Source organism: Phyllobacterium sp. SYP-B3895 (assembly GCF_009647635.1).
GTDB lineage: Bacteria > Pseudomonadota > Alphaproteobacteria > Rhizobiales > Rhizobiaceae > Phyllobacterium > Phyllobacterium pellucidum.
The window spans coordinates 1-56,623 of sequence record NZ_WJIG01000004.1 but is presented as its reverse complement, the minus strand read 5'-3'; the positions used below and the strand labels follow the sequence as shown (position 1 = coordinate 56,623).

Below are 56,623 nucleotides of genomic sequence, written 5' to 3'. Positions count from 1 at the left end.
TATGAAAACGGCCGGGAATTTTTCCCAGCCGCTTTCATTAGCTGCATCGATTACCGGACCTACCTATTTATTCTTGTGGCTCTGCTCGCCGGCCTTGCCCTGTTGTTCACCGCTCTTGGAGGAACCGGATCCCTGCTGGGAGCCGCGTGAACCTTGTCCCTGTTCCTGCTGCTTGGACGTGCCCTTGCCGCTCTGTGAACTTCCGCTCTTTTGACTATTAGGCATTTGTCTTCTCCGTTTTGTTAACCCCGCATTCAATCAATCCGGCGCGGTGACGAATGTTCCTGCTAATTGAATTGCAGATCGGAACTGTACGGTAGCGGACACAGCGCTTGTATGTGCGGTAGCGAATGGGCCAGTTTCGCAGTGTCAAGAACGTGTTCGTGACTTTGCTAAGAGTGGGTTCGGAAAGGAACAATTTGACGCGATGGAAGAAATCACCACCATGCTCGACGAGAGCTTTTTCCAACGAAGTTCGGAGGAGGTTGCCCGCGCCCTCATTGGCGTTTCTCTGTTTGTCGACGGGGTGGGCGGACCGATCATCGAAACCGAAGCCTACGCCCCAAACGATCCTGCGTCGCACAGTTATCGCGGCCCCGGGATCGCGAACCGGACGATGTTCGGTCCAGCAGGTCGCGCCTACGTCTACCGGTCTTATGGTATCCACTGGTGTCTGAATTTTGTGTGTCTCGAGGCGTCAGCAGTGCTCATCCGGGCAATTGAACCTGTTCGCAACATCGAGATCATGCAGCGCCGCCGCGCCGTCGATGACATAAGACTATTGTGCTCGGGACCGGGAAAACTTGCCCAGGCGCTTGCTGTTGACAAGTCGTATGACGGCAAATCTCTGTTTGAGCCGCCTTTTTTGCTGGAGGCGGTAAAGGATGCCTTCGAGATCAGCATAGGACCACGGATCGGTCTGACCAAGGCCGTCGAAACGCCGTGGCGTTTCGGCGCCCGCGCTTCGCCCTTTCTAAGCAGAAAGTTTCCCCTGAAATAGCCATGGCCGCGGCAATATTTGGCCCGCGGTTCCATCGAAGATCCGCCGAGGCGCTGGCAGCGTATACCTAGCAAACAGGGATCAAAACATGCTCAAATACGGACTGCCATACTTCGTTACCGCAGTAATTTTCCTTGCGCTCGACATGTTGTGGCTCGGCACGATGGCGACGAGCTTTTACCGCGCCCGCATCCCGGACATAGTGGCGTCGGATGTGAATTACGCACCGGCCATCCTGTTCTATCTGATCTACGCGGTCGGCGTCGTGATCTTCGCCTTGAGCCCTGCCATGGAGACCGGCCGATGGCACACCGCGCTGATTTATGGCGCACTTTTCGGCTTTTTTGCCTATGCCACCTATGATCTGACCAGCCAGGCGACTTTGAAACAATGGTCGACCGCCCTTACGGTGGTGGATATTGCCTGGGGCACTTTTGCTTCCGGTTTGTCGGCTACCTTGAGCTTTCTGGCGACGAACTGGCTGCTGGCGAGGCTAAGCTAACCGCATCACTTACTTGCCACGAGACATCGGTTCACTTGCGGTTGGAATGCGCGCGGACGAAATTCGCCGTATCGTCCAAAGTAGGAGCGACGAAGCGCATTGGCGACCCCATCGCGCCGATGATGGCGAGGTGTCCAACGCCCCGGTAGAGCTTTATATCAACGGTATTTCCGCCAGCGCTCAACTTCTTGGCAAGCCGCGTGCTGTTTCGCGGAGAGACCGTCGTGTCGCTTTTGCCGTGCAGGAGCAGCGTAGGCGGCTCGTGGCGTCCCGCAAACGTCACGGGTTCGGCCTGCGCCGTCGTTTCGGCGGTGCTGAATATGGCCGCTATCTTTTCGTCCTGCGATGGCAGAAAATCATAGGGTCCGGCAATACCGACCAAACCCCTGAGGTCACTGTTTGGCGTCATGCCCTGCCTGCCAAGCCACGTCTTGTCGAGTGCGAGCATCGCGGCAATGTAAGCGCCGGCGGAGTGGCCGACGACGAACAGCTTTGCCGGATCGCCACCGTATTGGCGTGCATGATCCCTGGCCCAGCGAACGGCCTTGGCGCCGTCGTCAAGAAAGCCTTCATAATGAACCTGGGGGTAAAGCCGATAATCGGGTATCACCGTAACGATCCCCTTGGCGGCCAAAGCCGATCCCACGAATTGATAGGTTTTCTTGTCGCCGTTCTGCCAGCTGCCGCCGTAGAAGAAGACGGCCACCGGGGCGGCATGCGCACCGGCCGGTGCGTAAACATCGAGCGTGCGCCTCGGCCCTTCGCCATAAGCGACGTTCTGCTCGACTCGAGCACCATTGGAAGTAGTGGCCATGTTCAAGATTGTTCCCGGCGAGCACGCCGTCAGAACCATGGCCGCACCAGCGACCGCCGCGATTGCCAAAAAGGGGCTCAAGTGCTCAAAACCCCATGAGGGGTTGGACAAGCCGGCCAACGAGGCTCTTCATCCGCAAGCGGCCATCGACCACGGCGAGACAAATGCATTCCTCATCAGGACCCGCTGCTGGCTCGTGCTCGAGACTGGCATCGGCAACGATAAGATCGCCGACGTGGTAGTCGCCGTCCGCATCATGCAGCGAACCCTTGAGAATGAGCGTGTATTCGGTACCCGCATGGGAATGTTCGGGCAGCACCATGCCCGGTTTCGAGCGCAGCAGCATGGGGCGGTTGCGGGCGGAGCCACCGCGGCCGATCGAGCTCCAGCGTACGCCGGGCGCAAGGAATTTCCACTTGCCGATATCGTAATGTTCCAGCGGCTGTGGCAGGCGCATCCCCTCTGGCAACTCAGCGAGCCATTTGCCCCGTTCCACCGCCTTGGCAGGCGGGCCTGAATCGATCCGCGCAAGCGTCTTATCCAATGCGTCGGGCGAAAGAGCGCTTTCGGACGCGTCCTCAAGCGCGATCCCGCCAAAGATTTCGAAAGCGCGGACGCGCTCTGCGCTTTCCGGACACATCGTCAGGTGTGCCGCGACCACGAGCGCGGGACCCGGCGCCAGGGTTCCGGCGGCATAGGCCATCAAAAGGTCGTCGGATGGACGGTGGGACATCGTTACTGTTCCTCCCCCAACAGGCCGCGCAAGCGCTGCATGGCCAGCCGCAAGCGGGATTTCACCGTACCGAGCGGCAAACCCAGCACTTTGGCGATTTCACTGTGGGGTTTGTCATCGAAATAATGCAGACGTATGACGTTCAGCTGGTCCGCCGAAAGCAGATCGATCGCAGTGCGGACCCGCTGTTCGCTCTCGGTTCTCAGCACCTCGTCGGAGGGAGAGGCCGGAAGTTCGGGCGCCGGATCTTCAAGCAGATGCTGCGCCGGATAGCGCTCACGGCGTACTGAATCCACGCGCAAATTGCGTGCGATAGTGAATATCCAGGTCGAAGCGGAGGCTTTCGCCGGATCGTATAGCGCCGCCTTACGCCAGACCATCAGCATGGTTTCCTGTGCAAGTTCCTCCGCCTGTCCGGCGGCCATGCCCCCGCGCATGAAAAAACCTTTCAGCCGTGGTGCAAAGTAGCCGAAGAGCTCTGCGAATGCCGCCTTGTCGGCCTGCTGCGCTATGGCCACCAGCCGCGCCGACTGCTCCGCCTTTTCCGTCACGACGGCGCACTCGCCGGCACTCGGGCCTTTAGCCGGACGCGCCGGCATCGCTCGTAGTTGCCTCCGCCAGAGCGTCTCGAAATTGTAAAAGCCAAACGTACCGACGTCATTCATACCGCTCTATACGCAGGCCCACCGCGATCGGATCATCGCTTCGGGACCAGCGAAACTATCAATGATCCATTCCCGTATCTGCAACGTATTGATTGCAGCACAGGGAGACAACGTCTGATTTCCCTTGGCTGTCGGTGTTTGCAGGATGACTTCGGGAGAACAGGGTTGAAAATCGCAGTCATAGGGTCCGGTATATCCGGCATGTCGGCCGCATGGCTTCTTTCGCAGAAACACGAAATTACCGTCTACGAACGCGAAACGCGCATTGGCGGGCACAGCAATACCGTGATTGTACCCGGTGAGGGCGGTGTGGCCGTCGATACCGGCTTTATCGTCTACAATGAACAGACCTATCCCAACCTGACCGCGCTGTTTGCCTTGCTCGGCGTTGAAACCGCGGCGTCGGAAATGTCATTCGCCGTCTCGCTCGATAGCGGCAGGCTCGAATATTCCGGAACGGGCTTCAGCGGCCTTTTTGCCCAGCAACGTAACCTCGTCAATCCGCGGTTTTGGCTCATGCTGCGCGACCTCTTGCGCTTTTATCGCGAAACTCCAGCCCATGCGGGCAAGCTTGGCCTCATTGCGCTTGGCGATTTCCTCGAACGTGAAGGTTACGGCCGCGCGTTCCGTGACGATCACCTGTTGCCGATGGCATCGGCCATCTGGTCGGCGCCGGCTGCGAGCCTTCTCGACTACCCGGCCGAAGCATTCATCCGCTTCTGCGACAATCATGGATTGCTCAAGCTTGCCAACCGGCCTGTCTGGCGCACGGTCAAGGGCGGAAGCCGCAACTACGTTGAGCGCCTGACGGCGAATTACAGGAACCGCGTCCGCACCGGCTGCGCCGCCGCATCGGTCCGGCGTGCCGGCGATCATGTCACGGTCTCAGATATCCACGGAGTGACCGCCATATTCGATCATGTCGTGATGGCGGGTCATGCCGACGAGACGCTTGCCCTGCTCGCCGACCCGTCGGCACTCGAGAAAAGACTGCTCTCCGCCTTTCGCTACTCGGTTAATCGCGCGGTGCTGCACGAGGATGAAACGCTCATGCCGAAGCGGCGTTCGGTCTGGTCGAGCTGGAATTACCTTGGCGAACGCAAGGAGATGCAGCCGCCCAGTCAACTCTGCGTCAGCTACTGGATGAACAGGCTTCAGCCCCTCGAAACCGATCGCCAGTTCTTCGTTACCCTCAATCCTCGCCATGCGCCGGACCCGTGCAAGGTGCTGCATACCCAGACCTATACGCATCCACTCTTCGACAGTGAGGCCATGCAGGCGCAGCGCCAGCTCGGGCAGTTGCAAGGGGCTCGCAATACCTGGTTCTGCGGCGCTTATTTCGGCGCGGGCTTCCATGAAGACGGGCTCCAGGCAGGCCTTGCCGTTGCCGAAGATTTGGGTGGCTTACGCCGTCCTTGGACCGTTGCCGATGAATCGGCGCGCATCCATCGCCAGCCATTGGCTAGTCCGGTAGAGGTTGCGGCATGAGCGCATTTTCCTCGGCAATCTATGCGGGCAAGGTGACGCACAAGCGTTTGCGGCCCCGGCAGCACTTCCTGCGCTACCGCATGTTTTACATGCTGTTCGACATTGATGAGATTGACCGGATCGCCCGGGAGCACTGGCTGTTTTCGCGCAACCGCTTCAATCTCTTCAGCTTCTACGACCGCGATCATGGCAGCAAGTCCGAGGTCGCCAATGACGGCTCGCCGCTGCGAAGTTACGTCGAGGATCATCTTCGCACGGCGGGAGCAGAGCCCGATGGCGGCGCAATCCGCCTGATGTCGATGCCGCGTATCCTCGGCTATGTGTTCAATCCGCTCAGCGTCTATTTCTGCCATGATCGCGCTGGCGCGTTGGCCGCATTGATCTATGAGGTGGATAACACGTTTGGCCAGCGTCACAGCTATGTCTTTCCCCTCGACAAACGCACCGGCAGCGCCGGACCATTGCATCAGGAATGTGCCAAGGCGTTTTATGTCTCCCCCTTCATGGAGATGGCGCTGGGCTATGATTTCACCATCAGGATTCCCGATGACGCCGCCTCGATCGTGATCAATGCCAGCGACCGCGAGGGCTTGATCATCGCCACTGCTTTTGCCGGCAGGCGGAAGGGATTCAGCGACTGGCAACTCGCGAAGCTGGCTTTCGCCTATCCCTTGCTGACCCTTAAAGTCATTGCCGGCATACATTGGGAAGCGCTGCGGATATGGTTGAAGGGCGTCGGCCTCAAGCCTCGGCCGCAGACACCCGTTCAGACCAAAACCATCATAGCGCGATCGACCCGGGCAGAATGACTGACCACAACACTGATAAACCGGCCATCGTGCTCTTTCGTCACGACCTACGTATCCGCGATAACCGCGCGCTGCTGGCTGCCGCCGGCTCCGGCAAACCGGTTATCCCGATTTTCCTTTGGGATGAGACGAATGAGGATTCGCGGCCAATCGGCGGCGCGCGGAAGTGGTGGCTGCACCATTCACTGAAAGCGCTGGACACTTCGCTCGAAAAATTGGGCGGCCGTCTCATTCTGCGGCGGGGAAACACTGCGGCGATTGTCGACGAAGTACTGGATGACACCGGAGCCGATGTCGTGCTGTGGAACCGTCGTTACGATCCACCCGGCGTTGCCATTGATACGGCACTCAAGGCCGGATTATTAAACCGGGGAATCGTGGCCGAGAGCTTCGAGGGCCATCTGTTGCACGAGCCATATGCGCTGAAGACAGGCTCCGGTGGGTATTACCGCGTCTATTCGCCGTTCTGGCGCGCGCTGAATGGGCAGCCCGAGCCCCGCGATCCACTGGCCGCGCCGCGCGAACTTTTGGCCTGGCCGCACCTGGTAACGACGGACAGTCTTGACGACTGGGCGCTTCTGCCCCATGAGCCCGACTGGGCCAATGGCTTTTCCCGAGACTGGACGCCTGGTGAAGAAGGAGCCCATGAGCGGCTTGCGGAATTCCTCGACGGGTCGATCGACCGCTACGTAGACAAGCGCAATCGTCCTGACATGGAGGCGACATCGCGGCTGTCGCCGCATCTTGCCCATGGCGAGATAACGTCCTTCCAGATATGGCATGCCTTAAGGGCGCCAGAAGTGCTCGACCATCGATCGGGCGCGGAAAAGTTCCGCGCCGAGGTAGGCTGGCGGGAATTCTCCTGGCATCTGCTTTTCCACAATCCGAAGCTGCATTCGGAAAACTTCAAGCCGGCCTTCGACAATTTCGCATGGGCGGGCGATGCCGGGGGTCAGTTCACCGCCTGGAAGCGCGGGCTGACCGGCTACCCCATCGTCGATGCCGGCATGCGTCAGCTTTGGCAGACGGGATGGATGCACAACCGCGTGCGAATGGTCGTCGCTTCCTTCCTCATCAAGCACCTGCTCGTTGACTGGCGCGAGGGCGAAGCGTGGTTCTGGGATACGCTCGTCGATGCGGATCCCGCCAACAATTCTGCGAGCTGGCAATGGGTGGCTGGGTCCGGCGCTGATGCCGCTCCCTATTTCCGCATCTTCAATCCCGTTTTTCAGGGTGAGAAATTCGATCCGAAGGGGGACTATGTTCGAAAATTCGTACCGGAGCTGAAGGCGCTTCCTGCAAAATTTGTGCATCAGCCGTGGAATGCGCCCGAAGCCGTTCTGAGAGAGGCGAATGTCAGTCTCGGCGAGACTTATCCATGCCCCATCGTCGATCATCAAGCTTCCCGCCGCCGAGCACTGGATGCCTATTCCACGGCGATGAGGTAACGATTCTGGTGGTGGCGTGACAACGGCGTGCCATTCCAGTTCCTCCTTACGCAATATAGAGGCGCTCGTTCCACCCATCCAGCCCGTTGTGTGTCGTTGATACCGCATATCAACTAACGCGCCGCATAGACTCCAAAAACATCAAATCAATGGTAATTTTCGGAGATTGCCTCATCATTAACCGTTTCAACCACAAGGGTCCGCCTCATCATCCTGGAGACTGGCTAAAACAAGCGCACAAAAAAGCCCGGCAGCACTGACCGTTTTCCGCTTTGACATATTGCTGTTCCAAGGAATTTGGATCTCAAATAATAGCGTGATTTCACGTACGCGTGCTCAAGCCGCAGCGATGCAAGTCTCATATCCAAATGACGCGTAACACGCAGGAGGGCTAAAGGTGGCTCGATTGGCCCGCGCAATAGAGTCTTACGAGCCAAATACGATCCGAGTACTATCTGACAGCAGGTGGCGCTTCTAGAGGTAGCAAAAGCAATACCTACCGCCTACCATTGTGGGATAAGCTGCGGACCAATGAATCTCCCACTCCATTGGAATAGGGTATCGAACCCCAATAGCTCAGGAGAGCAATCTGGGTGCTCTGTCAAAGTATGCTCGGATCTACTCGAAATCCCGGCCAGTATGCCGGGTCATCTTCGTTGAGCATAAATTTAATTCCCTCGCCCTCCAACGTTTTTCGGATTCGATGGATAGTGTCGAGAGTTCCCTGTCCCTGTTCAACATTATAGACAGTACGTTTGCTCAAACCGCATCGGTTAGCTAGCTCGCTTTGGCTTATGTCCAAAGCAACGCGTGCGGCACGTAAGAGGGCTGAAGGCGGCTCCATAGGTGCCAAATTTCCCCCTTTAAAAAAAATGTCAACAATTAGCTCAGCACAAAAGAAGGGGTGCGAAATTTGGGAATGGAAGTGCAATAAAAGGGAAAGAATTTGCGAAAAAAGGGAATACCATGTATATGAGTTCTTACGCGGTCTCGAATCAGCCGCGGGACAAAGATCAAGAACTGAATTCTTTGCGGGTGGCGCAGTGGGTTTGGCTTAAAGGATTCCGTCCTGTTGGGGCAAAGCCAATTGCACGCGGAGTTCTCAGCGCGTTTCCAAGTAACGGTGGAGTTTGAACCAGAATGGTCTCCAAAGTTCTACGATATTTACTCCAAAGACTCTTGCGTCAAGAGAATAGGAGATTGGTTGGCCGAGCACTTGAACAGGGAATCCTTCAAGGGCGAACCATTACCATCGATGGCCACACTGTTTCAGCGTTTGAACTGCCGACTGGATTTGATCCGGAAACTGTGGGGCAGCTTACGACGGCTTTCAAAGGACCGGCTTCAGCTGCAAGAGAGGTGGGCCCCCCGACGCTGGAAACTATGTGCGCTCAACTGAACGAGGAATGGGATGAGGAGGAAGATGCGAATTCCAGCCCATGCATTAAGCGTGATCCTTGGTACCGCGCCTCGAATCCTTTGTCGGATCGGGCATCGCTGCGTGTCGGCGCGAAGTTCCAACGGGAGATTCGTTCCGAGCCGACGTGCACTGCTGCAGAATTCATCCGCGGCTTGGCCCGGCGACCGGAGGCGGCGGAGGTCGTCACCTGTCTGCTTTTGGCGGCCGCAGTGGAAGAAGTGCAAGGCGGGCTTGCACAAATTCTTGAAGTCCTGAAGGAGCCGCAGCCGTTCATCAATTTCCACGCACCAGTGGAGGGCGTGGAAGACGTCCTTATTGATTTGCTTGAGTTCGGAATCGTTATTCCAGGCAGCACCTACGCGATGATCGATGGATTCAAAATCACGCGGCGTGGCACGTGGCCGGAACCGGTCAATGAGGTCGCCAACCGGGAGATGATCGTTTTTCAGGGTTCAAAGTGGGGCTCGCAAAAAGCTGATCACCTGCCGTGGAAGCTTGCAAATGCGGTGAAGTCACGGCTGCCAATCCTTGGCGTCGCCAGCAAGCCCGATCCATTGCCGGATTGGATAAGGATTGCGGCGAAGGTCAATCTGACAGCGCCGGCGATATCCATGGCTATCATCAGGTCGACAATGCGGGTGGTGCTTGGCGAAGAACCGAGCGGGGAGATCCCGAAAGACCTGTGCGAATTGTTGACACTGTTCGACATGTCGACCGCGATCAGAACCGGAAACACTGCGGACCAAGCTCTTGAGAAACTGCACCGCTTCGCGATCGCAAGGACAGAATTCATTGCCGAGGACGATGAACCTGATCTGCACCCAGTCTTTGGACGCAGAATGTCCAAAGGCCTGGGCAAGCGGCGCTCCCACGAAGTCATTGAACCGCGGGCTGTCGGCAATCCGCAAGGACTCGTCACTGTTCCGACGGTGGAGACCCTGCCAGGATTCGATGAGGCGCGAGCGTGGACGGAAAATCTTTTGTTTGGTCTCGAGGAGTGGAAAAACGGATCGATGCAGTGGAGTGAACTTGCAAGCAAAGCCTTGCTGTTCGGTCCCCCCGGCACGGGCAAGACGACCTTTGCCAAAGCCCTATGCAATTCAGCGCAAATTCCCTTGGTTGCCACCTCTGTCGCCGCGTGGGCCGGAGCCGGGAGTCTCGATGACCTGATCAGGGATATGGAAGCGTCATTCGAAGAAGCACGCCGGCTTCAACCCTCGATCCTGTTCATCGATGAGATCGATGGGCTCGGCACCCGCCAGGAGTCGGGTCATTCTTCCGGTTACTGGACTTCTGTCGTCAATCGCATGCTCGAGCTCTTGCAAGGCGTTTCTGACTTGCCGGGTGTCGTTGTTCTCGCCGCCACCAACCGCGTCGAAGCCGTCGACAAAGCCATTATTCGCGCAGGCCGACTGGAGACGCATCTCGAGGTCAGACTTCCCGATATCGGGACACTGTCGGATATTCTGCGCTTTCACCTCGGTTCTGATCTTGATCATGTCGTCGCTACCCGACCGATAGCGCCACCAGAGATTTCCTCTCAAACCGGTCAACACGGAAGGAGCCAGTGATGGAAGGAGACGACGCTGGCGATGTCGCAACCGTGCTGCGCCGTCTGGCAGCGCAGGCAGCCGGAATGAGCGGGGCTGACGTGGAAAGGCTTGTCCGCATTGCCCGCCTTGAGGCGCGCCGCGACCACAGAGCCATAACGTACGAGGATCTTGAGCGTTTGCTCCTCGCAGACAAACCAAGCGGGTGTCCGGAGACACTGAAGCGGATCGCCATCCATGAAGCGGGTCACGCCGTGACGCGGCTGGTGCTGCAGCAAGGGACGATTGATGTCATCAGCATCAATACCCACGATGGCCGGGCCTTCAATACGGGGAAGAGCAAACCGCTTGCCGATACGATGGAAACCGATCTTGAGGCAGAGCTGGCCTGCATCCTAGCGGGACGTGCCGCCGAAGACGTGATCATCGGCTCCATCTCGGCCGGCTCCGGCGGCTCGGCCGACAGTGATCTCGCCAAGGCGACAAAGCTGGCTTTTACCCTCGAATGCTCCTTCGGTTTCGGCAAACATCAGCCATTGCTCTTTTTCGATAAGGACGTGGAAGCAAGCATCCTTGGCTTGCGGCAGATGCTGACAGCTGCCGTCCATGAGCGGCTGGCAGATTCTTATGCCTGTGCCAAGGAAATCATCACTACGGCAAGAGGAGACGTCGAGCGGCTGGCGACAATCCTGCTTGAGGAAATCACGTTGGAGGGGAGTTCGCTACAACAAGCCATTGATCATCTGGATTTGTCGAAGGCGATGCGGGCCGACCTCGGTCGTTCCATGTCGGATTGAGCAGGGCCCGGTTTCATCCGAACCCAGGCTGCAGTCAGCGTCATGGAGATCCAACTTGAAGCTTGCCCGGAACATTTTCTGACGAGAAGAGGAGAGAAGCTTATGATTGAGATCAAGGATTGGGTGGTATTTGAAGGAACCGGTGCGGCTGCCGGGCAATTTTTTGTCAAGCCATACACGATCCAAAACTATACAAATGCCATTGTCACTTTTGATAGCGACACCAAGATCGGCGTTGATGTCGATGGTCTCGTGATCAAGCTTGTCGGTGACACTGACCCTCACAGGACGGGTCGAGGGGTGTCATGGCACTGGTTCGGGGAGGGCGACAACAAACGCCAGGTCGATATGGTTGAATCCAGTCTCGAAGAGATGGTCGCGCATCTCGGCAATACCGCGGGGTGAGTGCTGCCCCCGTTGACCAGGAACCCGAGGTGGCCCTCACCAAATGGGCCATCATCCGGGCGGTTGACAGCGGCCACTACCATTTCATCGGGATCAAAAGCAGCGGGATCGGCAGGTTCTCCAGCCGGATCGTCGCCTTCAATTTGTCGACAATGGCGGGCCGGACGCAAAGCGGGCGGATCTACCATCTTCAAGGTGACCCGGACAATGAGAACACACGGCTTCGGGACTGTGTTGCAGAAAGGTGGGGCTTGAACGGAGAAGATGTTCAGGTCGTCTCGCCAACTGAAGCGGCTCTGGCCATGCCAGTTCTTGGCCATGCCTGAAAGCAGTCGGCGGCAATTGACGGGCCGTTCGATCTCCGGAGCAAGATCCAGTGCCCCTGTAACGTGTTGGGCCGCCATCTCTCGACCCCATCGGGCAGTCTCGATATCCTCACCGACATAACAGAAGCGAATTGCGTCTGAGAGTTGATGGCCGAGATGGAACCCGATAACCGTATCCATCATACCTGCGCTCCAAGTTCCTCAAAGAAGGCGCGGACGTGTGCACGCCACCGACTCTCGGTGTTTTGGCGCAGCAGGCAGGCAAGCAGGGTGTCGGCATCGATGTGAACTGGCAACGGCGAATTAACAGTGGTTAGCGCCTGCCAGATTGCCCCTGCTTTTGACTGGTAGAGATCCAGCGCATTTAACCGCGCAAAGGCCTTGAAATCATCGCCGTTATCGAAACCGCAGAAGGGGAATGCCTGTCAGAAAAGGTTCGCCGATTGTTGTCGGTCACGTTTCGACGTGCCCGTCAGTCAAATCAATGTGGCTGAACATCGTCTTGAATTGAAACAATTTACGGTAATACGATTCAGTTCTCTCAGCCACTGATTCAAAACACTCAAATGGTGTTACAAAATTGATGCCATTCGATTCAATCGCAAACGTCGTTAGCGCGAGCGCAAGTCGCAGCGGGGGGCATCAGCTACGCTCTGAAAATCAAACCAGTTTGCGGGTGCCTTACCGCACATCGAAACAATTTACGGTATCGCGATTCAGAGTGGGAAGCGTGCGATTCAGTTATCACGATTGTCGATTCCGAGTGCTGGACAGCCGTTGCGAAATCCGCAATTTCCGATTCAGCCCAAACGGCGTTTGCAGTCGACCGATGTCATGCAGCACAATGCGATGGCAGGGGAGGGGAGATAAAATGCGCAGACCGGTCGACAGACGTATACGCGAGCAGCGGGAGCGGCAACAGGCCTACCGCGCGCGGTTGAGACAGCAGCGCCGTCCCGGTCGTGACGATATCGCGCGCATTTTGCTCTACGAGATCATCACACGCAGCGTAGCCCTTGACCGAAGGGCTGATCTCGAGCAGTTGGTCGACCGCATCGTCGAAAAGCTGGACAAGCAGGGATTTGATGTCCGGGCATCTTATGAAGTCTTCGATGATCTCATCGAAAAGTATACAAAAACAAACTTTGGGTTTCGCCGCAAGCTGCACCTCGCGGATGGCGCAGCGGCCGCTGACGACGATTGCTGAACATTGCTTGGCAACGCCAGCTTCATTTCCAACGGGCTTCCAGCACAACGGTGTTTGCCAAGTTGGCCGCTATTCCCCCCCATTACTCATGTAAACGGCGTTACCCGTTGAATCGATTTTCTGGAAATCTGTCGCCCGTCTACCGGCCTTCACAGAACTTGTCGATCGACGTCCAGGCAATGGGCTCGTTGTAGGCATCTCTCGTTGATTACCTACTTCAAAATACAATCGGCGAACTATTTTCATGTATTGCTGTGCACAAATCACGCGCACTTTCCAAGGGAAAGACGGATATCGTCCGGTTGTACAGCAGCACGCTGCAGTCTGCGCCCGGCGATGACCAAGACTATGTGAAATGCATGGCCATCCATTTTACAGGAGGAAGCTCAGGCCGCTTGCGTTCTGTCAGCGCTCATCGGTGCCCGGCGGCGTTTGCCGACGACTCGGTCAACACAAAGTACTTTGGCGAAGTGGCAATCATGGGGTATGACACCGTCGCGTATTTCAACGACGGTAAAAGGCTCGGAGAAATTCTCCTATGAATGGCTTGGAACCCCTGCCGAGCACCGCGACGCTCATCAGCGAGCCACTCAAGTATGCGCCGCAATATGGCGGATACTGCGCGGGCGAGGTTGCGCATGGGGCGGTCCCGGTCAACACGGATCCCGAAGCCTTTTAAATCATCGATGGCAGGCTCTACCTGATCTACAACAAGGGGTCTGCGGAGTGGTTTGCTGCTCATTCGTCGACAACTTCGGCACGGGCTATTCGAACGTGCGCTTGCTCGAAACGATTCCGTTTACTAAGATCAAGCTAGACCGCACCTTTGTCAGCGAACTTGCGACGCAGCCCTCCAGGAGAGTGATCGTCCGCACAATGACAGCAAAGACCTCATCTCCCGCCCATTCGACAGCCACTCCTGTTCGCCGACCGAAGCTTAGGCTCCGTACCTGCAACTTGAGCTACTTCAATCCGATCACCATCGAATCCGGACCGACAAGAGGCTCAACCCGCGTTTGTGAGAATCCGATTTCCCGCATCCACGCTTGGCAGTCTTCTCCTGTGTAGTCAAACCCACCAGCAGTTTCGATCAGCATATTCAAACTCATCATAAGACCGAAAGCGTTTTCGCGCCGATCGTCATCTATGACGGCATCATAAACAACGACTGCGCCGCCTTTTGGAAGAGCATCAAACGCTTTGCCGAGAAGCAATTTCTTCTCCGCGAGGTCCCAATCATGCAGGATGTGGCCCATGATGATCACATCGACTTTCGGCAGGGCGTCTTCAAAGAAATTTCCTCCTTGAAACCGCCCGGTCCTTCACCCCGCGGTCAGCGATAAATTCTTCGAAGACGGGCCTTGCCGCGGGAAGGTCGAAACCGATGCCGCTGAGGTGCGGATGGGCGTGGGAAAGAATAGCGGGTACCATACCCTGAGCTGCCCCCAGATCCATGAAGGTTTTGTAATTATTCCATGGGAACTTGGCGGCAATGGCGTGCGCGGCCCCCGCGCTTATGCCGCTCATCGCGCTCAGGAATCCCCGCAATCGTTCCGGTTCGGCATAAATGGCCGCAAAGAAGTTTTCTCCTCCGCCCTTCGCCTCGTTCTGCAATTCACCGGTGCGCAAGGCTTCTGTGAGCGATCCCCAAAAGCCATAGAGCCGGGCATTTGCCATCTCCAGGATACCGCCGATATAGGATGGCTTGGCCCGATCGAGAAACAGATCCGTGTCTGCGGTGTTGCGGTAGATGCCGTTCTCGCGCTCCAGCAATTTGAGTGCCACCAGCGCATCGAGAAAGTCTCGGGCTGAACGCTGATGCAGCGAAAGCTTTCTTTGGAGCGTCGCCAGGTCCGCCGGCGCATTTGTCAAAGTACTGAATAGGCCCAGTTCGACAGCACTCAAAAGCGTCTTGGATGCCCAAAAGCCCATACCAATTTGCATGATATGTTCCGGCGTTGCTGTGCTCATAATTTGATCTCCAAATCTTGCGTGTTTGCGTCACGTTAATTCGAGCGTGTGATGTTACTCCAGTTCCCGTACGTCACCAGACTGAAACAAGAAAATGCAGGGCCGCAGCCTCCTATATCGGCCAATCGAAAAGCAGATTCAGGCCAACAGGGGCTATCTTGCGCCTGACCCGTCCCTCGATCTTCCCACGGACCCTTTTATCCGCAGGCTAGCTCCCGATACGCAACGCACCCCAAAAGCGAGATCAGTTGATGGTATCAACAAAATCGAAGGTGTCGAACAGAAAATCGATTTCGGAGGAGCCCGCAGCTTGGGTGTTTTCGATGTTCAGAATTAGTCGCCCGCCGGCATGGATACCCAAGTCGTCACTAATGCTACGGCTTGATCCTTACTGTTACCCTCGTTACGGTGTCGTTTCAACGGAGGGGATGCCACATGGCTACTGGTACAGTTAAATGGTTTAATTCGCAGAAGGGCTTCGGCTTCATTCAGCCTGATAGCGGGGGCACAGACGTGTTCGTGCATGTTTCGGCGGTCGAGCGCGCCGGGCTGCGCGAACTCAACGATGGGCAGAAAATAAGCTACGAAATCGTTCAAGACAAAAGGTCCGGTAAGATGTCCGCCGATCAATTGCGTGCAATCTAACTGGCTAAATCCAAGCCGAGTATGAGCCTTCCTGTGGAGGCACTAATCGTCGCGATTTCCGTCGTTTCTTCCTGAAAGAAAGGAGGAGATCAGTCGAAATGTGAAGCCGCGCAGGCGGCCACCGCTTATGACCCGGCCCTTGCCCGATGTAATTTGCTTTTCGTACTGCACCGACACCCCACGAGCGGAGAATTTCCGCCGCAACGACCTGACCTGATTTTTAAACTCAGACATCTGTGTATCCGGAGGCAGTGCAGCAGGGCACGTGGTGACGGCTAAGATGAACCGCTCCCTTCGCGGATTGAATGATGCACCACAATTCCAGCAATGTTATGGAGCCCGTGTTCACAAATCCACATTAGACCCGGTGGCGATCCTATACAAATAGGCCATGCCACTATGCGGTCGGCGTTGTCTGCACGGCGCTGACCGCGGGCACGAACATCTATACCGGTTGCGGTGCGACTGGCTTCGCTATCGGTCCGAACTATTCATCGCAAATTCGCTGCAATTGCCGTTGGATAAAATCATTAGCCATCGGCTGTTCGTTTTCGGCTTGCCATCTGATCGCCTAACCTGGGATAGCGCGTGTGCAGTCAAGCCTGCTCCCACCCTTCGCTGTCAACTCGTCTACGAGCGAGGTCTTCGGCGACCATAAGCGCCATAGAAACATATTGGACCAGTGTTCACAGCGGCGTTTTCCAAGTTGGGCGCAGAGTGGATAAGTAACTAATCGACCAGCATCCAAACCCGGTCTAGTCTATCCGGATAATTTGGCCATTTGAGAGTTCGAAGACGCCGCTGCGACCTCTTTGAGCAACAAATTCAGCTTCAACATCGCGCCAGCGACCCATGTATGCGCCGCAATCGCTGCAAAAGACTGGTCCGTCACCTGCGTCGATTTTGGGAAGGCTCATGTAGATCGTTTGGCATTCCTCGCACTCTAATTTCCCGTCGAGTCTTCGGCTCATCATACACCCCCAAGTAGGTGGCGCGAGAACTAGCCCTTGCTAGTCTGTTCAACCAAATTATATGACTCCAAATTGCCCCAATTGAAATATTTTTTTGGTGCTGACTGTTTTGTCTGAACCGCCGAAAGATCGCGCTTCGTCATTGCCTTTCGTAATTGTGTCCCTACGGATAAGAATTGATCACGATGCATCGCGAGTTGGGGTGGTGTCAGCAACACCGATGATGGCAGCAAACACTTCATCTTCGGTCCATCCGGCCGCACAGCCTCACCGAAAAGTTCGAGCAACTATCTTCGATCGCCCTCTGACAGTCGCTTAATCGGTCCTTGTGGCCGGATGGTCTCCGTGGTCTTTCGATCGCCATATGAAGCACTCTCCATCATCGGCCACATTACGGCGTCCTTTCGCACGGTGCCGGGCCGGTATCGGCTCGCGGTTTTTAGGATACCATGCGTCTTGCTGCTTTCTAATGATGCTTCGGGTTGGAACCGGCCAACTTTGAACGCTCGGCTTCCGTACTTATCGGGAGCAAAAACCGCCACTGCGACTTGGAAGAGGCAGTAGCGGGTGTGGGAGCAGGTTTGGGTGGGGAGGCCCTATGCTGTGCTGGAAATTTAAGTGCAAATACGGTGGACGGCAATCGGGGTTTACCCTGAAGCCATCGGGGTCGTCTTTGCCCTATTAACGTAAGTTGCAAAAAAGCCCGGCGCGCATGGTGTTGTGAAGCTCCGAGCGCCGGGCGAAAGCGTTCTCGATGGAAACGCAGCGCAAAGTACATCGGCCATCGGCTCATAGAAACCTCATAAAAGATACTAGTCCTTTGCCGGAGCGGTGTTTCGGTCAAGGAGTCAAGCGCTGAGCAGCGGGGGCGCGCCATCGGTCAGAACGGGCTGTCGCCGCAAGCTGGTCAAAGCTTCCGTCACAAGTTCCTGGTGGTGAATATTCGTAATGTCCAGAATTCAATCTCCTTTGATGGAATGAATGGAGGTCGGCGCTTGGGAGCCCCGACCTCGGAGATAAGCGCCGGGTCAGCAATTCCGGTCCTTGCTTAGTCTCTTGTTGGTTTTTGTTGCCGCATGGCTGATCGGTGCACCCACGCGGCGACCCGGTTCGAGTCGCAGGTGCAGACCAGCCCACGCACAGTTAGACAGCGTCGGCCGCAGATACCTGGCTGCCATGCTCCCGCACGAGGGTCGCTAACGGCGTGTCCCATCAAACAGCTCCGCGAGAAGTTTGTGGCGGACAGCATTCAGCGAAGGGACGTACGTGTCACGCTTCGCTGAGACCTTGCGGTAGATAGGGGAGGGACGGGTCCGCCTCACGCACCACCTCGTAACGTTGCCCAGTTCGCCTGTAGTATTCCCGATAGAGTTCTAGAGCATGGACATAGCGCTTGTGTTCGGCAGCGCGGGCCTTGGCGTCGGCGGCTGCATTATCGGGTACACAGAAGTGGCGCTTTCTTAGCTTCAGGGTGGCTCGGTTCACTTGAGTGTGGTGAGTCTTGCCGCCGGGTTCTTCAAACAAGATCGTACCGGAATGGTAGCGAGGAGTCGGCATCCAATCTGAGTTCAGTCCATATGCTTCGCTCACGTAGATAATGTAGTCGCCTTTAGTCTTGCTGGTATGTAGTGGAGCAGATTTTGCCATTGGAGTCTCGGGGTTATCACTGTTGTTACGGGTACCGTTCAAGGTTGATGCGATACCGCTGCCGGCGCAACCGTATTGTGCCAGGTGCCAGAGAGGGATCAGTCTAAGATGCGATGGGCCTTAGCCCAGTAATCGTCTGGCCATAATCCTGGTTCTTCTGGGAACAGGATAAGTGCCCAAGCTCGTCGCAGTCCGATCGCAGAACTCGGAACGATGTTCCGCGTACGGCCAATGCCAACGACCAGAGCTCACTCTGCCGGACAAAGGCTCCGAAGCATTCCGGTTTCATAGCAGTACGGCGACGGTGCCGAGTACAAGCAGCCGCCACGATGTCGAAGTCTCGTCCGTACCGCCATCCTGTCATTTGCGTGAACCGGATATCCACAATAGTAGCAGCGACGATTTTGACGTTGAGCGGCTGAGCCCTTGCTCGTGAAATATGTCGCGTGTGCCCTGATCCCGCTGTCGCGTCAGAGGTTCATACGCTCTTCCAATGGGCCGCAGGTGCGGGAAACAACGCGCTGGCAGTCGTGTTCTAACGACCTTCCATCGTTTTCACGTAAAGTCGCTTTCCCGAACTTGGCGTGCGGGATAGGTGAAAACCACTCTTCTCAAAAAACCTGACCGAAAAGTCGGGGTGTGAGTCGGCTCTTGCCGACAGCGTTTTCACTCCGGAGGCACAGCCAGCAAGCGCTGCTTGAAGCAATTTTGTACCGACGCCGATTTTGCGGGAGGTGGGTTCGACACACAAATGCATGAGTTCGGCCGATCGCTTCCGGCTCCGAACGAACACCCAACCCACAATATCGCCGTCTCTTAAAGCGACCTTTACACAATCGCTCTGCTGGCCAGCGCCAGCTCCCATGTTCGCGAAATCTGCGATAAGCCGAGCCTCCGGGTGAGGAGATTTGGGAAAATCCCTGGCAAAGATAGTTGCATGCCGGTAAATCACCCAGCCTGCCTCGCCCTGTCGGATATCCCGGACAATCGTTGTGCCGTCGCCGGTGTATCCGTAGTTTCCAAGGAACGATGTTATTTCCTGCGTTGCTTCGAGCAGACGGCGTCGCCCTGTGGCGGATCGCTTACCGACCACGGCCTCCAGTGCTGCTTCCGCCTCGCGCTCAAGGTCGTCAAGAACGGTGCGCCCGCGGTCGGACAGCTGAATCAGCTGCGATTTGAGGTTCCATTTGTCTACCGTTTTATCGATAAGGCCAAGCGAGAGCATTCGTGAAAGAATGCGACTGATCTGCGCCTTATCCATGCCCAGGACGGACGCAAGCTGGGTAGCGGTTGTTGTCCCTGCAGCCGCGATTTGTGAAGCGACCTTATGCAGTGCAATTGTATGACCGCTCTTGGCATAACGCTCGTCCAGCAGTCCGAACTTTGCGATATAGAAGGAATTGAAACGGCGGAGTTCGATTGTTGATTGCATCAATAAATTTCCCATCGGCAGGTTATGACCGCAGATTATGATGATGCTATCAACAAAACGTTCATGGTGGTCAGCGTCGAGTACTCGGCCACCGACCGTCGGACGTATGTTGATCTTACTAATCTGCTGAACTCCAGCCACGAGACGAGCGACAGATACTGTGCATCCGGCTGTCCGGTGGTTCATTTCATTTTCCCCTAATCAGCCATAGAGCGGGACAGCCAGTCGACATAGCGCATCGAACCCACGCGTGATCCCGTAAGCGGCAGCAAGGTGTCGTCATTCAACTCAACGTCGTAGTAGCGCGCCGGGTCATCGGTAGTAACTATCCCTGTCCACCGGCACATTATGTGTCAGTAATGGTAAAATCAAAGGTCTCAAGCATTCGCGGCAACAATGAATTGGTTGTAGCGTGCTCACTAGTTGAGCAGCGTTTTATCGAACCGTACGGCTCAGTCCTATTGGGACAGGAGTTGGATGATATGGACGGCTAAAATGAGACAATTCTTTGCAGATACGTTTGCCCTTATTGTGTTCTCAACCGTAGCTGGGATAGCGGTCGAGTTCTTCATCGTTGGACTGACCCCATCACAGGTATTTCAGGCGCGGCTCGCTGCCATCCCCGTTATTGTTGTCACTGCCCGACCTTACGGGATTTATCGCGATTGGCTTTTCGCCCTGTTTGATGCGCCGACAGGTAACCCAGCTAAAAAGACGGCGGTCGACATCAGCGCATTCGTGACGTTTCAAGTTCCGATCTACTCCGCAACCCTGGCACTCGCCGGGGCGGCTATCATGCAAATTGTCACCGCTGTGGGGTCAGCCATTATCGTTTTGACGGCCTCGGGTCGCCCCTATGGGCTCTTTCTTGAGTGGAGCCGGAAACTGTTCGGCGTTTACAAGAGGCAGAGAGTTGCCGGAGCAGTTGTCATTGCTCGACATTTCTCGGAGTGACTTCCAACAAGGGTCCTTATCAAGTGTCAAAGAAGATCAAGGACACAAAAAGGATGCACGCGACACCTGCGTTAGCCGAAGGCGGTCGCCGAACAATGGGCTGGCGGGCATTCCGCCTGACCTCATCAAAAACGCTGCGGCACTGCATGCGCAATAACAACGCTTATTGACGTGGGGGATACGGCCACGGCGTCGAGCCGACGCGATCTTGAATGCCTACCAACAATAAACTGTGATTTTATGAACTTTCGATTAGCGGATACTCTGCCTGTGCACCACAAGAGCAAGGAGTTGAACGATGAGAACAATTCTCGTATTTGCCGCCGCTTGCGGGCTCACTGTGTCGGCCGCTTCGGCCGAGTGTATGGGACATTCCGCCTCCGTCGACAAAGAGATCACAACGGCAAGTGTTTCGAAAGACCAAACAAAGGACCAGACCACTATTCCAACTGATGCTAGATCAGTTAAAGAGGAACATCCGCAATTTTAAGGTGAATAGCTAACGCCCTTTAGAATAGAGCCCTTAAACTCGGTACTCAATAAGGATTTTTAATACCCGTGTAGTGGAATGAAGAACGAGGCTAAACGCACCTGACATCTCCCAAGCAGGGCGTCACGCGATTCAGACAGCAAAGTATACCGCGAATGCTGGGCCGAAACCACGCCGCTTCGTTCTATCGCGCAACCCTTGCTAATGCCACCTCGAGACCGACTGCTTAAGGTAGGAGGACTTCCCTCATGAGCCCCTAGCGTGGTCGTTGGTGAAAAAGCCCGAGATCAGCTGTATTCCCTGCCCGGTCTTCTTATCGGTTAAGGCAATGTACCTGTTTCAAGCACTCAGCTACGGCACCGCACCTTATCCAAAGAAGGTAGCAGGACAACTTCAGGTTTTGAACTTCGCGTGCTGGAGCATTGCCCCGATGTGGCTGGGGTTCGCTCTTTATTACTTCAATGACCCAAAGCTTTCGGCCGTTGTCCACATTGATTTCACGATGGCCGCGATCGTGGCAGGGATACCGCTGCTGCATCGATTTGGTTCTCTCGCAGCGCCAGTTGCGTTCTACGCAGTCAGCTATCCGGCCACTTTCGTCGTGTGTTATTTGCTCGGCACCGACAGCGGTATGCAGATTCACTACCTCGGGTTTGCCGCCTGCGCAGCCCTTATCTTCGGGATCACGCCAATTCTTCCGTCGCTCGTGCTCGCTATCATCGCCCTTGCATTCATCGTCGCTCTAGAGATTTTTGCTCCCAATGATGGCGGCAGGTTGAGTGAGGTTGCAATGCTAGCAAGCTTCGTCGCTTGCGTTCTGGGGACCGGAGCCGTTATGTTCTCTGTCGTGTTTTATGCTATATCTCAGGCGGCACGCTCGGAGGCGGCGGCGGAGTTTGAGTATAAACGATCCGAACTCTTGCTTCAGAATATTTTGCCTTCTGCCATTGCGGATCGGCTCAAAGCTCGAGCATCCAAGACAATTGCCGACCGATATGACCACGTTTCGATTCTATTTGCTGATATGGCGGGGTTCACCGAAGGGGCAGGCCAAGTTTCGGCCATGGAGCTCGTCAGTTTTCTCAATGATGTGTTTACGGAATTCGATGGGCTGGTAGAGCTTCACAATCTTGAGAAGATCAAGACCACGGGTGACAACTATATGGTGGTAAGCGGTTTACCTGTTTCGCGGTCCGACCATGCGGCCGCAATTGTTCAACTTGGGATCGAAATGCTCGAGGCTACTTCCAGGATGCGCGACGCACATGGACGACCGGTATCGATCCGCGTTGGAATCTCCACCGGACCCGTTGTCGCAGGCGTCGTAGGAATGAAGAAGTTCTTCTACGACGTTTGGGGCGATGCCGTTAACGTCGCGTCGCGCATGGAATCGACGGGTCTCCCCGGCAGGATACAAGTGTGTCCCAAGACGTATCGCTGCGTGGAGGGTCTTTTTGACTTTGAAGAACGGGGGCCAATAGAAATCAAAGGCAAGGGCAAGATGTCGACATGGTTGATAAAGGGGCCGAGAGCCACTTAGAACTGGGCTCTGCACGCATTTTGTCATCACCGGGGGCACGCGGGACTGGCAGATTTGCTGGATACGGCCTTCAGGTCGATGGGAACCTCCACGGAACCCCGGGAATTTGTCGCACAAAGACCGGACACTTGTCGTCGGCTTCGCCAGCGGAACAAAAGCAGGTGGTGTGAAAGACCGTACGCGGGCGCAAAGCGGCACAGGGCAGTTACCGTTGTTGTCCTTGAGCGGAAACTCACCCTCAACTTTGTACTATGCAAATTTCCTTCCGTTGCCAGCTATGTGAAACCGTATGTCAATTCACTCTGTTCTCATCGCCCTTGGCCAGAGCCTGCTTGTGTGGATCGAACTTGTCACGGGGTTAGTCCGCGCCTAGTGTTTGCAAAGGAAGCGAACATTAAGGGCATGGGGCTTCGGTGACATCATGGATCCCGCACCAAACACAGCACATCATGTGGCCTACACCATCAACGGCGTCATAAGGGTGGCTACTATCGAGCCGTGGGTGACGCTGCTTGATCTGCTACGGGAGGAGTTTGATCTTACGGGCACCAAGAAGGGGTGCGATCATGGCCAATGTGGTGCGTGTACCGTGCTCATTAACGGTATTCGGATCAACAGTTGCCTGGTGCTCGCCGTTAGCCGCAGCGGCTCCGTAGTGACAACAATCGAAGGCATTGGAACTCCCGACCAGCTTCATCCCCTGCAGGCGGCGTTCGTGAAACATGACGCTCTCCAATGCGGATACTGTACACCCGGGCAAATATGCTCGGCCATCGGATTGATTTCGGAAGGTATCGCGAAGACGCGGGACGAGATACGCGAAGGCATGAGTGGTAATCTCTGTCGCTGTGGTGCCTATATCGGGATCGTGGACGCGATCGAAGAAGTCGTGGCAGCGGCACCCGACGCGAACTCTTTGCCATGAAGCAGTTCACATATGTCCGAGCCGTGTCGATCGATCAGGCGATCGAAAGTCTCTCCGTCCATGCAGACGCAAAACTGTTGGCCGGAGGCACCAACCTCATTGATTTGATGAAGTACGACGTATCGACCCCGACGACCATTATCGACATCAACGACTTGCCGCTCCGTGAGATAAATGAAACCGCCGATGGGGGATTGCGCGTTGGCGCGCTCGTGACAAACTCCGAGGTTGCCATTCACCCGTTTATCGCGCGACATTATCCTTTACTAGCCAGCGCCATCTTCGCCGGCGCGTCGGCCCAGTTGCGCAACGCGGCCACGGTCGGGGGCAACCTCATGCAGAGAACGCGTTGCCCGTATTTTTATGACGTGCTGACTCCTTGCAACAAACGGGCGCCGGGTAGCGGATGTCCGGCTCGGACAGGGCTAAACCGCAACCATGCCATACTTGGCGCGAGCCAACTTTGCGTGGCCACCCACCCGTCCGACATGTGCGTTGCCCTCGCAGCAATCGGAGCGACAATAATCGTTCAAGGCCCCAATGGAGTGCGCTCTATTCCCTTGGCTGACTTTCACCGACTGCCAGGCGACTCGCCTGAGAAAGACACGACGCTGCTCGATGACGAAGTCATTCTTGAAATCTTGTTACCGCCGGTGCTTGAGCATCATCGATACAGCTATTTGAAGATCCGCGATCGCCTGTCTTACGCCTTTGCCATCGTCTCGGCCGCGGTGTTGCTAACGATCAACGACGAAGCCGCGGTTTCGTTGGCCCACATCGCCTTGGGCGGCGTCGCGCACAAACCGTGGCGGAACACGGCGGCGGAAGCGCTGTTGATCGGCCGGCCTGCGTCTCGTGTGAACTTCGACCAGTTCGCATCGATGCTGCTATCAGGCTCCGTTGCATTGTCTGAGAACGACTTCAAGATAGACCTTGCCCATCGGACGGTCGTTCGAGCGCTTGAACAGGCCGCATCACGAACGCCTCAGTCGCAGTTCGACAAGCGTTTCCATTGAGGTATAGATGGATCAAGAGCAGACGGTCACGGGCAAGAGCATTCTCCGAGTTGACGGACCACAGAAGGTTCGGGGCGAGGCCAAATATGCTGCCGAATACAATATTCCCGATCTCCTGCATGCGTACGTCGTGACGGCGTCGATCGCGAAAGGTCGAATACTGTCGATCGATCTCGCTGCAGCCAGACGTTTTCCGGGCGTGGTCGAGGTTCTGTCCCACAAAAATCGCCCATGGTTCTGGCCAGTCTCATTTCTTTATAAGGATGCAGCGGGTCCGCCGGGAAAGCCATTCGTGCCGTTATACGATGACCGCGTGTATTTCAGCGGTCAACCCGTCGCGCTGGTGATCGCTGAAAATTACGAAGCTGCGCGTGATGCGGCCGCTTTGGTAAACGTGACGTACAAAGCCGAGCAGCACACCACCGACCTCGCTGCATCAACGGCGTTCAAACCGCGGAAACGCCGGATCGGCGTCGCCCCTGTCCCCCATCCGACAGGAGACGCCGATCTGGCGTTCGCAGTTGCTCCCCTGAAAATCGAATCGACCTACACCACCTCTCCGGAAAACCATCATCCCATGGAATTGTTTGCAACGACGGTGAAGTGGGGCAAGATCGTCACTGTTTACGACAAGACGCAAAGCCCAAAGAGCGTAGAGCTCTTCCTCAAGGTCGCGTTTCGCTTGATCGGACGCAAAGTGCGAGTTGTCAGCAGCTATGTCGGCGGTGCGTTTGGTCTTGGTCTACGTCCACAGCAATCGGTCTTTCTGGCGGTGATGGCGGCGAAGGCGCTCGAACGCTCTGTCCGACTGGTTCTGCCACGCGACCACATGTTTGCGCTCGGATACCGCGCCAACGCCGTCCAAACCGTATCCCTTGCGGCCGACGAGCAAGGCCGTTTGCAGGCGGTCAGGCATCGAGCCGTGGCCGCCACCTCGCAATTTGAGGATGCCCAGGATCCGATGCTACTATTCTCTGCAAGCCTTTATCGGTGCAACAACATCAAGCTTACCTACGAACTGGCAAAACTCGACACTGTTTCGCCTTGTGACATGCGCGCTCCTGGTGCGGCGACCGGAATGTTTGCGCTGGAATCCGCGATGGACGAACTGGCTTACGCCCTCGATATGGATCCTCTGGCTCTGCGCCTCACAAACTACACGGAGCGGGACCAGAGCGAAAATCGACCCTTTAGCAGCAAGGCACTACGCGAATGCTATACTCTGGGAAGCGAGCGCTTTGGCTGGCACAAGCGCAGTCGCGCACCGCGGTCGATGCGCGAGGACAAAGAACTGATCGGTTGGGGCATGGCTACAGGAGCTTGGGAGGCCGCAATGTCACCCGCGCCCGCGCGGGCAAAAGTTATGGTCAGGAGCGACGGGAAGTTCGAGGTGACATCATCCATCACCGACATCGGCACCGGTACCTACACGATCCTAAGTCAAATCGCAGCGGACACGCTTGAAACGACGATGGACCGCGTTGTGATACGGCTTGGAGATTCAGCCTTGCCCTTTAATCCAATTCAGGGCGGCTCATGGACGGCAGCAACGTCTGGCGCTGCCGTCCAGTCCGCTTGTCGCAAGCTCAAGTCGACGATCAGGTCGCGGGCGAAGCATACAGGCGTTCTGGGGCGCGGGCAGGGTGCCGAACTACTTTCTGCATCCGCTCTCATCGATTTGTTGAAACTGCAGCGCGGCCGCAAACTGAGCGCAACCGCCACGATGTTCAGCTTCCCGTTTGGCAAAAAGTTCTCCAGCGCCACCCATGCGGCAGTGTTCGCCGAGGTCCGGGTCGACGAGGAGCTATCAGTGGTGCGTGTCACCCGCATCGTATGTGCCGTAGCCGCCGGACGCATTCTTAATCCCAACACTGCCCGCAGCCAGATCATCGGCGCAACTGTCATGGGGATTGGGAAGGCGTTGCACGAGGACGCCGCCTACGATCACAACCTCGGACGCTGCATGGCACACGGTTTCGCAGACTATCACATCCCTACCAATGCCGACGTTTATGAGATAGACGTCGTGTTCGTCGACGAGACGGATGCCGAGGTTAGCCCACTGGGCGTGAAGGGCGTCGGCGAAATCGGGGTCGTCGCCGTGGCACCTGCCATCGCGAACGCAATCTTCCATGCGACAGGAGAAAGGATGCGACACCTTCCGATTACCATCGATCGTCTGGCACGCGCCGGATCACGATGACCGAAGCGCTGGATGAGGGTCCCTTCTTTCACGGCACAATTGCGGATTTGCGCGTTGGTGATTTGCTCACCGCAGGATACCGGTCGAACTATCGACCTGAAGTGGTGATGAACCATATCTACTTCACTGCCATTGTGGACGGTGCCGGACTTGCCGCTGAGATCGCAGCTGAACTCAGCAATGGCGGCGCAGTCCCGCGTGTTTACGTCGTAGAACCGACCGGGACATTCGAGAACGACCCGAACGTGACCGACAAGAAATTTCCCGGCAACCCCACACGGTCGTATCGCAGCAGCGCACCGCTCAAGGTCATCGACGAAATCACGCATTGGACCAGATTGACGCCCGAAGCACTACGGTTATGGAAAGAACGACTGACCACACTGCGCTCAGACGAACGAGGCGAAATCATCAACTGATCCGAGGGACACGCATCGTGTGCTCATCAAACGATCGGATCGATGCCGAGTTAATGAACGGGAGTTCGGCGATACCATGCGCGATCTCAGTGCACGGCCAATGTCCTTTGGCATTGATACCGACGATCGCAGAAATCAATTCGGGTCGCTCAGTCCAAAAATCTTGATAAGGTTTTGGCTCAGACTTGGAAACTCTACCATTCCAGTGAGCGAGGCCCCTCCATGCCAAAGCCTTGCCGTAATGCTCATGTCCCCAACTGGATTAATCGCGGTTCGCCCCCACCCCGCCGGTTGGTGAGGTGGAGGCAGCCACTCCTAGGCAGCCCGATTGTCGCTGACCCGGTTGGAACTATCGCCGGCTATCGTATTGGCGGATCCGCTGATCGCGATCCGACGCGGCTTCATTTCCTCGGGGATCTCTTTTTTGAGATCGATGATCAGCAGACCATTGTCGACACGCGCATCGGTAACGCTCACATGGTCCGCAAGCTCGAAGCGGTGGGCGAAGGGCCTTAGCGCCAGACCATAGTGAAGATACTGCAGCTCTTCATCAACGGACTTGTCACCCTTGACCACTAGCAAATTTGGCTCATGGGTGATGGCGAGGTCATCTTGCCTGAAGCCGGCCACAGCAATCACGATGCGATATTTGTCTCCCCAAGCTTGACGATGTCATACGGGGGCCATCTGTCCGAGCCTTGCGGTTGAGTGGAGTTTTCGAGCAGATTGAAAATGCGGTCAAAGCCGACGCTCGACCGGTAGAACGGGGAAAAATCGACGTTGCTTCTCATAGCTAGGTCCTCCTTTGAGCAACATAGAAATGAGGCGCGCCAAGAAGCTTGGCGCTCCCTGACGTCGGTCCACTGACGTGCAACCGACCGCGAAAAAATTTGGTAATGGAAGGAAACGCTGTCAAGATTTTCGGTGCAAAAAATTGCTAATCGTCCGAGCGATAAAGCTTCCTGGTTGCTTCTTTTGAGGCCTGCTTTTCTTGCGCGGTAAGGCGCCGGCGCTTCATCATTCCCAAAGCAAGGATTGCGCCGAGGACGATCGGGCCGCCAAACACCACCGCAAACCAAAGGTACTCCATTTTACCGTCCTTCAGTAGCAAGATGACGATGACCACTTTTGGGTGGGCCGATCTCGGGAATGGAGGAGAGAAGGGCGGCGATCAAGACTGGAAGCGTCGTCCACAACAGATCATAGGCGGCCATGGGTCAGCGGCCTCCAAGTTCGCTCTCGATCTTCTTGCGACTGCCGCCGTGCTTCTTGATCAGCTCAAGCGCTCGGTCTCTGCTGATGTCATGTTTCGTCATGAGGTAGTTCACCTCGTAGTCCTCGCTTGCCGATACTGTGGCGCGGTCTCGATTGTCCTGCTTGAATTTGTCATCTGACATTTGGGTTTCTCCCCGGCTGTTGCTGTTGTTTCTCAACAGCCGCAAAGGATTTAGGTTCCCTGTCGCCTTAAGTGGGGATCGGCCACTAACCCGATTGCGCCGCTCATGGCGACCAGCGCTTTCCTGGGTTCCAGTTGTTGCTTACTTATCGAGATCCTGGGCCATCATCAGATGATGTTCCAAGGCCGGCTCTGTCGTAGCGGCCCACGCCTTAAGGTCGGGATTATCGCCGCCTTCGCCGTAGCGCTTGAATAGGTCAACTGCGTCTTTATGCGCCGAAACCTGATCGGAGTGATACTGCTTGGTGAAATCCTCACCTTGCAGACCGTTGAGCTTATCAAGCGTGCTTTTCTGCGCTGATGTGATGGCCGTCGGAATTGAGGCCTTGACCTTCCCGCTGTCAACCAACTGCTTCAGCTCCGCCGACGTCTTCTGATGGTCCGCAATCATCTGCTTGGCGAAAACCTTGGTGGGATCGTCAGCCCGTTCCGCGGCGAGCTTACTCGACTCGATTTCAAACATGTCGCTGGTGGCAGCTTCCGTAACGAAATCTTCCGTTGTGGGGGCCACGCCGATCAGAGAGTTGACGCCGGTCTTTTCAGCCGCGGTCTGGGCAAACGTCGACGTTGAAATCATCAATAGAGCTACAGTCATTACAAGCTTGTTCATCTGGGTTCTCCTTTGCACTGAGCGAACAACGCGGGGTAGAGAACACTGTTCCAAGAGCGCAAGCCGATGCTAGCGCGCTCGATTAGACAATTCTCTTCGCCGTCGTTGTCACAATAATGCTGGGCGTCTTCCTGATCGGATGCGGTCGATTACCAGGTTAGCGACCGATCCTTACCGGCAGGGTGTGTACCATCGAAGCGAGACTCAAAAATCAGTGCTATTCAGGTGGCGGGATTCACACCATGCCCAGCAACAAGTGACTTTGCCGGCCAAAGACTGTCCAAAATAGTGTTCAGGTACGGATGAGTACACGTGACTTTTCGACTGTCGTTTGCATATCGGCGGTTCAGTCCAATGCGCGATGGTAATCGTATTATCGGAGAGTTCGTCCAAGTCACGTCAGCTTAGAGCCGCTGTTTTGTACCCGCGCTAGTCCCGTCGGAGCTTTTAGAACGTTCCTCAAAACGGTCCGCGCCCTTGGCTAGGTCTGAACCTTTCTGGGCTTCCACCTTCTTTTCATCTTCTGCCGCGCTCTTCCTCAAACCTCGCGCAGCCTTCCTCCCTTTTTCCGTAGGGGCTTGCTCGATACCCATTGCACGTCCTCCGTTTCTCTCCACGCTCAACGAACAGGCTCCAAGTTCGTTCCGTGACCTCCCGGTGCCAAAAATGAGGACTAGCCACGATGTGACAACAAGCCCCACTGCCGCAAAGGTATAGAATAGCCAGCGGCCTGAAACCATCTCGGCAGTAATATTTATCGTTTGTGCCAGCGTTGATGGAATGCCAATGGAGAAAGCGGCCAAGCAGATACTTACGGCTATGCCGGTAACTTCACTCGTGCAAAAAGTTCAGCTTAATCTCTATGTCGTTGCCGAGAGAATTCTGAGATTTGCCGCTCAGAGAAATGTGATCGCCCCTAATCTCGCCCACCAGTTCAAGCCCGTTTTCATCGCCTCCAAATACGGATGCAATGGTTTCAGAGGTCATTCCTTTAAATGGGCGGGCCTTAACTTGGGCCGTAATGAAATTTCCAGAAAGCGAGTAGGTCCCAAAGTAATAAATCAAAGTGTCTCCACCGTACACGCGACCGTCTCTAAGAACCACCAAGCCAATTCCCTGCATTGAGTGTGTATCAAACTCGGCACGATAGATTCCCTCGCGAAAGTTGTTAGGCATTAGCGTTCCTCCAACGTTCAAATTGTAAAAACGATCTTACCACCGGTGAAGGTAAGTACTGGGAACCTTTCTAGATGGATCTGCGGAAGAGGGGCAACGATTGCGATGAGCAGCATACGTTGCAGCGACCGGCGCACAGTTGCACTGCCAAAGCCTGACAGTTCTATTGCAAAGAAGCTGGGTACCCGCAAAACCCCCTGGCGCGCCGATATTCGTAAAATCTAATTACCCGACAAATCGGCTATCACGGGAGGCAGTCCTTATGAAATGATGGCTGGCACAACGCGGGGCCTTGTTGCTGACGCCGCACTTGTGTTTGTTCTTCGACACCTGGCCCTTCAGGGTAACCACAGCGACAAACAAAACTGATCTCGTCTGGCCACATGTGCCCGCTGTGCAAATACGCGAGATGCGGATCGGATCCATCGCTACGGCGTGGACCGCAACATAAGACGTACGCGGACAATGGCGCCTTCCTTAACTTCGAAATCTATTCGCATTTAAACCGAAGCGTCTGTTTTATCAACGAACCGTACAATCGCCGGAGCCATTTCCCCCATTCGTCACGGATTGCACTTAACGTATTATCATGAAAATTAGGGAAAACGGTCGTTTGAAGCTGCCGATAATAGGAACCCGCATGACCTGCGTGACCATCATTTGCGACGTATGCCGCGTGAGATCCGACTTTGAGGCTGCCAATGGCTGGCATTCCCGCGCTGTCGCTGATGCGAGAGCTGCGGGTTGGAAGTGCGACGATTGGCTTATTCCAAATCGTAAAGACGTCTGCCCGTGGTGCGCTCAGACACCATCCGACGAGTTGAACTTAAATGCTGATGGGTGTGAACGGTATTAAATTAATATTGTTAGGCTGTTAGCTTGAATTTTATTCAACCGGCCGCCTGCATCAGGCGTGCCGCAAAATAGATATTCGCAAAGAAAGGCACGACGACCATTCGGCGCGATCTACTCAATAAAGCCTTTGAAGCTCGATTCTTTCTCAAGTTTTGCGATCCGGAAGACAGCGATTGCCACGGCATCGACATGAACAGGTGCCTCTAGGCGTTGGGAGCTTGCGGGGGATGAACCCCTTGCTTCTCGACGAGATCGCCGACTTCAGTGGCAATGTAAAAGGCGCCACGATAGTCTCTGACAAGATCGACCGCCTGGACCACTGCTATTTCGGTCTCGCCTTCAAGCTCAACAGTCTTGATATCGAGGTCAACGACAGCGAAGTCTATGGCACTTCCGCCTGGCTTATCCGAACAGATGAAGTGCTAAGCGTGGATATCCAGCGTATTCTCTATAACATGCTTCGTTCAGACTTGAACGTGGTCCGCTTAGGGAGGGCATTGTGAAAGGCGAGAATTTCGGCGAACTGGCTCGACTGTCTTTAGAGTACCAGCCCGTCGCTGAAGTGGATTCCACCTTGCTTGATCGCACAGCTGTGGTTCCACTTGCTAGCGGCCCCGCCGAGTTGCCCAATGGCGGGGATTGGTCTCGCGTCAACTGGCAAAAAAAAATCTCGCTTGGTGTGCTGATCATCGGTGCGACGATCACGGTTTCGACTGCGGCCGGGCTGTTCGAGCCAGCGAAGTTGGCAACCGAGGCCGCTTCCCAGCGCCACACCATTTTGATCGCAAAGTTCAAGAACGAACACACGGCGTCCACAGCTGAGATCGAAAAAGCGCGGCAGCAGGCGACCGCCGATCCGATGGAACTGGCGCAGGTGAGCGAAGCCGACCGCGCGCCGTCATCGAATGCGGCCGGGCTCGATCGCCAGTTGGCAGAGCTCGCGGCCGATATCGAGAAGCTGCGGCAGCAGGCGGGCGCTGACCGGACGCCGGCATCGGATGAAGCCGCGCTCGACCGCCAAAGGACCAAACTCGCGGCCGAACTCGAGAAGCTGCGGCAGCAGGCGGGCACTGGCCGGTCGTCGTCGTCGGATGCAACCCGGCTCGATCGCCAGCTGGCAGAGCTCACGGCCGAACTCGAAAAGCTGCGGCAGCAGGCGGGCGAAGACCGCCAACGGACCGAACTCGAAAAGCTGCGGCAGGAGGCGGGCCTAGACCGCCATCGGGCCGAACTCGCGGCCGATATCAAGAAGCTGCGGCAGGAGGCGGGTGCCGACCGGGCGCCGTCTTCAGATGCGGCCGGGCTCGATCGCCAGGTGGCAGAGCTCGCGGCCGAACTCGAGAAGCTGCGCCAGCAGGAGAGCGCTGACCGCACGGCCCTGGCGCAGTTGCGGACGCAGGTGAGCGAAGCAGTGCCGGCGCTGGATGCCGCGCTCGACCGCCAAAGGACCGAACTCGCGGCCGATATGGAGAAGCTGCGGCAGGAGGCGGGCGCTGACCGGACGGCCGTGGCGCAGTTGCGGACACAAGTGAGCGACGCAGCGCCGGCGCCGGACGCCGCGCTCGACCGCCAAAGGACCGAACTCGCGGCCGAGATGGAGAAGCTGCGGCAGCAGGCGAGCGCTGACCGCGCGGCCGTGGCGCAGTTGCGGACGCAGGTGAGCGAAGCAGCGCTGGCGCCGGATGCCGCGCTCGACCGCCAAAGGACCGAACTCGCGGCCGAGATCGAGAAGCTGCGGCAGCAGGCGAGCGCTGACCGGACGGCCGTGGCGCAGTTGCGGACGCAGGTGAGCGAAGCAGCGCCGTCACCGGATGCGGCCGTGCTCGACCGCCAAAGGACCGAACTCGCGGCCGAGATCGAGAAGCTGCGACAGCAGGCGAGCGCTGACCGGGCGGCCGTGGCGCAGTTGCGGACGCAGGTGAGCGAAGTAGTGCCGTCACCGGATACGGCCGCGCTCGACCGCCAAAGGACCCAATTCGCGGCCGAGATCGAGAAGCTGCGGCAGCAGGGGAGTGCTGACCGGGCGGCCGTGGCGCAGTTGCGGACGCAGGTGGGCGAAGCAGCGCCGGCGCCGGATGCCGCGCTCGACCGACAAAGGACCGAACTTGCGGCCGGAATCGAGAAGCTGCGACAGCAGGCGAGCGCTGACCGCGCGGCTGTAGCGCAGTTGCGGACGCAGGTGAGCGAAGCAGCGCCGTCACCGGATACGGCCGCGCTCGACCGCCAAAGGACCGAATTCTCGGCCGAGATCGAGAAGCTGCGCCAGCAGGCGGCGGACAATCATGCTGGCTTGGATCGCCTTGAAAAGCAGTTCGGTGAAGTACTTCATGCGCCACCGCGAGCGACCGACACGCCTCCGTCCATCCTTCAGCCTAAACAGGCGCCTCAGTATACAGGAACGATCGCCGCGTCGCCTGACGTCGTTATGCCCTTAGATACAGTCCCCCGAGTCATTCTGCGCTTTGCGAGCAACCTCGATTCCTCGCGGACACGAGCGGCGACTCTGGAGCGGAATCTCCGAGCCCAAGGTCTCGACGTCGTAAAATCCGGAAATACACTTGCAAGCTCTCGTGCAGACAAAGTGATGTACTTTTACAAAGAAGATCGACCGAGCGCAGAGCGTATAGCGGCTGGGCTAATAGAAGCAGCATTCGTCCAGCGCCCATTTGCCGACGATGGCTCACTCCCGCCCCCAGGAACTATCGAAGTGGCAATCGGAAGGAAATAGTAATGTCGCATAAAACACAGGAGCCTGACATGAGCCTCAGTTGCATTGTTCGCCATCTTGCCTTTATTGCGCTGTTGGGAAGCACATCCGCTTTCGCGCAAACAAATCCGCCTTCACCCGCGACGCCGGAAAGCTCGAAACCAGTAAGTGGTGGACCGGCCCCATTGGTCATCCATTTCGATAGCGGCAGCAGCACGATTCCTCCCGATGGAAGAGAAGTCCTTGATCAAGCGTCTCGCGCCTTCAACGCGGGCAAACCACAAGTCATGATCGTTACGGGCGGTGCCGATCGGGTCGGATCACCTTCGACGAATCTCTCGCTTTCTCAGCGCAGGGCTACGGCCGTGCTGAAAGCTTTGGTCGATCGCGGACTTCCGGTCGACCGGTTCCAGGTCTTGGCGAAAGGCGAAACGGATCTGGCCGTTCCGACCGAAGAGGGTATTGCCGACGCTGAAAACCGTCGTGTCGAGATCACTTGGCGCTAACGCCGTGCGCCGTTTTTCGGCAGTGGCCACGCTACTGCTTGCGTTTGCACAGTCGGCGACGTGGGTACGCGCCGAGGATTCGAGTGCTTTATTTCGTGAGGCGCTGCGGCAAGACTTGAAGGGCGGGCCGGCGGATGCTCGGCTCGCCTTCGACATATACCGCCGTGCTGCAGAAGCCGGCTTGCCTGAAGCACAATTCAATGTAGCCATCATGCTTGACAGCGGCCGCGGCGTGTCCCGGGATGTGGCGCAAGCCGCAACATGGTACGCGCGTGCGGCCTCTCACGGCATTCGAAGAGCGGCATATAATCTCGGCCAGCTTTACGAAGCAGGACAGGGCGTTCCGCAAAACGATGATCTCGCCCGTGCGTGGTTCAAAGCATCCGATCTCCCGGCCGCCCGCGCACGACTGACCGCCATTCGCCCTAGCGGCGCAAAGGCCGAGACGCTTTCGGCTCCTGTGCTCGTCGCGCCTGCGGATGGCGGGCTGATTGGCTCCGGTGCAGATAATGTTGAACTCGTGTGGACGGCGCGCCAGGGACCCGAGGGAGTGCGCTTCTTTGTGGAGCTGCGTGCACTTGTGCCATCTGGTTCAAGGGAGATTTATTCCGGCTTCGTCGAAGTTTCGAGCCTGAACGTGACTTTCTCAAATAGTCTTAAGGGGGTCTTCGCATGGCGGGTGTTCGCCATTGCACGTGGAAGTAGCCGCTACGCAGCCAGCAATTGGTCTTATCTGCGCACTTCTGCCAACTGATAGTATCGTTCGCCCGCGTCAGGAGGTTGAACTCCACTTATAGGTCGATATGAACATCCCTAGGAATCCTTGGGGCGAGCCTTGGTGCACAACCGACATCCGGCCGTTGGACGTCGACCATGGCCAAACGGCAGCTTGAGATCCTTGTCCGAAATGTTCCATGCACCAAAGCCGGTTTGACAATTTCCAGCGGAACGCGACGGCGAAGGGTTACATGTTCTGCAACGTGCCGAACGAGACGATGTAATTCCGTGTGGATTTCGACAGCAGCGGAGAACGCCTGATTGGCGACAACGCCTACAAAAGACGTTCGCGGTGGGGCAGACGCCGCCGGTACAAGCTTCTTGTCGCCGACCCTGCACAATGAGCAGCACTTCTTCGCTTGGAACCAACCAAACCGCATCTCGCTCCGCACAAAGAACAAGGGGCTAAAGGAGAACGCCGACGGCACTTTGACGATCTATGTGCAAGACAAACCGGGCGCCGAAAAGGATGGCGCGGCCGAAGTGCACTGGGCCCAGTCCTTACATAAGGCCAAATCCTGTCGGGCCATACTCTGAAAGTAGACTAGCAGGATTCGCCCCCAAATCGGTCATTTATACTGAAGCATTTGAGATGAATGGATTGCAGCAAGGGGATTAGTGCCAGTCTGCTGTGGCCGCCCGTTGCCGCCGTTGGAAATGGCATTACCGCATCGAGTCATCTGTTGGTTTCAACGGCGCCATCCGGATAGCAAGTAGTTGCTTGGACTGGAAAATTTAGTGCCAATAGAAGCTAGTCAATCACGGGGTCGTCGGTTCGATTCCCTTCAAGACCGTAGGTTTCTCTAAAAGGCTACAACTGGGATTATCCCAGAACCGAAGACAGAAACTCACGCGTGCGCGCCTCTTTCGGCGCGCCGAATATCTCCTCCGGCGTTCCCTGTTCGCAGATGCTTCCCTTGTCGAAAAAACATACGCGGTCGGATACTTCCCGGGCGAAGCGCATTTCATGTGTGACGAGCAGCATGGTCAAGTCGTGCTCGTGCGCCAGGCTGCGAATGACGGAGAGGACTTCCCCAACCAATTGCGGGTCAAGCGCTGACGTCGGTTCATCGAAAAGTAGAACCTGCGGGCGCATCGCAAGCGCACGGGCAATAGCCACGCGCTGTTGCTGCCCGCCGGAAAGCTGCACCGGATAGTGGTCTTTCTTCTCCGCAAGCCCCACCATCTGTAGCAGTTCAATTGCACGCGCTTCCGCTTCCGCCCGCGCCATCCCCAAGACTCGAACCGGCGCTTCGACAATGTTGCGCAGGACGGTCATATGAGGAAAAAGATTGAAGCTCTGGAAGACCATGCCGACGTGATTGCGGATCTGGCGCAGGTGTTTTTCCGAGGCCTGGAACCGGCCTTTGCCGCCCGGCTCGTGGTAAGGCGTGCCGGCAAGTGTCAGCCTGCCTTCCTGGAACGGCTCGAGCGTCATCAGCACGCGCAGAACGGTCGACTTGCCGGAGCCGGACGGGCCGATCAGTGTTACTTTTTCTCCCTTCGCGACGCTGAAATTGAAATTGTCGAGCACAGTCAGAATACCGAAGCGCTTGGTGACGTCGGAAAATTCGATGATGGGCTGATCATTATTATTGGTCATCGCAAGGGTATTCCCGCTTTTGGAAGGGCTTTCTGCAGGCGGTGGAGGCCAGCTGAGCAGATCAACGTCAGGACAAGGAAGATCAGGCCGATAAGCGTCAGGGGCACGAGATATTCAAAAGTGCGTTCACCGATCATGTTGGCGAGCCCCATCATTTCTAGAACTGTGACCACGGAAAGGACGGGCGTTTCCTTGATCATGGCAACGAGATAATTGCCCATGGCAGGCACGATTCGCGGTATTGCCTGAGGAATGATCACATCGCGATAGGTCTGCATCCGCGTCAGATTGAGGGCGGTTGCCGCTTCCCATTGGCCATGGTCCACCGCCTCTATGCCGCCTCGATAAACCTCAGAGGTATAAGCAGCGTATTGCAGGCCGAGCGCCAGCGCGCCGGTGAGGAAGGCGGGCAGCACGACGCCGAAATCAGGCAGAACGTAATAAAGGAAGAACAGCTGCACCAGCAGCGGCGTGTCCCGCAGGAACTCGACGATGAAAGCGGTCGTCCAGGAGATCACCTTGATGCGGCTGCGGCGCAACAGCGCAAACACCAGGCCAAGCGCCAGCGCAATTGCAAAGCCCGCCGCCGCCGCCTGTAACGTGACTGTCAAACCGATAAGGATGATGGGCAGGATCGAGGTTGTATAAGTGATCCAGTTCGTTGTGTCCCATTCGTAGCCGTACATCATAATGGTAAGGTCCTCACGAATGGCGGGTGCGGGGGAAGACGTCGCCGCGCCGCACGAAATGCTCGATGATGCGGATAGCGACCATCAGCAAGAGCGACATGCCGAAGTAGCAGACGAGCGTGATCGAATAGATACTGGCGCTATCCAGCGTGATGTTGCGGATCGACTGGGCCGCGAAGGTGAGATCGGCGATCGATATCAGCGACAACAGCGACGAAAGCTTCAGCGTTTCGATGGCGAGATTGCCAAAAGCCGGCATCATCTCGACAACCGCTTGGGGCAGGGAGATGCGAAACAGCGTCTGAAAGCGACCGAAATTCAGTGCACGAGCGGCCTCAAGCTGCTGCGTGGAAACGGCCGAAAGCGCGCCGCGTACGATTTCCGCGCCGTAGCCGCCGGCATGGGCAGCCAGGACCAGAATGCCTGTGGTGATGGGATCGAAGCTCAGGCCGACCAGCGGCAGCGCATAATAGAACCAGAACAGTTGGACGAACAGGGAAGTGCCGCGAAACACCTCCGTATAGCAGAGCGCTATCGCCGACAGGATCGGCCCGCCTTCGACACGCAGAATGCCGAAGACAAAAGCAAGCAGGACGCCGATGGCAATAGCGGCCAGCGTAATTGTCATAGTAACGACGGCACCTTGCCACAGCATCGGCAGGTAGGCTGTCCAGTCCATCTGGAAGTCTCCCGGTTATTGCGAATGGCGCCCGACTCTCGACCGAGCGCCTTCTGCCTTACTTCCCGGCGCAAAGGTCGGCGACGTTCTTTTGCGCGGTTGCGGCGATGCTTTGTTCCGAAAGGCCGTATTTGCCGAGGATTTTCTTATAATCGTCTGTCTCGCGGAAGGCGACCAGGGCAGTATTGAAGGCGTCACGCAGTTCCTTGTCTTCCGGGCGGAAGGCAAAGCCGCCGTAATTGCGAACCGGTGCTCCCTTGACGATCGGATCCTTGAAGGGAGCGACCTGCTCGACATTGGCCTGGCCTTTGGCGAGTTCCGAAACTGTCAGCTCGGTCGCCGCATAGGCATCGGTCCGGCTTTGCACTGTCGGAATCGCATCCGCGTTGGCCGGAATGAAGACGATCTGCTCGTCCTTGACGCCGACGGCGCGCAGGAAGTCGACATTGTTGGCACCCGAAACGACGGCGACCTTCAGTGACGGATCCTTTGCGATATCCGCATAGGTGGTCAGGCCCTTGGGATTGCCCTTCTTGACCAGCAGTCCTTCGCCGTACGACGAGTTCGGCTCGGTGAAGGCGACCTGCTTGCAGCGCTCTGGCGATATGTTCTGCTCTGCGGCCGCAAAGTCGAAGCGACGGGCCTTAAGACCGGGAATGAGTGTTCCGAAGGGCGTTACGGTCCAGTTGACTTCCTCGATGCCCATGGACTTGAGGACCGCATTGGCGACGTCGGGACCGATGCCGGCCGATGTTCCGTCCGGCTGCATGTAGGAATAGGGCACTTCGTTCGCCGTTGCAGCGCGAATATAGCCCTGCGACTTGGCTTCCTCAACGGTGAGGGCGCTGGCGGTCGTAACGCCGATGGACAGTGCAATGGCGCCAAGCGCCGCGATTTTCGTCATAGTCATTCGTCATTCTCCTCTGGTTAAAGTTTCGGCGGTCCGTTTTCGGATCTCGCACCGATTGTTCCGGTCAGATGTCCTCCGCGATCGTCGCGATGACGGAAAGGCAGTCGCCGACCTTGATGAGGCCGGGCACATGGCGTGCTGCAAGAACGCCATCCATGACGGCGCGGTATTCGACAGGCGCGATGCCGGTCCGGCCCAGCGGGTAGACGTGGGCAACGGTCTCGCCGGATCTGACCGGATCACCGAGATCACGGACAAACGCGATCAATCCGTCGTCCTGCGCGAAAGTGAAGCAATCGTCCGACCGCATATCCAGCCAACGGGTCGGACGGACATCCGGCTCGCCTTTCAGGATGCCGGCGTGGCGCAGGAGGTTAAGGCTGCCCTTGCGTGCGATCTCTATGGAGCGGGCGGTTGCCGTGCCGGCCCCGCCAAGCTCGGTCGTGACGAAAGTCTTGCCCATTTCCTCGACCGTCGTATCCAGCATTCCAACCGCGTCGATCTCCAGCATCTTCATCGAGAAGGGCGCCGAGAAGGCGGCAACCGCTTCGAAGCAGCGGGCTTCCTGGTCCTTGTCCGGCAGCTCGTGAGCCGCAGCATAGGGCAGGAAGTCGAGCGTCTTTCCACCCGAATGGAAGTCGAGCACGATATCGGCCAGCGGAATGAGATGGCGCGTCACGTAGTCGGCGATCTTCTCCGTCACCGTGCCGTCCGGACGGCCCGGAAAGCTCCGGTTGAGGTTGCCGCGATCGATCGGCGAGGTGCGCGTACCGGCGCGGAAAGCCGGATAGTTGAGCGCCGGGACGATGATCACGCGCCCGCTCACCTGCGACGGATCGAGTGTCTGTGCCAGTTCCAACAAGGCAGCCGGTCCTTCATATTCGTCGCCATGATTGGCACCGGTTAGCAGCGCAGTCGGGCCTTCCTCGTTGGCAATCACGCAGATCGGAATCATTACCGAACCCCAGGCGCTGTCATCGCGGCTGTAGGGCAGCCGCAGATGACCGTGCTGCACCCCCTTGGCGTCGAAATCGACGGTCGGAGCAATGGGCGAAGGGCGGGACACGCTCATCAGCACGGTCTCAGCCCTTCACGAAGAGCTGGCGCGGCACGTTCGACAGGCATTCGACACCTGTTTCCGTGATCGCGATGCTCTCGGTGATTTCCAGTCCCATGTCTTCCAGCCAGAGGCCTGTCATGAAATGGAAGGTCATGCCGGGCTTCAGTTCCGTACGGTCGCCCGGGCGCAAGCTCATCGTGCGCTCGCCCCAATCCGGCGGATAGGACAGACCGATCGGATAGCCGGTGCGGTTGTCCTTGATGATCCCGTATTTCTTCAGGACGGCAAAGAAAGCGTTAGCGATGTCTTCGCAGGTATTGCCCGGTCTTGCGGCGGAAAGGCCTGCTTCCATGCCTTCGAGCGTCGCCTTCTCCGCGTCTAGAAAGGCCTGTGTAGGCTTTCCCAGGAATACGGTTCGCGACAACGGGCAATGATAGCGTTTGTACGCGCCGGCGATCTCGAAGAACGTGCCTTCGCCCGACTGCATCGGCTTATCGTCCCAGGTCAGGTGGGGGGCCGAAGCGTCGGCCCCGGAGGGCAGAAGCGGTACGATTGCCGGGTAGTCGCCCCCGAATTCGGATGTGCCGCGAATGCCGGCATCGTAGATTTCGGCGACGAGATCGCATTTGCGCATGCCGGGCTCGACGACATCGACAATGCGCTTGTGCATCAGCTCGACGATCTTGCCCGCCTTGCGCATGTAGTTGATTTCGGTCGGGCTCTTGACGGCGCGCTGCCAGTTGACGAGGCCCGCAGCATCCTTGAAGCGGGCATTCGGCAAATGCTTTTGCAGCGATGCGAAAGCCGCAGCCGAGAAATAATAGTTGTCCATCTCGACGCCGACCGTGAGACCCGACCATTTGCGCTCGTCGATGATCTGCGACAGGAGATCCATCGGATGACGCTCGGTCGACTGCACGTAGTGATCGGGGTAACCGATGATATTGGCGTGGTTCAGATAGGCGGTGCGCTTCGCGCCATTGGCATCCTGCATGCGGCCGTACCAGATCGGCTCGCCCATCGGCGGGACCAGCACGCATTGATGCACGTAGAAGGACCAGCCGTCATATCCGGTAAGCCAGTGCATGTTGGACGGGTCCGTGACGATCAGAAGATCGATTCCGGCCTTTTCTGCGGCATGACGGGTTTTGGACAGGCGCTCGGCATATTCCTCGCGCGTAAAGCTCAGTGTCACGCTCACACTGCATCTCCCGTGTTGATATGGTTTTCGATGACCTGACCGCTTCCAGCATCTTTCGCGCGGGTGACGGCCAGATTGGCAATGGCGGTGTCCTGCACACCGGTGCCAGTAAGGTCGGCGAAGGTGATGTCATTCGCACCGGTCCTGCCTTGTGCCTTGCCTGCTATGACGGCGCCGAGTTCGGAAAAGGGCTGGTCGGGCTGTGCCGCGCCTGCGTTGATCGCATGATGCAATTCGCCGAGAATGCGCGTCTGCGTGATGCGGTCGGCGATATAGGTGGCGCAGGAGAAGACGGCCGGATCGATCTCGTTCTTATGTTCGGCGTCCGATCCCATCGCGGTCAGATGCTGCCCGGGCTCCAGCCAGTCGGCCATCAGGATCGGCTTTTCCGCCGGCGTCGTGGTGACGACGATGTCCGCGCCTCGTACGGCTTCATGCGGATCGGCAATGGCGACGACGTCGATGCCGTGGGCGTGGGAAAATTCGGCCGCGAGCGTTAGCGCTTTCGCGTGATCGCGCGCCCAGATGCGTGCCGACCTGATTTGCCGCACCAGCATCAGCGCCTGAAGTTGCAGTTGCGCCTGCATGCCCGCTCCGAAGATCGTGGCGACGGCAGCGTCCTCACGCGATAGATGCCGTGCGGCGACCGCTCCGGCCGCAGCCGTTCGAATGTCCGTCAGATAGCCATTGTCGAGAAGAAGGGCTTCGACCAGTCCCGTTCTCACGCTGAAGAGGATCATCAGACCATTGAGGCTCGGCAGACCAAGCCTGGGATTGTCGAAGAAGCCGGGGCTGATCTTGATCGCAAAGCTGTCGAAACCGGGCACATAGGCCGTCTTGACGTCTACCTCGCCACGGAATTCCGGAATCTCCAGACGCAGGATCGGCGGCATCGCGATTGCCTTGGTGGCGAGCGCGGCAAAGGCCTGCTCGATACAGTCGACCGCAGAAATGTCGAGCCTGACAGCCGCGCGAAGATCTCTTTCCATGAGGATGCTCATCCGGCTCATGCTGCGGTCCCCTCGACGATTTGCCGATGGGTGTCCGGATCGATATTGCCACCCGATACGATGATGACGGTGGGTCCCGAAAGTTTGATCTTCCCGGCGAGGATCGCAGCGACGCCGACCGCTCCGGCACCCTCCACGACTTCGTATTCCTCTCGTGCCATGTGGCGAACGCCAGCGGCGATCTCGGCTTCCGTCAGCAGCACGATGTCATCGAGCAGGTCGCGGCAGAGCGGGAAGGTGATGGTGTTTGTGAGGCCGATGCCGCCGCCGAGGGAATCCGCCAGCGTCTCTTCTTCGCGGACCCCGACCGGTTTGCCGGCCGCGATTGCCGCATACATGGCCGCGCCGCGCTCCATGGAGATAGCGATAACCTGTACCTGTGGTTTCGCGGCTTTGACGGCTACGGCTATGCCGCCGACCAGGCCGCCGCCGGAGAGAGGAACGAGCACGGTTGCGAGGTCGGGCAGGTCCTTGACGATTTCCAGGCCGATCGTCCCTTGACCGGCCACTACATCGACATGGTCGAATGGCGGGATTGAAACGAGGCCAAGGGTTCGAACCAGGCGCTCGACTTCCTCCTGCGCATCGTCCTGCGAGACGCCGACGATACGGATGTCGGCGCCGAGTGCGCGGATAGCCTCGATCTTGTTCGCGGGAACGAGCGACGACATGCAGATAGTGGCCGACAAGCCGAGTTCCCGAGCGGCATAGGCTACGGCACGGCCATGATTGCCCGTTGAGGCGGTGACAAGGCCACGTTTCCGCTCGGCATCATCGAGCGACAGGATGGCGTTCATTGCGCCACGCAGCTTGAAGGCCCCGATCGGCTGGCGCGTTTCGAGCTTGAGATAGACAGACTGGTGGGTGCATTCAGACAGTGCGCCGGAGTGCGCTAGGGGCGTAGGCTCCAACCGACCGGCAATGCGCGCCGCAGCCTGCTCGATATCCGTCGGCGTAACCGGCAGCATCGCTTGGTCGGGAGTTCTGGGCAGGTTGGCGCTCGTCATGATTGTCATGTTGGGAGCGAAGTAAAATCATGTCAATTATTATATTGTCATGATTCAATGATTGTGGCGGACAGCCTCAGCCGATCGAACCTATATCGTAGACGGGCGGCAATTGCTCGAACGCCTGGCGCACCGTCGTTAGCGCCTTGGAGAGGCTCGAATGGCTCATGCGGCCGCCGATGCAGATGCGGATGCCGCCGCCATGGCCGGGGCCGGCGACGAAGGGCTCGGATGGCGTTACGGCGACATTCTGGTTGGCGAGCGAACGCACCAGTCCGTCTTCCGCCCAGTGCTTCGGCACTTTCAGCCAGGCGCAAGGCGACAGCGGATGGCTGGAAGCGATGTGATCGCCCAGAATGTCTGTCGCGATTCCCTGGCGGGTTCGGATTTCGCCGCGCTGGATACCGATAAGCCGCTGGAGCGTACCGTTTTCGATCCAACGTGTGGCGATTTCGGCGGTAAGATAGGTGCCGCTCCAGCTCGATACGCGCAAGATGGAGGCCGCACGAATGGAATAGGCGGGGGGCACGACAAGATAGCCAACACGCAACCCGGTCAGCACGGTCTTGGTGAAACTCGTGACGAAGAAGCCGAGATCGGGCAGCATTTCGGCGATCGAGGGCAAATCCTCGTCGATCATCGCCCGATAGACCTCATCCTCTATGACAAAGATACCGTGACGCTTTGCGATCGTGGCGATTTCATGTCGTCGGGCGGCGCCTGCGACATGACCGGTGGGATTGTTGAGCGTCGGAATCCAGACGAGCGCTCGAACGCCACCTGATGCGCACGCGGCTTCAAGAGCGTCGGGCAGGATACCTTCTTCGTCGGTGGGCAGGCCCTTCAGGCTGAAGCCGAGTATGTTGGAGAGGCCGATAATGCCGTGATCGGTGAGATTTTCGCAAAGAACCACATCGCCGGAACGAATGATGCAGGTAAGCGCGAGAAATATGCCGTGGGCCGCACCGTTGGTCACGAGGATGCGTCCGGCATCGGCGGAGACGCCCAGCGTGCGCAGCCAGATCCGTGCGGTCTCGCGATGGCGGTCGAGACCTGCGATCGGGCGGCAGGGACGCATGAAATCGGCGACATTCCCTTCAGCCATCTCGCGAAAGATTTCTCGCGATGCGGTTTCATGCTCATCGAGATAGACACCGCGAATGATGGACAGGTCGAGGACTTCGTTGGAGCTATGATCCAGCATCATTCGACCGGCACGATCAGTCACGCGCGCCTTCACGAAGGTGCCGCGGCCGATCTCGCCGCTCAGATAGCCGAGCCGTTCGGCCTCCTTGTAGGAAAGGCTGACGGTCTGCACGGAAAGGCCGAGATCGCGCGCCAGGTCGCGATGTGTGGGCATCCGGTCCATCGGCTTGAGAAGGCCGCCATCAATATCGGCGATGATGCGTTCGGTCAGTGCCGCGTGCTTAGTCTCGCCCTTCTGTTTGGCGAGGCTTGGTCGCCACACCACCGGCCTCGTCGCAGGGCTCGAGTCGGTGGCAAGCGGATTGGCTTGGCGGCGCATGAAATTGTCTCGTTATTAGAGCTATAATTTCATGACATTATGCACGCTTCATCCATAAAGATGAAGCGTTTTGCACGACGCGGCGGCAATTGCCTTGAAGATAAGCGCAATTGCCGGGCTTTTGGGCTCCGAATATGTGCCGGGAGAGCGAGTCCAGCCCGGCACATGCCGGGATCAGATTTTTTCGCCAGCTTGTGCCAGTTCATCCATGACGGATCGGACGGCAGATTCTGCAATGGCGACGATTTCGTCGACTTCGGCTTTTGTGGTGACGAGCGGCGGCGCAAAACCCAGGATGTCGCCATGCGGCATGGCGCGAGCAATCAGGCCACGATTGCGAGCCGCCTTGGAGACGCGTGCGCCGACAGCGAGAGCCGGCGCGAAACGCGTCTTCTTATCGCGATCCGCGACGAATTCGATCGCACCCATCAAGCCCACTCCGCGCACTTCGCCGACGATGGGAAGCTGGGCGAACCTCGCCTTCAACTGCTCTTGGAAGTAGGTGCCGACCGCCCGCGCATTGCCCGGCAGGTCTTCTTTCTCGACGATGTCGAGAACGGCATTTGCTGCCGCAGCACCGATCGGATGGCCGGAATAGGTGTATCCGTGGGAGAAGGTTCCGACGCGATCTGCTCCTTCCTCCATGACCTTGTACACCTTCTCGCCGACGATGGCGGCCGAGAGCGGGAAATAGGCTGAAGTAAGGCCCTTGGCGACGGTGATCAGGTCCGGTTCGATGCCGTAGTGCTGCGAGCCGAACATGGAACCGGTTCGCCCGAAGCCGGTAATGACTTCATCGGCGATCAGCAGGATGTCGTATTTCCTGAGGATTTTTTGCACTTCTTCCCAATATCCCTGCGGCGGCGGCGTGATGCCCCCGGTGCCGAGCACGGGCTCGGCGATGAAGGCCCCGATGGTCTCAGGGTCTTCTCGCAGGATCAGGGCCTCGAGTTCTTCGGCACGGCGCTTGGAAAACTCGAGCTCCGTCTCGCCGGCCTCCGCTCCCCAATAATGATGCGGAGCGCCAGTATGGAGGATGCCCGCACGCGGCAGATCCATGTGGTCATGGTAGAAGCTCATGCCGGTCATGGATCCCGAGACGACGCTGCAGCCGTGATAGCCGCGTTCGCGGGAAATGATCTTCTTCTTGTTCGGCTGGCCGCGAAGGTTGCTGTAGTACCAGACGAGCTTTGCCTGGGTCTCATTGGCATCGGAACCGGACATGCCATAGAAGACCTTGCTCATCTTGCCCGGCACCATCTTCACGAGGCGATCGGAAAGGATTGCCAACTCATCCGTCGTGTGCGCGGCGTAGGAATGGTAGTAGGCGAGACGATAGGCCTGGCGCGAAATTGCCTCGGCGACCTCGGAGCGCCCATAGCCGACATTAACACAATAGAGGCCGGCAAAGCCGTCGATCAGCTGATTGCCAAGCGCGTCCTCTATGCGGATGCCCTTGCCGGTCTCGACGATCGTCGGATCGCCCATCTTGCCGCTGGCGAAGTCATTGAGTTTCGTGAAGGGATGCAGAACCGAATTGCGGTCCATCTCGGCAATCCGAGTGACGTCTATGGCCATGACAGGTTCCTTTCAGGCAGAGAGGTTGCCGAAGCAAACATATTTTGATTCGAGATATTCGGAGAGGCCGTGGCGCGAGCCTTCGCGACCGAGTCCGGATTGCTTCCAACCACCGAAGGGGATGGGCGCGCCGGTGAATTTTGCGGTGTTGACCGCCACCATGCCGTATTCGAGCCGGTCGCTAATGCGCATCGCGCGGCCGAGATCGTTCGTGTAGACATAGGCCGCCAGCCCCATTTCGGTGGCATTCGCGCGCGCGACCACGTCCCGCTCGTCGTCGAACGGGAGTATCGCGGCGACCGGTCCGAAAGTTTCCTCGCGAGCAATCGTCATGTCGTCGGTCACATCGGCCAGCACGGTCGGTGTGACGAAATTGGCGCCAAGCGGGCTCTCCTGCGCGCCGCAGACAAGGCGCGCGCCGGCAGAAAGCGCCTGCGCGATCTGCTTGCGGCATTTTTCCGCCACCGACCTCCGCGTCATCGGGCCGATATCGGTCCCGTCTTCAAGACCGTGCCCGACATGGAGTTTAGAGGTCGCTTCGGCGAAGGCCTCGACGAAACGATCATAGATCCCGCGTTGAACGTAAATCCGGTTGGCGGCGAGGCAATCCTGGCCCGAGGTTGCGAATTTGGCAGCGATACAGCCTTCGACGGCCTGAGCGAGGTCGACATCGTCGAACAGGATGAAGGGGGCGTGCCCGCCGAGCTCCAAGGAGGCTTTCTTGACGGTAGCAGCCGATTGCGCCAGCAGGATGCGCCCGACTTCTGTCGAACCGGTGAAGGAAAAAGCGCGCACCTGCGTATGTTCCAGAAGCCGGCGTGCAAGCGGCTCGGCTTCGCCGGTCAGAACCTGGAATACGCCGGCGGGCATGCCGGCCTCGTCGGCCAGCTTCGCCAGGGCGAGCGCCGAGAGGGGGGTTTCCGGAGCGGGTTTGACGATCATCGCGCAGCCGGCGGCCAAGGCTGCGCCCGCCTTGCGGGTGATCATCGCCGAGGGAAAGTTCCAGGGCGTGATGGCGACGGTCACGCCCAGCGGCTGCATGTGAACCGAAAGCCGGCTGGCGGGCAGATGGCTCGGAATTGTTTCCCCATAGGCGCGCTCGCCCTCGGCGGCAAACCAGTCGAGGAAATTGGCAGCGTAGGAGATCTCGCCAAGCGACTCCGCCAAAGGCTTGCCCTGTTCGGCCGTCATGATGACTGCAAGATCCCGTGCGTTGTCACGCATCAGCTTGCCCCAGGCCCGAAGGACCTGGCCCCGTTCAACGGGAGGTCTGTCCCTCCAGTCGAGAAATGCCTTTCCCGCCGCACCGACGGCGTCATCGGCATCTTCAAGCGAGCAAGCCGCGACATCAACGAGGTGTTCTCCCGTCGCAGGATCGACGACGTCCAGCGTCCTCGCGCGCGCGGCCCAGGTGCCATCCAGAAAGGCCCGACGTTCGATCAGATCAGGTCGTGATAGATTGGTCAAGGCAGCAGCGGCGGTACGGTTCATAGTTGCTCCGGATTGTCTTCATAGGAAGTGTACTCGCGTCTTGGCATCGCATTTCTGCGTTGACTTCTTTTTTGATGCAGAAAATATGCGATTATCGATTTGCTTTCGCCGGAGTTCTGCATGGGTGAGCTTGATAGAGCTGACAGGGTACTGCTTGATGCAGTGCAGAAAAACAACCGCATGACGTCGGAAGAGTTGGCGCAGATCGCCAACCTGTCGCCGACCGCTTGTCAGCGACGACTGAAACGGCTGCGTGAAGAGGGCGTGATCGAGGCGGACGTGGCGATCGTGTCGCCGAAGGCCGTCGGGCGCGGCATCACCATGATAGTGCTTGTCTCCCTGGAGCGCGAACGGGCGGATATCGTGGACCGGTTCAAGACAGCGATCCGTATGACCAAGGAAGTCATGATCGGCTACTATGTGACGGGCGACGCAGACTTCATCCTGGTGATCACGGCCAAGGATATGGAGGACTACGAGGCTTTCACGCGGCGGTTCTTCTATGAGAACCACGATATCAAGGGCTTCAAGACCATGGTCGTCATGGATCGAGTGAAGGCTGGCTTTGCTTTTCCGATTGAAAATTAACCATCATATCTAGATTTCCATATTGCATACGGCAGTCTTCGATCGAAGGAATTTTAGTCTCATAGTTTCGATACTGTTCAAGTCTGAGGCGTCGGTCAATACACCTTTATTTCTGTTTGAGGAGGTCCTCCTGGTGAGCCTGCCGAGAATATCATAGATCGCGCCTAGCAGGCCGCAACCCCGAGCCGGCGGCCTTTGGCGGCAGTTTCGCTTCAGCGCCAGAGCCATGTCGTCAGGGTCGCCACCATCAGTGTCGTCCTTGCGCTTGACGCTCTCTTCATGCTCGCCCAGGCTTTGATCAAGGTGCCGACCACCGAGAAGAGTTCGTCCGACAACAAGAGAGCCTTAACCCGCAGCTGGCTCAGCAAGGCGACTAGGAACTTGGCGGCGACGTCCGCCCGCCAAGAGGCGCTAAGCCGACGAACCATCGGAACAACACATTGTAGTCCACCTGCTCCATGAGCTGACGCTCAGAGCGGATCGTAAAAGGCCCGCAACAACAGGGCACGCAGCAGTTTCTCCGGCGGAATCGACGGGCGGCTAATCGCCGAATACATCACCTCGAAATCAGGCGATTGAACTTCCAGCGCCTCGTCTACAATGGCACGGATCGTCTGCAGCGGATCAGGACCTCATATTCACTCACGAAATTCAAGGAAATCGTCGTTGTATCCGGCACGATCGCCGATTCATACCCAACCGTTGTGCTCGAGGCAGCTGTCCGTATTGAAGGCGAGAAGCTTCGGCTAAGCACACGTCTCGTCGATCCTGCCGATGGTTCCATTCTTTCGACGAGCTACGAGAAGATATCCCCCCGCATAACCTGTTTGAACTTCAAGACGACATCGCTGGTTCGATGGCTACGGCGCTGGCGCACCCCTACGGTGTTATTTTTCGAAGCGACGTAGCTCGCCTCTCACAATAACCTCCGGTCGGTGTCCAGGCCTGTACTTACACCTAGGCTTATCTTGGTCGGGTTTACAGAACCCATACTTCGGTCCCGAGCTGGTTGAAGCGGGCTTCGCGCGCTATCGGGGCTGCATAACTGTCTGGGCACTTCCCTCACTGCCTTATCTCGTCGCGGTCCGCTTTCGATACCGTCTCAACTCTCTCCGAAAAGCGGGCCTGACGATCCCGGGAAACGTACGGCTTTGCTGGCCTGGTCTGTAAGTGGGCGCCGTATATTACATGATGCTACACGTATTCGCGTTCACATCGGTCTACACTCTAAGTGCATGAAACGGGCAAAGCGCCCGCTCGACGGAGGCATAGTGAAGCGGCTGAAGAGAACCGCTCCTCTGCCTGACGTCAGCCCACTCGCTCGCCCAGACGAATGAACTAGTCACCATAGGCAGGGGAGATACCGCGATGCCGAAACCGGCCAAGATGCTTGAGCAGCGGATAGACCACTTCTTCTCGATGCCCGCGGAACGCGCAGACCGGTGGCGCGATGTTGTTGCCGCAGCGCGCGCATGGTCGGTCGGGCGAGCCGATCAGAACGCGGCCGAAGCTGCCTTTGCAGAGTTAGGCCCCATTGAAGGGTTTCACGCATTCCCAGGCTCTGCGCTCATGGCGAGGCTAAGCGACAGGCTGCGGGGAGGCGATGCTGTTGGCTTTACTGATTTGGTGCGACGCGTTTCGGCCGCGATTGTCACGCGTGACTTCAAGTACGATCCTGCCGAGTGGCGAACGACCGAGGAAGTCGTCGATACGCCGGCTGATGTCCTCCCGCCCACGCTCAGACACGGTGACGCAAAGCGCCCCTACTTCGAAATGCTGATTGTTGCGCCGGGTGCCACAACGCAAGCTGCCGATCAAATCGCGCAGTTGCGCAACCTGCGACGTCCCGAGGACGCGTTTATTTACGAAATTGTCCCGGTAGACAGCTTCGAAGATGCGATCTGCGCTGCGATCATCAATCCGGATATTGCCGCGGTTACGATCTTCGAGGGCTTTAACTACGCTTCGCGACATTCGGCGCCGGTGTTGCGCAGCGTGCTGTCCGGCCTCGGACTGGATGGGGCGCGAGCGGAGGATGCTGATCTGGCGTTGCTCTTGGCAAACTCGTTGAAACGTCTGCGACCAGACCTCGACATTTATCTTCTGTCTGACCGCCAGGTAGAAAATTTGGCGGGCGATGCGCGGTCGGCATCCATCCGTCGCGTTCTCTATGCGATCGAAGAACCGTTGGAACTCCACCTGTCGGTGCTTGAGGGGATTCAAGACCGCTTCGAGACGCCGTTCTTCGACAACCTCAAGAAATATGCGCGGCGCCCGATAAGTACATTCCATGCGCTTCCGCTCGCTCGAGGAAAGTCAGTTTTCAAGTCTGACTGGATCCGCGATATGGGGGAGTTTTATGGTATCAACCTTTTCCTTGCGGAAAGCAGTGCCACAACGGGCGGACTTGATAGCCTGTTGGAGCCGACAGGCAATATCAAGCGCGCTCAGGAAATGGCCGCGCGGGCTTTTGGCGCGGACCATGCCTTTTTCGTAACCAACGGCACAAGCACGTCGAACAAGATGGTCCACCAGGCGATAGTCGCGCCCGGCGACATCGTCATTCTCGACCGAAACTGCCACAAGTCCCACCACTATGGGCTTGTACTTGCCGGCGGGCAACCGCTCTACGTTGATGCATTCCCGATGACAGAATACTCGATGTATGGTGCGGTACCCCTCAGGAGCATAAAAAAGGCACTCCTGGATCTGAAGGCCGAAGGCAGACTTGACCGTGTCAAAATGGTGGACCTCACGAATTGCACCTTTGACGGCCACATCTACAACACGCGTCGGGTCATGGAGGAGTGCCTCGCCATTAAACCGGACCTCGTATTCCTCTGGGATGAGGCGTGGTTCGGCTTCGCGCGGTTCTCACCGGTATTGCGTCCTCGCACCGCAATGGGCGCCGCTGCCGCAATTGAAACATGGAGTCACGGTTCGGCCGCGGTTGAGGCCTACGAAAAACAACAGCAGGAACTTGGGTCTGACCCCACCGTCGACGAACTGCTAACGACGCGGTTGCTCCCGGACCCGCGGAACGTTCGTATTCGCGTTTACCAGACCAACTCGACGCACAAATCCATGTCAGCGCTGCGCCAGGGCTCGATGGTTCTCGTGAAAGACGTCGACTTCTACACAGTTGAGTCGCAGTTTCACGAAGCAATCTTTACGCATGCTTCGACAAGCCCCAACCAGCAACTAATCGGCAGTCTCGACGTAGCGCGGCGGCAAATGGAATTGGAAGGCTACGGCCTCGTGCTCAACGCCATCGAGATCTCGCTTGCTATCCGGCGTGCGGTCAATTCACATCCGATAATCTCGAAATACTTCCATATGCTTGGTGCTGACGGCATGATCCCCGTGCAGTACCGGGAGAGTGGGTTTGTGGATTTTCTGGCGCCGGACACAACCTGGGCCAGCCAGGTGCGCAGCATGCACGACGACGAATTCTGCCTCGATCCTACGCGTATGACGCTTGTCTGTGGAACGGCAGGTTTCGATGGAACCGAGTTCAAGGCGTTGCTGGCCAATGTCTACGACATTCAGCTCAATAAAACGTCGCGCAATTCGGTTCTGCTCCAATCCAATATCAACAATACACGGAGCGATGTGGCGCAGCTCGTTCGCGTGCTCCTGGAGATTTCTAACGGGATCGAGACACGCCTTGCCCGCGGCGGCGATGGCGAAAGAAACGCGCTGGCCGCTCGCGTCAAGTCGCTAATGACGGACGTGCCTGACCTACCGAATTTCAGTCATTTCCATGAAGCGTTTCGACAAGACGCGGGGCGTGCCACACCGGAGGGGGATATGCGCACAGCTTTCTACGGTGCTTATGATGCCACGGGCTGTGAATACATTCCTTTGCATGGAGATGAATGTAATCGTCGCCTTCGCGAGGGGCCGGAAATGGTGTCCGCCAACTTCGTAATTCCTTATCCACCCGGCTTCCCAATCATGGTGCCGGGTCAAGTGATCACAGAGGAGACAATTGAGTTCATGCGCAAACTCGATGTGAAGGAGATTCACGGCTACGAGAAAGCGCGCGGTCTCAAACTGCTAAAGCCGGAGGTCATCTCTACCAAACTGAGGCACTAAGATAAGCGCCTATGGGTGCGTCTGCTTGCCCACGGCGGGTTCGATCCGGGGTTGGTCGTTGACTCCTTGAGCTTGACAATGGGCAGGAGTAGGGGATGGCTTTTTTTGTACAAGCATTGCGCGACAATCCTGAACTGGCAATCTTCCTTGCGCTGGCCATTGGCTTTTTGATTGGACGGGTAAAGCTCGGAAGTTTCAGCCTCGGAATCGTGGTGGGGACGCTTTTGGCGGGGGTGTTGATTGGACAGCTCGATATCAAGATTCCACCGATTGTGAAGATCATCTTCTTTGATCTTTTTCTGTTTACAACCGGCTACAAGGTCGGACCGCAGTTTTTCCGCGGGCTCAAACAGGACGCAATTCCACAGGTGGCGCTTACCTTGGTCTTATGCGTTGCATGCTTGCTCACTGCATTCGGTTTTGCGACGCTGCTTGGGTACGACGTCGGAACGGCCGCCGGACTGCTTGCAGGAGCATTTTCAGAATCGACGGTTATTGGCACGGCCGGGGAGGCTATTCAGCGCCTGGCTATTCCCGAAGCGGAAAGAATTAGCCTGCTGAACAATATTCCAGTGGCTTACGCAGTCACATACCTCATCGGAACCGCCAGCCTTGTATGGTTTCTCCCTACAATCGGACCCAAACTGATGGGAGTTAACCTGCGCGACGAAGGGATGCGTATGCAAGGCACCGCATTGGCAGGCTCCGCGCAACTGGAACTTGGCGTGACCTCGGGAGCAAGACTGTTCGATCTACGTGCTTACCGTGTCACCAATCCAAAACTCGTGAACAAGACGGTGGCAGAACTTGAAGCCTTGCCGCAAGGCTCGCGCGTGTTCATCGCAAGAATCCGACACCACGGAGGCATCATGGAGGCGCTTCCCAATTCGGTCATCCGCGAAGGTGACGTCGTCGCCGTACTCGCTCGGCAGGAAATACACGTGAACAGCGGGAAGATTGTCGGCCCGGAAGTAGACGACAAGCCTCTGCTCGACCTACCGGTCGAAGTGCTGGATGTCGTGGTTACGCGAGGGATCGCGGTTGGGAGAACACTTGGAGAACTGGCGCAGCTCGAATTTACTCGGAGCGTGTTTCTGCGGAAGCTTACACGGGCCGGACAGGAGATGCCCGTTACTGCAAAGACGACCATCGATGGTGGAGACGTGCTCAGTCTGATCGGCACTAAGCCGGAGGTTGAGAGGGCCGCAATGGAATTAGGCTATCCAGACCGCCCAACTATGGCGACGGACATGGTTTTTGTTGGGACAGGCATCGTGCTTGGGGGCCTTGTTGGCCTCTTGTCGGTAACCGTTGGCGGTATCCCGTTAACTCTGACTGCAAGCGGAGGTGCGCTGATCATGGGGCTGGTTTTTGGCTGGCTTCGCTCTGTACACCCATTTTTTGGCCGAATCCCGGAACCGGCGATCTGGATCTTCGACACTGTCGGTCTGTGCATTTTTATCGGTGTGGTTGGCATCAACGCCGGGCCAAGCTTCTTCTCTGGGCTCCAACAAACCGGTTTGAGTCTTGTGGTGGTGGGGCTGGTATCGGCGTTGCTGCCGCATACGATAGCGATTCTTTTTGGCCGCTATATGCTCAAGATGAATCCCCTTATTGTTCTTGGTGCATGTGCCGGTGCCGGAACTATCACGGCCGCCCTCCGGGCGATACAAGATGAATCTCGGAGTAGTATTCCTGCGCTCGGTTATACGGTGCCCTATGCCATTGGTAATATTCTTCTCACTGCGTGGGGGCCCGTGCTCGTCGCATTGATGACGATTGGCGAATGACGAATGTCCACCTCGCCCTTGGTACGATGGACCACCGGGTATGGCTGAGCGGAGACACTTTGGATGGGCCGACTGATGATATGATTGTGGAATCTGCGCGAAGTAGCTCGAACGTATCTTCTGACTATTCGGCTTTGGCGAGGATGACGCACTTGGCGGCATCATTCGCTTCCAACGCAACTTCTAGCCCAAGATCGGCTGCCTACCCGTTTGGTCCGGTCGACCCCTGCTGACGATCGAACGTCAGTGGATTGGAAAGTTCCCACCAGCGGAGACTTGCCCTCATTGCGCCTTGGAAGAATACTTTCAGCCAAGTCCCTACCCGGTGTCGGATACCAGCACAATGTGTTACTCCGAATCCTGGAGGTCGGCCAAAGTTTTTTTTGCTTTGCTTATTGGAAAACTGTTTGCCCCAAAAGGGCGGTGAGCTTACGCCCACCGCCAAGTGTGAGCCCAAGGCCGCGGCGACATTGAGCCAAGGGATCAACTGACCTGGATGGTCCTGTCAGCAGCGCACAAACGTACCAAAAATTGGTGATCTCCCGCCTTTGTCCGGAATGACTGTCGGACATGGAAATGGGCTCCGACAATACGGAGGCTGCAAGTCCGAATCCCTCGGCTTGATACAGGGGCATCGGCTGTAGGAAACCCGCAATGGACATGGCAGGAATTCCGAAGCCGAGTTAGCGTTTTGTGAGTTTTGCTTAAACGCTGACGCGATTTAGAATATACTTTAGCAAAGGGGCGGTGAGCTTGCGCTCACCGCCAAGTCTTGAGCCCGAGGCCTCGGATGGCAGTGAGCCAAGGGCCCAGCCGACCTGGATGCTCCGTCAGCAGCGTATAAACGTGCTAAAAATCATAGATGTTCCGCCTTTGTCCGGAAGAGACAGGAAATATAGCGACTGAAGGAAGGCTCGGACATGACGGCCGCTAGCGCTGTGCTTGAAGCAGGGGCACATATTCAACAGGGCTCCCTGCGACGAATGCCCTAAATCAAACTAGCCCCCGTCTTCACGATCGATTTAATAACAGTGCTGTTGACCAATAATGAAAGCGGCCGGGAATATCCCGGCCGCTTCATATAAAAGAAAAGCTTCTTCAGCTCTGTCCACCCTTGCGGCCGGCTTCGCGTGCACGTTCAGGGTCGTCGGCAAAATTGCCGCCTCCCTGGCGTCCGCCCGTATTATCGTCAGATTGTTGGCGGTTTTCATCGTTCTCTGCGGATTGCTGACGGCCAGACTGGCCACCACCCGACTGCTGTCCACCTTGGCGCCCAGCTTCGGCTGCGCGTTGCGGGTCATTCTTGAAATTACCACCGGACTGACGACCGCCTTCGCTAGCGATCTCACGCTGCTTGTCTTCATCCATCGACGCAAAGCCGCGATTGGACGTATCACCCTGTTGATTGCGTTCATTTGGCATTTTGTTTCTCCTATGGTTCGTTTCCGCCCCCGTACATGGCTAACTTGGATCGGCAAAAACAGGTTCCCGGTTATACCTCATGTGTCCGAAAGCGGACGTTGACCTCCCGCGGCATAGGTGGAGGGAACCTTAGCGCTGGATGCCTCTTAAGGGGACTGCAACTTGCGGTAATTGAAAAAGAGGAGATATCGCCGTGGCTGACAAGACCCTGGAAACGCTGTTTCATGAAACGCTGAAAGACATCTACTACGCTGAACGAAAAATCCTGAAAGCCCTGCCGAAAATGGCGAGGGCCGCATCTTCCACCGAGCTCAGGGCTGCGTTTGAAAAGCATCGCGAAGAAACCGAAGGCCATGTGCAACGGCTGCAGGCGGTTTTTGAAGCCCTTGGCAAACGCCCGCAGGGTAAGACCTGCGATGCAATTGAAGGCATTATTTCCGAAGGCGAAGAGATAATGGAAGAATTCAAGGGTCAACCAGCCCTTGATGCAGGCTTGGCTTCGGCCGCC

At 57.2% G+C, this 56,623-nt stretch carries 55 protein-coding genes and 3 pseudogenes; 30 read left to right on the top strand and 28 right to left on the bottom strand.

Annotated elements, in window-relative coordinates; all coding sequences use genetic code 11:
- Positions 1–63: 63 nt before the first annotated feature.
- Complete coding sequence (locus GF108_RS22215) at positions 64–225, bottom strand: hypothetical protein (RefSeq protein WP_172982671.1); 162 nt, start codon at positions 223–225, stop codon at positions 64–66.
- A 202-nt stretch (positions 226–427) separates the two neighbouring features.
- On the opposite strand from GF108_RS22215, the gene GF108_RS17910 reads away from it, so the two are divergent.
- The gene (locus GF108_RS17910; protein WP_162737225.1) at positions 428–1,000 is read left to right on the top strand and encodes a DNA-3-methyladenine glycosylase; all 573 of its coding nucleotides are present in this window, start codon (positions 428–430) and stop codon (positions 998–1,000) included.
- A gap of 88 nt (positions 1,001–1,088) precedes the next feature.
- Positions 1,089–1,502, top strand: coding sequence for a DUF2177 family protein (locus GF108_RS17905; RefSeq protein WP_153669628.1), 414 nt, complete (start codon positions 1,089–1,091; stop codon positions 1,500–1,502).
- Between the two features lie 31 nt (positions 1,503–1,533).
- On the opposite strand, the gene GF108_RS17900 is transcribed toward GF108_RS17905, so the two are convergent.
- The 3 genes from GF108_RS17900 to GF108_RS17890 form a co-directional block, all read right to left on the bottom strand.
- Positions 1,534–2,316, bottom strand: a complete 783-nt coding sequence (locus GF108_RS17900) for an alpha/beta hydrolase (protein WP_210386101.1) — start codon at positions 2,314–2,316, stop codon at positions 1,534–1,536.
- A gap of 85 nt (positions 2,317–2,401) precedes the next feature.
- Positions 2,402–3,049: a ChrR family anti-sigma-E factor gene (locus tag GF108_RS17895; RefSeq protein WP_153669626.1), complete on the bottom strand. Its 648-nt coding sequence runs from the start codon at positions 3,047–3,049 to the stop codon at positions 2,402–2,404.
- Between the two features lie 2 nt (positions 3,050–3,051).
- Positions 3,052–3,714 (bottom strand): sigma-70 family RNA polymerase sigma factor, encoded by a 663-nt coding sequence (locus GF108_RS17890; protein ID WP_153669624.1) that lies wholly within the window; start codon positions 3,712–3,714, stop codon positions 3,052–3,054.
- 165 nt (positions 3,715–3,879) lie between these two features.
- On the opposite strand from GF108_RS17890, the gene GF108_RS17885 reads away from it, so the two are divergent.
- Genes GF108_RS17885 through GF108_RS17875 form a run of 3 tightly spaced genes read left to right on the top strand, consistent with a single transcriptional unit; the run spans position 3,880 to position 7,459 of the window.
- Positions 3,880–5,202, top strand: coding sequence for an NAD(P)/FAD-dependent oxidoreductase (locus tag GF108_RS17885; protein WP_153669622.1), 1,323 nt, complete (start codon positions 3,880–3,882; stop codon positions 5,200–5,202).
- On the top strand, positions 5,199–6,011 hold the full coding sequence (locus tag GF108_RS17880; RefSeq protein WP_153669620.1) for a DUF1365 domain-containing protein: 813 nt from the start codon (positions 5,199–5,201) through the stop codon (positions 6,009–6,011). Before GF108_RS17885 ends, GF108_RS17880 begins: the two co-directional genes overlap by 4 nt.
- A complete protein-coding gene (locus GF108_RS17875) occupies positions 6,008–7,459 on the top strand; it encodes a deoxyribodipyrimidine photo-lyase (RefSeq protein ID WP_153669618.1) in 1,452 nt (483 codons plus the stop codon). The genes GF108_RS17880 and GF108_RS17875 overlap by 4 nt, the downstream gene beginning before the upstream one ends.
- 601 nt (positions 7,460–8,060) lie before the next feature.
- Here GF108_RS17875 and GF108_RS22785 read toward each other — a convergent pair.
- Positions 8,061–8,303 carry a helix-turn-helix domain-containing protein gene (locus tag GF108_RS22785; RefSeq protein ID WP_370462251.1) on the bottom strand — a complete coding sequence of 81 codons (243 nt, stop codon included), beginning with the start codon at positions 8,301–8,303 and terminating at the stop codon, positions 8,061–8,063.
- Positions 8,304–8,599: 296 nt separating this feature from the next.
- Between GF108_RS22785 and GF108_RS17865 the strand changes: the two genes are divergently transcribed.
- From GF108_RS17865 to GF108_RS22525, 7 genes are all read left to right on the top strand, one after another.
- Positions 8,600–10,450: an AAA family ATPase gene (locus GF108_RS17865; protein WP_153669614.1), complete on the top strand. Its 1,851-nt coding sequence runs from the start codon at positions 8,600–8,602 to the stop codon at positions 10,448–10,450.
- Entirely contained in the window at positions 10,450–11,226 is a 777-nt protein-coding gene (locus GF108_RS17860) for an ATP-dependent Zn protease (protein WP_153669612.1), read from the top strand. The genes GF108_RS17865 and GF108_RS17860 overlap by 1 nt, the downstream gene beginning before the upstream one ends.
- 102 nt (positions 11,227–11,328) lie before the next feature.
- Positions 11,329–11,631, top strand: coding sequence for a hypothetical protein (locus GF108_RS17855; protein WP_153669610.1), 303 nt, complete (start codon positions 11,329–11,331; stop codon positions 11,629–11,631).
- A gap of 29 nt (positions 11,632–11,660) precedes the next feature.
- The gene (locus tag GF108_RS17850) at positions 11,661–11,957 is read left to right on the top strand and encodes a hypothetical protein (protein ID WP_153669608.1); all 297 of its coding nucleotides are present in this window, start codon (positions 11,661–11,663) and stop codon (positions 11,955–11,957) included.
- Positions 11,958–12,828: 871 nt separating this feature from the next.
- Complete coding sequence (locus GF108_RS17845) at positions 12,829–13,164, top strand: hypothetical protein (protein ID WP_153669606.1); 336 nt, start codon at positions 12,829–12,831, stop codon at positions 13,162–13,164.
- Between the two features lie 538 nt (positions 13,165–13,702).
- Positions 13,703–13,843 (top strand): hypothetical protein, encoded by a 141-nt coding sequence (locus GF108_RS22630; protein WP_304608911.1) that lies wholly within the window; start codon positions 13,703–13,705, stop codon positions 13,841–13,843.
- Between the two features lie 47 nt (positions 13,844–13,890).
- The gene (locus tag GF108_RS22525; protein ID WP_370462250.1) at positions 13,891–14,232 is read left to right on the top strand and encodes an EAL domain-containing protein; all 342 of its coding nucleotides are present in this window, start codon (positions 13,891–13,893) and stop codon (positions 14,230–14,232) included.
- Here GF108_RS22525 and GF108_RS22780 read toward each other — a convergent pair.
- Together GF108_RS22780 and GF108_RS17835 are read right to left on the bottom strand one after the other, a co-directional pair.
- Positions 14,127–14,420 carry a methyltransferase gene (locus tag GF108_RS22780; protein WP_370462222.1) on the bottom strand — a complete coding sequence of 98 codons (294 nt, stop codon included), beginning with the start codon at positions 14,418–14,420 and terminating at the stop codon, positions 14,127–14,129. The two genes, GF108_RS22525 and GF108_RS22780, sit on opposite strands and share 106 nt — an antisense overlap.
- 31 nt (positions 14,421–14,451) lie before the next feature.
- Positions 14,452–15,135 (bottom strand): methyltransferase dimerization domain-containing protein, encoded by a 684-nt coding sequence (locus GF108_RS17835; RefSeq protein WP_370462221.1) that lies wholly within the window; start codon positions 15,133–15,135, stop codon positions 14,452–14,454.
- Between the two features lie 435 nt (positions 15,136–15,570).
- Here GF108_RS17835 and GF108_RS17830 point away from each other — a divergent pair, with 435 nt between their 5' ends.
- The gene (locus tag GF108_RS17830) at positions 15,571–15,780 is read left to right on the top strand and encodes a cold-shock protein (RefSeq protein ID WP_153669603.1); all 210 of its coding nucleotides are present in this window, start codon (positions 15,571–15,573) and stop codon (positions 15,778–15,780) included.
- A gap of 2,240 nt (positions 15,781–18,020) precedes the next feature.
- On the opposite strand, the gene GF108_RS17820 is transcribed toward GF108_RS17830, so the two are convergent.
- Both GF108_RS17820 and GF108_RS17815 read right to left on the bottom strand, forming a co-directional pair.
- Positions 18,021–18,398: a hypothetical protein gene (locus tag GF108_RS17820; protein ID WP_153669600.1), complete on the bottom strand. Its 378-nt coding sequence runs from the start codon at positions 18,396–18,398 to the stop codon at positions 18,021–18,023.
- Between the two features lie 535 nt (positions 18,399–18,933).
- The gene (locus GF108_RS17815; protein ID WP_153669598.1) at positions 18,934–20,016 is read right to left on the bottom strand and encodes a helix-turn-helix domain-containing GNAT family N-acetyltransferase; all 1,083 of its coding nucleotides are present in this window, start codon (positions 20,014–20,016) and stop codon (positions 18,934–18,936) included.
- Between the two features lie 309 nt (positions 20,017–20,325).
- On the opposite strand from GF108_RS17815, the gene alaE reads away from it, so the two are divergent.
- The 7 genes and pseudogenes from alaE (at position 20,326) to arr (ending at position 27,377) form a co-directional block, all read left to right on the top strand.
- Positions 20,326–20,784, top strand: a complete 459-nt coding sequence (alaE, locus tag GF108_RS17810) for an L-alanine exporter AlaE (protein WP_172982670.1) — start codon at positions 20,326–20,328, stop codon at positions 20,782–20,784.
- A gap of 761 nt (positions 20,785–21,545) precedes the next feature.
- Complete coding sequence (locus GF108_RS17805; protein ID WP_370462220.1) at positions 21,546–22,814, top strand: adenylate/guanylate cyclase domain-containing protein; 1,269 nt, start codon at positions 21,546–21,548, stop codon at positions 22,812–22,814.
- Between the two features lie 27 nt (positions 22,815–22,841).
- A pseudogene (locus GF108_RS22520) lies at positions 22,842–22,965 on the top strand (nuclear transport factor 2 family protein); the annotation flags it as partial.
- Between the two features lie 270 nt (positions 22,966–23,235).
- Complete coding sequence (locus tag GF108_RS17795; RefSeq protein WP_153669594.1) at positions 23,236–23,739, top strand: (2Fe-2S)-binding protein; 504 nt, start codon at positions 23,236–23,238, stop codon at positions 23,737–23,739.
- Complete coding sequence (locus GF108_RS17790; RefSeq protein ID WP_153669593.1) at positions 23,736–24,755, top strand: xanthine dehydrogenase family protein subunit M; 1,020 nt, start codon at positions 23,736–23,738, stop codon at positions 24,753–24,755. The genes GF108_RS17795 and GF108_RS17790 overlap by 4 nt, the downstream gene beginning before the upstream one ends.
- A 7-nt stretch (positions 24,756–24,762) precedes the next feature.
- Positions 24,763–26,958, top strand: a complete 2,196-nt coding sequence (locus GF108_RS17785; protein WP_153669591.1) for a xanthine dehydrogenase family protein molybdopterin-binding subunit — start codon at positions 24,763–24,765, stop codon at positions 26,956–26,958.
- A complete protein-coding gene (gene arr / locus GF108_RS17780; protein WP_113281215.1) occupies positions 26,955–27,377 on the top strand; it encodes an NAD(+)--rifampin ADP-ribosyltransferase in 423 nt (140 codons plus the stop codon). Before GF108_RS17785 ends, arr begins: the two co-directional genes overlap by 4 nt.
- 315 nt (positions 27,378–27,692) lie before the next feature.
- Here arr and GF108_RS17775 read toward each other — a convergent pair.
- The 6 genes and pseudogenes from GF108_RS17775 to GF108_RS17750 all read right to left on the bottom strand — a co-directional run bounded on the left by GF108_RS17775 (position 27,693) and on the right by GF108_RS17750 (position 30,619).
- Positions 27,693–28,168: pseudogene (locus GF108_RS17775) on the bottom strand (Hsp20 family protein).
- A gap of 146 nt (positions 28,169–28,314) precedes the next feature.
- Positions 28,315–28,503 carry a hypothetical protein gene (locus GF108_RS17770; protein ID WP_153669589.1) on the bottom strand — a complete coding sequence of 63 codons (189 nt, stop codon included), beginning with the start codon at positions 28,501–28,503 and terminating at the stop codon, positions 28,315–28,317.
- 91 nt (positions 28,504–28,594) lie between these two features.
- Entirely contained in the window at positions 28,595–28,774 is a 180-nt protein-coding gene (locus tag GF108_RS17765; protein ID WP_153669587.1) for a DUF3606 domain-containing protein, read from the bottom strand.
- A gap of 141 nt (positions 28,775–28,915) precedes the next feature.
- Positions 28,916–29,443 carry a DUF4142 domain-containing protein gene (locus GF108_RS17760; protein ID WP_153669585.1) on the bottom strand — a complete coding sequence of 176 codons (528 nt, stop codon included), beginning with the start codon at positions 29,441–29,443 and terminating at the stop codon, positions 28,916–28,918.
- A gap of 404 nt (positions 29,444–29,847) precedes the next feature.
- Entirely contained in the window at positions 29,848–30,036 is a 189-nt protein-coding gene (locus GF108_RS22515) for a hypothetical protein (protein WP_027232346.1), read from the bottom strand.
- Between the two features lie 238 nt (positions 30,037–30,274).
- A complete protein-coding gene (locus GF108_RS17750) occupies positions 30,275–30,619 on the bottom strand; it encodes a GrlR family regulatory protein (RefSeq protein ID WP_153669583.1) in 345 nt (114 codons plus the stop codon).
- 1,082 nt (positions 30,620–31,701) lie between these two features.
- On the opposite strand from GF108_RS17750, the gene GF108_RS17745 reads away from it, so the two are divergent.
- The 5 genes from GF108_RS17745 (at position 31,702) to GF108_RS17725 (ending at position 36,001) form a co-directional block, all read left to right on the top strand.
- Entirely contained in the window at positions 31,702–31,977 is a 276-nt protein-coding gene (locus GF108_RS17745; protein ID WP_153669581.1) for a hypothetical protein, read from the top strand.
- Complete coding sequence (locus GF108_RS17740) at positions 31,974–34,202, top strand: hypothetical protein (RefSeq protein ID WP_153669579.1); 2,229 nt, start codon at positions 31,974–31,976, stop codon at positions 34,200–34,202. The genes GF108_RS17745 and GF108_RS17740 overlap by 4 nt, the downstream gene beginning before the upstream one ends.
- Positions 34,203–34,204: 2 nt before the next feature.
- On the top strand, positions 34,205–34,687 hold the full coding sequence (locus GF108_RS17735; protein ID WP_153669577.1) for an OmpA family protein: 483 nt from the start codon (positions 34,205–34,207) through the stop codon (positions 34,685–34,687).
- Positions 34,644–35,441, top strand: coding sequence for a tetratricopeptide repeat protein (locus GF108_RS17730; RefSeq protein WP_153669575.1), 798 nt, complete (start codon positions 34,644–34,646; stop codon positions 35,439–35,441). Before GF108_RS17735 ends, GF108_RS17730 begins: the two co-directional genes overlap by 44 nt.
- Before the next feature lie 284 nt (positions 35,442–35,725).
- A complete protein-coding gene (locus tag GF108_RS17725; protein WP_210386099.1) occupies positions 35,726–36,001 on the top strand; it encodes a DUF1214 domain-containing protein in 276 nt (91 codons plus the stop codon).
- A 286-nt stretch (positions 36,002–36,287) separates the two neighbouring features.
- Here the strand turns inward: GF108_RS17725 and ehuA are convergent, their stop codons facing one another.
- The 11 genes from ehuA to GF108_RS17670 all read right to left on the bottom strand — a co-directional run bounded on the left by ehuA (position 36,288) and on the right by GF108_RS17670 (position 48,217).
- Positions 36,288–37,067, bottom strand: a complete 780-nt coding sequence (gene ehuA, locus GF108_RS17720; RefSeq protein ID WP_027232345.1) for an ectoine/hydroxyectoine ABC transporter ATP-binding protein EhuA — start codon at positions 37,065–37,067, stop codon at positions 36,288–36,290.
- Positions 37,064–37,756 carry an ectoine/hydroxyectoine ABC transporter permease subunit EhuD gene (gene ehuD / locus GF108_RS17715; RefSeq protein WP_153669574.1) on the bottom strand — a complete coding sequence of 231 codons (693 nt, stop codon included), beginning with the start codon at positions 37,754–37,756 and terminating at the stop codon, positions 37,064–37,066. The genes ehuA and ehuD overlap by 4 nt, the downstream gene beginning before the upstream one ends.
- A gap of 13 nt (positions 37,757–37,769) precedes the next feature.
- The gene (ehuC, locus tag GF108_RS17710) at positions 37,770–38,435 is read right to left on the bottom strand and encodes an ectoine/hydroxyectoine ABC transporter permease subunit EhuC (RefSeq protein ID WP_153669572.1); all 666 of its coding nucleotides are present in this window, start codon (positions 38,433–38,435) and stop codon (positions 37,770–37,772) included.
- A 58-nt stretch (positions 38,436–38,493) separates the two neighbouring features.
- Entirely contained in the window at positions 38,494–39,345 is an 852-nt protein-coding gene (ehuB, locus tag GF108_RS17705; protein ID WP_153669570.1) for an ectoine/hydroxyectoine ABC transporter substrate-binding protein EhuB, read from the bottom strand.
- 64 nt (positions 39,346–39,409) lie between these two features.
- Positions 39,410–40,417 (bottom strand): N(2)-acetyl-L-2,4-diaminobutanoate deacetylase DoeB, encoded by a 1,008-nt coding sequence (gene doeB / locus GF108_RS17700; protein ID WP_153669568.1) that lies wholly within the window; start codon positions 40,415–40,417, stop codon positions 39,410–39,412.
- 10 nt (positions 40,418–40,427) lie between these two features.
- Positions 40,428–41,606: an ectoine hydrolase DoeA gene (doeA, locus tag GF108_RS17695; RefSeq protein WP_370462219.1), complete on the bottom strand. Its 1,179-nt coding sequence runs from the start codon at positions 41,604–41,606 to the stop codon at positions 40,428–40,430.
- Positions 41,603–42,616 (bottom strand): ectoine utilization protein EutC, encoded by a 1,014-nt coding sequence (eutC, locus tag GF108_RS17690; RefSeq protein WP_153669566.1) that lies wholly within the window; start codon positions 42,614–42,616, stop codon positions 41,603–41,605. Before eutC ends, doeA begins: the two co-directional genes overlap by 4 nt.
- Entirely contained in the window at positions 42,613–43,632 is a 1,020-nt protein-coding gene (gene eutB, locus GF108_RS17685) for a hydroxyectoine utilization dehydratase EutB (RefSeq protein ID WP_153669565.1), read from the bottom strand. Before eutB ends, eutC begins: the two co-directional genes overlap by 4 nt.
- Before the next feature lie 67 nt (positions 43,633–43,699).
- The gene (locus GF108_RS17680; protein WP_153669563.1) at positions 43,700–45,148 is read right to left on the bottom strand and encodes a PLP-dependent aminotransferase family protein; all 1,449 of its coding nucleotides are present in this window, start codon (positions 45,146–45,148) and stop codon (positions 43,700–43,702) included.
- 174 nt (positions 45,149–45,322) lie between these two features.
- Positions 45,323–46,726 carry an aspartate aminotransferase family protein gene (locus GF108_RS17675; protein ID WP_153669561.1) on the bottom strand — a complete coding sequence of 468 codons (1,404 nt, stop codon included), beginning with the start codon at positions 46,724–46,726 and terminating at the stop codon, positions 45,323–45,325.
- Between the two features lie 12 nt (positions 46,727–46,738).
- Entirely contained in the window at positions 46,739–48,217 is a 1,479-nt protein-coding gene (locus GF108_RS17670; protein WP_153669559.1) for an NAD-dependent succinate-semialdehyde dehydrogenase, read from the bottom strand.
- A 120-nt stretch (positions 48,218–48,337) separates the two neighbouring features.
- On the opposite strand from GF108_RS17670, the gene GF108_RS17665 reads away from it, so the two are divergent.
- Positions 48,338–48,805: an Lrp/AsnC family transcriptional regulator gene (locus tag GF108_RS17665; RefSeq protein ID WP_027232334.1), complete on the top strand. Its 468-nt coding sequence runs from the start codon at positions 48,338–48,340 to the stop codon at positions 48,803–48,805.
- 275 nt (positions 48,806–49,080) lie between these two features.
- Here GF108_RS17665 and GF108_RS22510 read toward each other — a convergent pair.
- Positions 49,081–49,425 (bottom strand): annotated as a pseudogene (locus GF108_RS22510) (transposase); the annotation flags it as partial.
- Here GF108_RS22510 and GF108_RS17655 point away from each other — a divergent pair.
- The 3 genes from GF108_RS17655 (at position 49,381) to aspT (ending at position 54,693) form a co-directional block, all read left to right on the top strand.
- Complete coding sequence (locus GF108_RS17655; RefSeq protein WP_153669557.1) at positions 49,381–49,713, top strand: hypothetical protein; 333 nt, start codon at positions 49,381–49,383, stop codon at positions 49,711–49,713. The pseudogene GF108_RS22510 and the gene GF108_RS17655 sit on opposite strands and share 45 nt — an antisense overlap.
- Before the next feature lie 460 nt (positions 49,714–50,173).
- Positions 50,174–52,903, top strand: a complete 2,730-nt coding sequence (locus GF108_RS17650; protein ID WP_153669555.1) for a decarboxylase — start codon at positions 50,174–50,176, stop codon at positions 52,901–52,903.
- A gap of 95 nt (positions 52,904–52,998) precedes the next feature.
- Positions 52,999–54,693, top strand: coding sequence for an aspartate-alanine antiporter (aspT, locus tag GF108_RS17645; RefSeq protein WP_113281202.1), 1,695 nt, complete (start codon positions 52,999–53,001; stop codon positions 54,691–54,693).
- Positions 54,694–55,791: 1,098 nt separating this feature from the next.
- Here aspT and GF108_RS22775 read toward each other — a convergent pair.
- Positions 55,792–56,115: a KGG domain-containing protein gene (locus GF108_RS22775; protein WP_113282302.1), complete on the bottom strand. Its 324-nt coding sequence runs from the start codon at positions 56,113–56,115 to the stop codon at positions 55,792–55,794.
- A gap of 193 nt (positions 56,116–56,308) precedes the next feature.
- Between GF108_RS22775 and GF108_RS17635 the strand changes: the two genes are divergently transcribed.
- A partial coding sequence (locus GF108_RS17635) for a ferritin-like domain-containing protein (protein ID WP_370462218.1) occupies positions 56,309–56,623 on the top strand: 315 nt, incomplete at its 3' end.

What these genes read in the sequence shown, in the direction of transcription:
- GF108_RS22215 (WP_172982671.1), bottom strand. Translation starts at nt 225, where the DNA reads ATGCCTAATAGTCAAAAGAGCGGAAGTTCACAGAGCGGCAAGGGCACG.
- GF108_RS17910 (WP_162737225.1), top strand. Translation starts at nt 428, where the DNA reads ATGGAAGAAATCACCACCATGCTCGACGAGAGCTTTTTCCAACGAAGT.
- GF108_RS17905 (WP_153669628.1), top strand. Translation starts at nt 1,089, where the DNA reads ATGCTCAAATACGGACTGCCATACTTCGTTACCGCAGTAATTTTCCTT.
- GF108_RS17900 (WP_210386101.1), bottom strand. Translation starts at nt 2,316, where the DNA reads ATGGCCACTACTTCCAATGGTGCTCGAGTCGAGCAGAACGTCGCTTAT.
- GF108_RS17895 (WP_153669626.1), bottom strand. Translation starts at nt 3,049, where the DNA reads ATGTCCCACCGTCCATCCGACGACCTTTTGATGGCCTATGCCGCCGGA.
- GF108_RS17890 (WP_153669624.1), bottom strand. Translation starts at nt 3,714, where the DNA reads ATGAATGACGTCGGTACGTTTGGCTTTTACAATTTCGAGACGCTCTGG.
- GF108_RS17880 (WP_153669620.1), top strand. Translation starts at nt 5,199, where the DNA reads ATGAGCGCATTTTCCTCGGCAATCTATGCGGGCAAGGTGACGCACAAG.
- GF108_RS17875 (WP_153669618.1), top strand. Translation starts at nt 6,008, where the DNA reads ATGACTGACCACAACACTGATAAACCGGCCATCGTGCTCTTTCGTCAC.
- GF108_RS22785 (WP_370462251.1), bottom strand. Translation starts at nt 8,303, where the DNA reads ATGGAGCCGCCTTCAGCCCTCTTACGTGCCGCACGCGTTGCTTTGGAC.
- GF108_RS17865 (WP_153669614.1), top strand. Translation starts at nt 8,600, where the DNA reads ATGGTCTCCAAAGTTCTACGATATTTACTCCAAAGACTCTTGCGTCAA.
- GF108_RS17860 (WP_153669612.1), top strand. Translation starts at nt 10,450, where the DNA reads ATGGAAGGAGACGACGCTGGCGATGTCGCAACCGTGCTGCGCCGTCTG.
- GF108_RS17855 (WP_153669610.1), top strand. Translation starts at nt 11,329, where the DNA reads ATGATTGAGATCAAGGATTGGGTGGTATTTGAAGGAACCGGTGCGGCT.
- GF108_RS17845 (WP_153669606.1), top strand. Translation starts at nt 12,829, where the DNA reads ATGCGCAGACCGGTCGACAGACGTATACGCGAGCAGCGGGAGCGGCAA.
- GF108_RS22630 (WP_304608911.1), top strand. Translation starts at nt 13,703, where the DNA reads ATGAATGGCTTGGAACCCCTGCCGAGCACCGCGACGCTCATCAGCGAG.
- GF108_RS22780 (WP_370462222.1), bottom strand. Translation starts at nt 14,420, where the DNA reads ATGGGCCACATCCTGCATGATTGGGACCTCGCGGAGAAGAAATTGCTT.
- GF108_RS17835 (WP_370462221.1), bottom strand. Translation starts at nt 15,135, where the DNA reads ATGAGCACAGCAACGCCGGAACATATCATGCAAATTGGTATGGGCTTT.
- GF108_RS17830 (WP_153669603.1), top strand. Translation starts at nt 15,571, where the DNA reads ATGGCTACTGGTACAGTTAAATGGTTTAATTCGCAGAAGGGCTTCGGC.
- GF108_RS17820 (WP_153669600.1), bottom strand. Translation starts at nt 18,398, where the DNA reads ATGGCAAAATCTGCTCCACTACATACCAGCAAGACTAAAGGCGACTAC.
- GF108_RS17815 (WP_153669598.1), bottom strand. Translation starts at nt 20,016, where the DNA reads ATGAACCACCGGACAGCCGGATGCACAGTATCTGTCGCTCGTCTCGTG.
- alaE (WP_172982670.1), top strand. Translation starts at nt 20,326, where the DNA reads ATGAGACAATTCTTTGCAGATACGTTTGCCCTTATTGTGTTCTCAACC.
- GF108_RS17795 (WP_153669594.1), top strand. Translation starts at nt 23,236, where the DNA reads ATGGATCCCGCACCAAACACAGCACATCATGTGGCCTACACCATCAAC.
- GF108_RS17790 (WP_153669593.1), top strand. Translation starts at nt 23,736, where the DNA reads ATGAAGCAGTTCACATATGTCCGAGCCGTGTCGATCGATCAGGCGATC.
- GF108_RS17785 (WP_153669591.1), top strand. Translation starts at nt 24,763, where the DNA reads ATGGATCAAGAGCAGACGGTCACGGGCAAGAGCATTCTCCGAGTTGAC.
- arr (WP_113281215.1), top strand. Translation starts at nt 26,955, where the DNA reads ATGACCGAAGCGCTGGATGAGGGTCCCTTCTTTCACGGCACAATTGCG.
- GF108_RS17765 (WP_153669587.1), bottom strand. Translation starts at nt 28,774, where the DNA reads ATGTCAGATGACAAATTCAAGCAGGACAATCGAGACCGCGCCACAGTA.
- GF108_RS17760 (WP_153669585.1), bottom strand. Translation starts at nt 29,443, where the DNA reads ATGAACAAGCTTGTAATGACTGTAGCTCTATTGATGATTTCAACGTCG.
- GF108_RS22515 (WP_027232346.1), bottom strand. Translation starts at nt 30,036, where the DNA reads ATGGGTATCGAGCAAGCCCCTACGGAAAAAGGGAGGAAGGCTGCGCGA.
- GF108_RS17750 (WP_153669583.1), bottom strand. Translation starts at nt 30,619, where the DNA reads ATGCCTAACAACTTTCGCGAGGGAATCTATCGTGCCGAGTTTGATACA.
- GF108_RS17745 (WP_153669581.1), top strand. Translation starts at nt 31,702, where the DNA reads ATGAACCCCTTGCTTCTCGACGAGATCGCCGACTTCAGTGGCAATGTA.
- GF108_RS17735 (WP_153669577.1), top strand. Translation starts at nt 34,205, where the DNA reads ATGTCGCATAAAACACAGGAGCCTGACATGAGCCTCAGTTGCATTGTT.
- ehuA (WP_027232345.1), bottom strand. Translation starts at nt 37,067, where the DNA reads ATGACCAATAATAATGATCAGCCCATCATCGAATTTTCCGACGTCACC.
- ehuD (WP_153669574.1), bottom strand. Translation starts at nt 37,756, where the DNA reads ATGATGTACGGCTACGAATGGGACACAACGAACTGGATCACTTATACA.
- ehuC (WP_153669572.1), bottom strand. Translation starts at nt 38,435, where the DNA reads ATGGACTGGACAGCCTACCTGCCGATGCTGTGGCAAGGTGCCGTCGTT.
- ehuB (WP_153669570.1), bottom strand. Translation starts at nt 39,345, where the DNA reads ATGACTATGACGAAAATCGCGGCGCTTGGCGCCATTGCACTGTCCATC.
- doeB (WP_153669568.1), bottom strand. Translation starts at nt 40,417, where the DNA reads ATGAGCGTGTCCCGCCCTTCGCCCATTGCTCCGACCGTCGATTTCGAC.
- eutC (WP_153669566.1), bottom strand. Translation starts at nt 42,616, where the DNA reads ATGAGCCGGATGAGCATCCTCATGGAAAGAGATCTTCGCGCGGCTGTC.
- eutB (WP_153669565.1), bottom strand. Translation starts at nt 43,632, where the DNA reads ATGACAATCATGACGAGCGCCAACCTGCCCAGAACTCCCGACCAAGCG.
- GF108_RS17680 (WP_153669563.1), bottom strand. Translation starts at nt 45,148, where the DNA reads ATGCGCCGCCAAGCCAATCCGCTTGCCACCGACTCGAGCCCTGCGACG.
- GF108_RS17675 (WP_153669561.1), bottom strand. Translation starts at nt 46,726, where the DNA reads ATGGCCATAGACGTCACTCGGATTGCCGAGATGGACCGCAATTCGGTT.
- GF108_RS17670 (WP_153669559.1), bottom strand. Translation starts at nt 48,217, where the DNA reads ATGAACCGTACCGCCGCTGCTGCCTTGACCAATCTATCACGACCTGAT.
- GF108_RS17665 (WP_027232334.1), top strand. Translation starts at nt 48,338, where the DNA reads ATGGGTGAGCTTGATAGAGCTGACAGGGTACTGCTTGATGCAGTGCAG.
- GF108_RS17650 (WP_153669555.1), top strand. Translation starts at nt 50,174, where the DNA reads ATGCCGAAACCGGCCAAGATGCTTGAGCAGCGGATAGACCACTTCTTC.
- aspT (WP_113281202.1), top strand. Translation starts at nt 52,999, where the DNA reads ATGGCTTTTTTTGTACAAGCATTGCGCGACAATCCTGAACTGGCAATC.
- GF108_RS22775 (WP_113282302.1), bottom strand. Translation starts at nt 56,115, where the DNA reads ATGCCAAATGAACGCAATCAACAGGGTGATACGTCCAATCGCGGCTTT.